Genomic DNA, 54421 nt, shown 5'->3' on the forward strand with positions numbered 1-54421 from the left:
CGGCGAGGCGGCGGTGACGCTGGCGGAGCTGGTGGCGAGCCCTCGGTTCGCCGGGTTGTCGGTCACCGAGATCAACCCGGATCATCTGCCCGACGACGAGCTGCTCCCCCGGTTCGCCAGTGTGCTGGCCGGGGCGCTGACCGGGCGCTAGGCGGTCTCCGCGAGATGCAGCGGCAGCACCTTCGCCGCGCTGACCGCCAGGTCGCGGTCGAGCACCTCGTCGCGCGGCACGAAGACCATCGCCTGCCCCTCGCCGAGCACCACGTCCTCCTGCCGGGCGTCGGTGGCGCCGCGGAAGACGTACACGGTGACGGTGTGCGGAAAGCCGTCCTCGTGTGGTCGGGGGCCGCTCCACAGCAGGTGCAGCTCACCGGCCGTCAGGCCGGTCTCCTCGTGTAGCTCACGGCGGGCGGCCTGCTCCGGTGTCTCGCCGGGCTCGATGCTGCCGCCGGGCAGGCCCCACTTGTACGGCGCGACCGGCGCGTTGCCGTCGCGGTGCTGCATGAGGATCGCGCCGGTCGGGTCGACGAGCAGGACGAGAGCGACGTCGTATGCGGCCATGCCTGAGCCTGCCACGCGACACCGGCGACACGCAGTCGCAACTTTCCGCCGCGCGTTTCCACCCAGACATCGAAAGCCTGGTACACCTGGAGATCGACATCTACTGGGCGGTCACCGGCGGCATCACCTCCGGCGAGGGCGTCGACGACCCGGAGGGCTTCACGCCGGACGTGATCCGCTCGGCGCAGCAGCGGGTGTTGCACCGCGACCCGGCCACCGGCGACATCGCCGACCTGGGCACCGGGGTGATCGACTTCGCGCGGATCTTCCGGGGGCACCAGGTCATGGAGTACATCGTGGAAACGACACCCCTGACGTGACGCCGCAGCGGACCGCCGAGGTCGGCTACCGCCACCTGCGGTTCTGACCGCCTGACGGGGGCACTGATCGCCGCCGGACGTGACACGCTCGGGGGTGGCCGCGCCGACCGCGGGGGTACGCGATGACCGACGAGCCGGACGACGTCCGCTACGACCGCCTCTACCGGGCCACCGACCGGCCGCCGTGGGAGATCGGTGGCCCGCAACCGGCGCTCGCCGCGGTCCTCGACACCGGGGTACGCGGGCCGCGCGTGCTCGACGTCGGGTGCGGCACCCGGTGAGCTGGCGCTCGCGCTGGCCTGCCGTGGCCACGACGTGACAGGCGTCGACATCTCGCCGGTGGCGATCAGCCAGGCCCGGACCAAGGCGGCCGAGGCGGGCCTGCCGGTGCGGTGTTCGTGCTGGCGGTGTCGCCGGAGGCGGGCGAAGGCAGGGGCCTGGACGCCGGCGCCCTGCGTGCGGCCTTCCCCGAGCCGGACTGGACGCAGGTCACCGTCGAGCCGATCGACGTGCTCGCCCGGGTCGGCGGCGCGGACCTGCGCCTGGCCGGCAACCTGCTCCGCGCCACCCGCTCCCCCGCCGGCCGGTAGCGCGCCTCACGCATGGCGCTCCACCCCGCGCGAAGCAGCGAGCGGCGGGCGGTGTCAGCGACGCCAGTGCTGGCGTGGGGCGTAGCCCTCGCGGCGCAGCCAGTGTTCGGTGTAGACGATCCGGTCGGCCTCGATCACGACGAGTGGGTCCTCGGGCGGCTCGGACAGCGACCGGCCGCGCTCGGCGTGTTCGTTCTCCCACCGGAACGCGGCCCAGTGGTGGGCCCGGTCGGGGTGCTCCGGGCCGAGCACCCTGGCGGCGCCGAACACCTGGGCGCCACGGCTGCTGGCCAGCCCGACCAGCGGTGCGAAAACGCCGACGGACACCCGCGGATCGGCGGCGATGTTACGCATCTTCGGCGAGCGCGGGGCGGCGGTGAACATCAGCGTGAAGCCGAGCGGATAGTAGCGCACCGGCGTGGCCAGCGGGCCGTCCGGCCCGGCCGTGGCGAGCACGCACATGTTCTGCGACGACAGCAGGTTGAGGATGCGTTCCTCCAGGCGGTCCCGGTCCAGCTTCCTCGTCGGCGTCGCTCCGGCCAGCCAGGGGTTCGTCAACGGCACGGGGCGTCCTCGATCATGAGGCACCCTACCAGCCGGGCTCAGGCGACCGGCGCCGCGCTGGCCCGCATCACGACGTCGCCGGGCAGGCGCACGGTCCGGCGGCGACGGCCGGCGTTCTCGGTCAGGGCGAGTTTTATCGCCTCCTCGCCGAGCCGGTGCAGCGGCAGCGGCAGCGGCGTCAGCGGTGGGGTGAGGTCGCAAACGACCGGGATGTCATCGAAACCGGCGACCGAGACGTCGCCGGGCACCGACAGCCCGCGCTCGCGCAGCGCCGCGTACGCGCCGACGGCCATCACGTCGGTGCACGTGAACACGCAGGTGGGTCGAGCCCGCGGTCGAGCAGCTCGGTCATCGCCCGGTAGCCGCCGTCGCGGGTGAAACCGGCTCGGCCACCGCCGCCGGATCGAGCGTCACACCGGCGGCGGCCAGCTCGTCGCGGAACCCGCCGAGCCGGTCGGCGACAGTGGTCAGTTCGGGCGGGCCGGAGAGCACCGCGAAGCGGCGGTGGCTCAGGCCGAGCAACGCGCGCCTGCGCGCGTTCGGCTCCGCCGTGCACGGCTTCCTGGACACCATCCGGGAGGGGCACCCGCACACGCCGCTGCTGGTCGTGTCGTCGATCCTGTGCCCGATCCAGGAGGACACGCCCGGCCCGGGCGCGGTCGAGTTCGTCGACGGCAAGGTCCGGTTCCGGGCCACCGGCGACCCGGCCGAGGTGGCCGCCGGCCGGCTCACGCTGCGCGTCATCCGCACCGAGCTGGCCCGGATCGTGGCGTCCCGGTCCGGGACGGACCCGAATCTGTACTACCTCGACGGGCGGGAGCTGTACGGCGAGGCCGACTACGCCGAACTGCCGCTGCCCGACGAGCTGCACCCCGACCCGGCCGCCGATCGCCGCATCGGCGAGCGGTTCGCGGCGCTGCGTTCGGACCGGAGGGACCGTTCGCCACACCGGCATGACTGACCCCCTCACGGCGCTCGCCGGCCTGCTGCTGCTCGCGGGCGGGCCGCGGCAGGTGGCGCTGTGGATGGCGCAGGAGCCGGGCAACCGGAACCGGACCGCATGCTCCCGCTCCGCGAGCGGGTACGTGCCGCCGCCCCCGATCCGGACCCGGATGCAGCGGTGGCAGTCTCCGTCGCCCCGCACCTCCGGGATCTCCGCCCGCCAGGTGAAGGTGCGCCCGTCGATCCACAGTCGCCGCAGTCGGATACGCACGGCCCGATCATCCGGGGCGGCGCCCGTCTCCACGACGGGATCCCCCGGCCGGCGTCAGGTCAGGGGCACCCAGGCGAGGGTGGTCATGCCGGACAGGGCGGTCGCCTTGAGACCGGCGTCGGAGACCGTCCAGAGCACGTCGTCGATCATCAACGAGCGGCGGATCGGCGCCCACTCGCCGCCGTCGGCCAGGGCCCCCGGGTGGTCGACGGTGCCGGCGACGGTGAAGCCCTTGTCGCCCATTCGCAGTGCGAGCACACTCCCGGACGGCGGGCGCTTCGTGCCGTCGGCCTGGACGGTGTCCATGCCCGGCTGCCGTACCGGGAGCACCACCAGGCGCTCCGGCGCCCAGTAGAGGAACGCGTGCGGGTCGTGCTCGGCCTCGGACCAGCCGCCGGGGACGTGGTGCTGGGCGACGCGCGCCGGACGGGTCGGGTCGGCCACGTCGAACAGCGACACCTGGGTGCCCGTCACCCGTCCCCGGTCGGTCGCGTCCTGACCGACCCCGATCAGGCGGCCGTCACCGGCCGGGTGCAGGTACGACGAGTACCCGTTGATCTTCAGCTCGCCGGTGACCCGGGGCGCGGCCGGGTCGCGCAGGTCCACGCCGTACAGCGGGTCGGTCTGCCGGAACGTCACCACGTAGCCGATGCCGCCGACGAACCGCACCGCGAAGATCCGCTCGCCCTTGCCCAGGCCGGTCACCGCGCCGACCCGCTTGAGTGTGGCCCCGTCGGCGCGCAGCACGTACACGCCGGACTGCGAGGACGTTCCGCGCCCCCAGGTGTCGCCGGTGGTGGTGGCGACCCGCAGGTGACCGTCCCACTCGGACAGCGCGTACTGGCCGATCAGCCAGCCGGGCACGGACCCGGCGGCGACGAAGCGCGGTGTGCCCGCCACGGTGTCGAACTGGTAGATCTCGGTGCTGATGTCGTGCGCCGCGGACGGTCCGCCCCGCCACATCCGCCAGCGGTGGTCGTTGACGACGTAGAGGCGTGCGCCGTTGCTGTAGACGGTGTCGCCGTCGGCGGCCACGGTGACCGGGTCACCGGAACCCAGCGCGGACGCGCCCAGGTCGAAGCTGAGCACAGTCACCATCGACGCGCCGGAGAAGCCGGCCGGCCGGCTCAATCGGTCGCAGCCCACCCGCCCGGTGCCGACGGTCCGCACGCCGTCGCGGATCTCGTAACCGGGCAGCCAGTCGTCGAGCGTGGCCTTGTCGATGACCGCGCGGTTGGCCGCGATCCGCTGCGCGTCGGTCCGGTGGCCGGCGAGGTGGGGGAAGTCGAGCCGGGGCGAGGACCGGATCACGACGCGGGCGGTCGCGCCGACCTGCCGCGCGTCGACCAGAAGACCGTCGATCCGGTACTCCCCCACCACGCGGGGCGGCCCGGCGAGATCCACCAGGACCAGCCGCGCCTGCGCGTTCGTGCGCCGGACCGCCGGACCGCCCGGCACCGGCCCCCAGACAGGCTGTCCGGGACCCAGCAGCACGAGCGCCCGGTCGCCGTGCAGCAGCAGGCTCGCCTCGCCACCGGAGAACCGCTCGGCGTCGGGGTTGAGCGTAAGCCGGCCGGTCACGCGCCGGGTCGCCGGATCGACCACCGACAGCACGCCCCGGCTGACCGTGACGATCCGCTGCCCGTCGGTCTTGACCAGGTCCGGTTCGTCCACGCCCGGTTCGTGCACATTGGTGCCGGAGAAGTCGGGTGTGGACACCGCCGCCGCCGCGTCCTCGGCGGCGCCACCGACCGCCGCCCGTTTCTCGCTGAACTGCCGGAGGTCGTCCGATCCGAAGCCCCACGGCCCGACCGCCGCCTTGGCGGCCGTGCGGAGCTGCCGCAGCGCCTCGTCGCAGTTGTCGAAGGCCACCAGCCGCAGTCCGCCGGTCGGTACGACCCGCCCGGTGGGCGACGGGTCGGCGCGCGGCGGTGCCGCGGTGCAGCCGGCGAGGACCAACGTGGCGGCCATCATCCACCGGTACGTCCGGGATGCGTGACGGGTCATGCCGGTCAGACGCGGCGGCGACGAGCGCGGTTCCCGGCCCGGCCGCTCAACCGCCGGGCGTGGCGCTCAACCGCCCGCCATCGCGCCGAGCACGATGAACGGCTCCTTCCCGGCGACCACCTCCTCGGGCAGCGGGTCGTCCGGGGACTCGTTGGAGAGGTCCAGCTCGCAGGCGTAGAAGCGGACGAACGGCCGGCGCTTCCCGCTGTGCCGGTCGCGGATCGTGCCCAGGAGCATCGGGTACGCGGCCTCCAGCGCGTCGAGCACCTCCCGCTGGGTGGGCGGCCCGGCCACCTCGACACGGACCTCGCCGGTGACGTGGGCCAGGTTCTTCAGGTGCGCCGGCAGCACCACCCGGATCACGGCAGCACCTGGACCTCGACCGAGAGCACGCCCGGCAGGTCCCGCACGATCGGCGCCCACGTGTCGCCGCCGTCGGCCGAGTGGTAGACCTGACCACCGGTGGTGCCGAAGTAGACGCCGCACGGGTCGAGCGTGTCGACGGCCATCGCGTCGCGCAGCACGTTGACGTAGCAGTGCGACTGCGGCAGCCCCTCGGTCAGCGGCTCCCAGTGCTCACCGCCGGTACGGCTGCGGTAGACCCGCAGCTTGCCCTCCGGCGGGTAGTGCAGCGAATCGCTGGTGATCGGCACCACGTAGATCGTCTCCGGTTCGTGCGCGTGCACCGCGATCGGGAAGCCGAAGTCCGTCGGCAGGTCGCCGCTGACCTCCCGCCAGTTGGCGCCGGCGTCGTCGGTGCGCATGACGTCCCAGTGCTTCTGCATGAACAGCGTGTCCGGCCGGGACGGATGCTGCGCGAGCCGGTGCACGCAGTGCCCGACCTCCGAGTCGGTGTCGGGGATCTCGCCCGAGCGGAGCCCCTTGTTGATCGGCAGCCAGCTCGCGCCGGCGTCGTCGCTGCGGAACGCGCCCGCCGCCGAGATCGCCACGTAGATCCGGTCCCGGTCGGCCGGGTCGAGCAGGATCGTGTGCAGGCACATCCCGCCCGCGCCGGGCTGCCAGGACGGGCCGGTCGGGTGCTGGCGCAGAGCGGTCAGCTCGGACCACTTCTGGGCGCCGTCGGTGGTCAGGTAGAGGGCGGCGTCCTCGCCGCCCGCGTACACGGTGTCGGGGTCGTGGCGGGACGGCTCCAGGTGCCAGATCCGCTTGAACTCCCACGGCCGTGGAGTGCCGTCGTACCAGAGGTGCTGACCGACCTCGCCGCTGTAGGCGAAGTCGTTGCCGACCGTCTCCCAGGTCCGGCCACCGTCGTCCGAGCGCTGGATCAGCTGCCCGAACCAGCCGCCGGACTGGGACGCGTACAGCCGGTCCGGTTCGACGGGTGAGCCGGTCAGGTGGTAGATCTCCCAGCCGCCGAAGTACGGCCCGTCGACGGTCCAGTCGTCGCGCTTGCCGTCCGAGGTCAGGATGAACGCGCCCTTGCGCGTGCCGACAAGTACTCGTACGCCGCTCATGTCTCGTCCTCTCGTCCGAGGGTCATCCCCGCACTGACCGTGCGGCTCACCGGAACTCATCGCTGTCGTACTCCCCGGCTACGACATTTCCGTCCCGACCGCGCGACGGCGGGGCCGCCACGCCGGTGCGGCCGCAATGTCGGGGGCTGCGGCTAGCCTGCTCGCATGACCGGCCCCGGAGACGTCCCACCCGAGCACCTCGACCGACTGCGGCCGGTCTGCCTCGGCCTGCCGGAGACCTACGAGGAGGCGGCCTGGGTCGGCGTCCGGTGGCGCGTCCGCGGCCGCACGTTCGCGCACGTGCTCACCGTCGACCCGGGCCACCAGGCGGCGTACGCGCGGGCCGCGGCGACCGACGAGCCGGTGTGCGTAATGACGTTCCGCTCCCCCGGCGACGAGATCGCCGGGCTGCTCGCGGCCGGGCCGCACTTCTTCAAGCCGGACTGGGCCGCCGACGTGGTCGGCCTGCGGCTGGACGCGGACACGGACTGGATCGAGGTCGCCGAACTGCTCACCGAGAGCTACTGCGTGCTGGCCCCGAAGAAGCTCGTCGCGCTCGTCGACGGGCCGCCGGGGCGGTGACGGCGCCGACCGGGACTTCCCAGGGCCGAGGCGTCGGCAGTACGGTGGGCGTGGTGTGCCGGGAAGCCTGGTCGGCGGTCGTTGCCCCGCCGGACCCTGGAGCCACGCGATGCGAGCCCACCCCGCTGTACACACCCGTGACCTGACCAAACACTACGGCCGCCTGGTGGCCCTCGACGGCCTGGATCTGACCGTCGCCGCCGGTGAGGTGGTCGGCCTCCTCGGCCCGAACGGCGCCGGCAAGTCCACCACCATCCGGCTGCTGCTCGGCCTCGCCCGTCCGACCCGGGGTCTCGCCCGGATCTTCGAGGTGGACGCGGCGGATGTGCGGGCGGCGCACCGGCTGCTGGCGTACGTGCCGGCCGACGTGGCGCTCTGGCCGCAGCTCACCGGCGCGGAGATCCTCGACCTGCTCGCCGCGACCGGTCCCGGCGTCGACGCCGGCTACCGGGACGAACTCGTCGAGCGGTTCGCCCTCGACCCGTCCCGCCCGGCCGGTGCCTACTCGACCGGGAACCGGCAGAAGGTCGCCCTGGTCGCCGCGTTCGCCACCCGGGCGCCGCTGCTCGTGCTGGACGAGCCGACGAGCGGCCTGGATCCACTGATGGAGCTGCAGTTCCGCCGGGCGGTGGGCGAGGCGCGCGACAACGGGCAGAGCGTGCTGCTCTGCTCGCACCAGCTCGCCGAGGTGGAGGCGGTCTGTGACCGGGTGGCGATCCTGCGGGCCGGCCGGCTCGTGGACATCGCCCCGGTGCCGCAGCTGCGGCGGCTGCACCGCAACGAGGTGACGGTACGGTTCACCGGCTCGGCCCCGGATCTGGCCGGCGTGCCGGGCGTCGAAGCGGTCGAGGAGCGTGACGGGCTGCTGCGTTTCACCCTCGCCGGCCCGCCCGCCGCCGCGCTGCGCGCCCTGTCCGGGGCGGAGATCAGCACCCTGACCGTGCGCGAGCCCAGCCTGGAGGAGATCTTCCTCGACTACTACGGGGAGCAGGCGTGACGCGGCCGGCCGGCACAGCGGTCAGTCTGCTCGCCGTCCGCGGGATCTGGCGGCCGGCCCTCGTCGTGACCGGCGTGACAGTCGGCATGTCCGCCCTGGTGGTGGCCACCTACGCGCGGACCGTCGGCGAGGGCATGGACGCCGCCGCCTTGGAGGCGCTGGCGCGCAACCCCGCGATCCGTACGTTGTTCGGCGAGCCGGTCGCCCTGGACACCGCCGGCGGGTTCACCGTGTGGCGCACCGGCACGGTGCTGGCCGTGCTGCTCAGCGTGTGGAGCCTGCTGGCGACCGTCCGGACGACCCGGGGCGAGGAGGAGGCCGGCCGGTGGGGGCTGCTGCTCGCGGGCAGGCTGACGCCCGCCGCGGTGCTGCGGCGTCACCTGGCGCCGCTGATGGCGACGTCGGCACTGGCGGGGACGCTGCTCGCGGCCACGCTGACGATCGCCGGCACACCGTGGCAGGGTGCGCTGCTGCACGGCGCCGGTCTCGCCTCGGCCGGCGCGTTCGCGGCCGCGGTGGGCGCCGTCGTCGTGCAGGTCCAGCCGACCCGGGCGGGGGCGACGGGCACCGGCCTGGCCGTGCTCGGGGCCGGCCTGCTGGCGCGGATGGTCGGCGACACCGGGCCGGCGTCGGCGTGGCTGCGGTGGCTGCCGCCGTACGGCCCGCTCGCGCTCACCCGTCCCTACCACGACAACCGGTGGCTGCCACTGCTCGTGTCGCTGACCGCCGTCGTTCTGCTGGCCGGGGCGGCGCTGGCCCTGTGCCGCCGGCGCGACGTGGGAGCGGGACTGCTGCGCCCGCCGGCCGGCCGGGCGCCGCGACGCGGCCTGCTCGGCTCGGTGCCGGCCTTCGCGGTACGACGCGCCCTGCGCCCGCTCGCCGGCTGGACCACCGGCGTCGCCGCCTACTTCCTGCTGATCGGCGTGCTCGCCACGTCGCTGACCGGCTTCCTGGAGGAGAACCCCGCCTTTGCCGACCTCGCCGCGCGGGCGGGCTTCGGCGGGCTCGACCACGTGCGGGGGTACGTGGCCACGCTGTTCGCACTGCTGGCGGTGCCGATCGGCGCGTTCGCCACCGCGCGGTTGCACGCCTTCGTCGGGGCGGAGGCCGCCGGTCGGCTCACGCTGCTGTGGGCCGGTCCGGTCAGCCGGGCCCGGCTGCTCGCCGCCGAGGTGGCCAGCGCGTCCGCCGGGGCGGTGGCGCTGGCGCTGGCCGCCGGTCTCGCGACGTGGCTGGGCACGGCCCTGGTCGGTGCCGGCCTGCCCGTCACCGCCGCCCTCGCGGGCACGCTCAACGTGCTGCCGCTCGCGTTGCTGGGCGCCGGGGCGGCCACCCTCGCCGTCGGGGCGGCACCCCGGCTGGTCGCCGTGCTGGGGATGCTGCCCACAGCCGGCGGTTTCCTGCTGACCGTGGTGGCCGAGAGCGTGCGCGCGCCCGCCTGGATCGGCACGCTGTCGCCGTACGCGCATCTCGCCGCCGTGCCCGACGCGGCGCCGAACTGGACGGCTCAGGGCGTGCTGCTCGCGGCGGCGGTCGCCCTGGCCGCCCTGGGCGGGTGGGCCTACGGCCGCCGGGACCTGGCGGGATGAGTCAGCCGAGCTTCTTGCGCAGCGTCTCGAACGCCAGGTCCGGACGCAGCGGCACGCCGAACCGCTCGTCGCCGTACGGGAACGGGCTCAGCTCGCCGGTACGGACGTAGCCGCGCCGCTCGTACCAGGCGATCAGGTCGTCGCGCTGGACGATCACGGTCATCCGCATCTCGCCGGCGTGCCACTGCTGCACCGCGTGGCGCTCGGCGGCGGCCAGCAGTTCCCGGCCCACGCCGCCGCCCTGCCGGCCGGGCGCGACCGCGAACATGCCGAAGTAGACGTGGTCGTCGCGGCGTTCCAGCTGGCAGCAGGCCACCAGGTCGTCGCCCTGCTCGGCGACCAGCACCACGCCGTCCTTGCCGGTGACCGCCGCGGCCACCATCTCCGGGTCGGTGCGCTGCCCGGCCAGCAGGTCCGCCTCGTGGGTCCAGCCCTGCCGGCTGCGCTCGCCCCGGTACGCCGACTCGATCAGGTCGACGAGGACGGCGACGTCCTCGGGGCGGGCGACCCGGACGGTACGGGGTGCGGGGCTGGTCATGGCGGTTCTCCACGGTCGCGGCGGCGTACCTGGTCAGCGTACGCACGCGGGTGTCCCGGACGGCGGCGGGGACCACCGGGGACGAACGGTTCGTGGTTCACTGCCCGGCATGGAGACGACTGTCGGCGCGGCGGGCCTGCCCGCCGTCCTCGACCGGCCGTCCGGGCCGGTGCGCGGCGGCCTGGTGGTGTTGCACGGCTCGCACGCCGGGCACCGCTCCTTCTTCCTCTACGAGCACCTGGCCCGGCTGTTGCCTCCGGCCGGGATCGCGGTGCTGCGGTACGACCGCCGCCCGCGGGTGGACGGGCACGACGTGCCACTTGCCGACCAGGCCGAGGACGCGTCGGCAGCGGTGACCGAGTTGCGCCGGCACATCGGGCCGGTCCCGGTCGGGTTGTGGGGTTTCAGCCAGGGCGCGTGGGCGGCGGCGCTGACCGCCACCCGGCACCCGGTCGGCTTCCTGGTGCTGGTCGGGTGCAGCGCGGTCAGCCCGGCCGCCCAGATGCGGCACGGCACCGCCGAGCAGCTCCGCCGCAACGGCTACGGCCCGGCCGACCTCGCCGAGCTGGCCGAGGTGCGGCGCCTCGCCGAGGGCTTCCAGCGCGGCGACGTGCCACGGCCGCTGGCACAGGCGGCGATCGACGCGGCGACGCGGCGGCAGTGGTTCCCGCTGGCGTTCCTGCCGGAGGAGTTGCCCGCGGTGCCCGGCACCTGGACCGACATGGACTACGACCCGGCGCCGGTGCTGGCGCGGCTGACCTGCCCGGTGCTGCTCTGCCACGGCGAGACCGACGCGTGGATCCCGATCGAGGACAGCCTGGCGGTGTGGCAGCGGGCGGCACGCGACGCCGAGCTGACGGTGGCCCGGCTGGCCGGCTGCGACCATGCGCCCACGCTGGGCGGGGGCGAGGGCCTGGACAGCATCGCACCGCAGTACGAGCGGGTGCTCCTGGACTGGCTCGACCGGCGGCTGCCGGTCGACGGCTGGCCCGGCCGTCAGTCAGGGGACCGCAGGCCGGCGAGCAGCAGACCGACCAGCCGGCGCGCGTCGTAGCGCGGGTCGCTGTCCGCGCCGATACAGAGGTTGCCGACGCCGCGCAGCAGCTGGTACGCGTCGACGTCCCGGCGGATCTCGCCGGCTTCCGCCGCGGCGGCGAGCAGATCGGCGCAGACGGGCACCAGCCGGTCGACGAAGTAGCTGTGCAACGCGTCGAACTGCCCGCTGTCGGCGCGCAGCGCGGCGGCGAGCCCGTGTTTGGTAGCCAGGAGGTCGACGAAACTGTCGATCCACCGGGTCAGCGCCGCGTACGGGGTGGGCCCCTCGGCGAGGCAGACCGGGCCGGCTTCGGCGCACGCCTCGACCTGATGCCGGTAGACCGCGACGACGAGGTCGGCCCGGGTCGGGAAGTGCCGGTAGACGGTGCCCACGCCGACGCCGGCCGCGGCGGCGATGTCGCGGACCGGGGCCTCGACGCCGGAGGCGACGAAGACCGCGGCGGCGGCGTCGAGCAGCGAGCGCTGGTTGCGCCGCGCGTCGGCCCGGCGGCGGCCCGGTTCGGTGGTGTCGGTCACGTTCGGCGTCTCCTCCTGGCCAGCGCTTGTTAAGCGGAACAGCGTTCCGTATGGTTAACGGAGCAATGTTCCGCATGGCCATGGTGCCAGGTGGGACGCGAGATCACCGAATCAGGTCGCGCCCGTCGCGGCCACCGGAGGGAAACCCATGCAGTACCGCACCCTGGGCCGCACCGGCGTACAGGTCAGCGCACTCGCGCTCGGCGCCATGAACCTCGGCCCGATCGGGGGCACCACCCAGGAGGAGGCCACCGCGCTCGTCGGCGCCGCCCTGGACGCCGGGATCAACCTGATCGACACCGCCGACGTCTACGGCAACGGGATCTCCGAGGAGATGGTGGGCCGGGCGATCGCCGGCCGCCGCGACGACGTGGTGCTCGCCACGAAGGCCGCCCTGCCCATGGGCGAGGACCGCAACCGCCGCGGCAGCTCCCGGCGCTGGCTGGTCACCGCGCTGGAGGACAGCCTGCGCCGGCTCGGCACCGACCACGTGGACCTCTACCAGATCCACCGCTGGGATCCGGCCACCAGCGACGAGGAGACGCTGTCGGCGCTCACCGACCTGCGGCAGGCCGGCAAGATCCGGCACTTCGGCACCTCCACCTACCCGGCCCACCGCCTGGTCGAGGCGCAGTGGGCGGCCCGCGAGCATCACCTCGGCCGGTACGCCACCGAGCAGCCCAGCTACTCGATCCTGCAACGAGGCGTCGAGGCGCACGTCCTGCCGGTCACGCAGCACTACGGGCTCGGCGTCCTGGTCTGGAGCCCGCTCGCGTCGGGCTGGCTCTCCGGGGCGATCCGGGCCGGCCGCGAGATCACCACCCACCGGTCCACGTTCATGCCCCAGCGCTTCGACCCGGCGGTCCCGGCCAACCGGGCCCGGCTCGACGCGGTGGAACGGCTGGCCGGTGTCGCCGACGACGCCGGTCTCACCCTGATCCAGCTCGCGCTCGGCTTCGTCACCGCGCACCCCGCCGTGACCAGCGCCATCATCGGGCCGCGTACGCCGGAACACCTGCACAGCCAGCTCGCCGCCGCCAGCACCGTGCTCAGCGCCGACACCCTGGACGCGATCGACGCGATCGTCGCCCCCGGCGTCGACCTGGCCCCGCAGGAGAAGAACGACACCCCGCCCGCTCTGCTCGACCCCGCGCTGCGCCGCCGCTGACCGCTACGCTGCCGCGCATGGACGCCGACCTGCCCACCTTCGAGTTCGCCTTCCCCGGCCCGCTGCGCGACCAGCTCGTCGCCGCGGTGCTCGACGGGAGCAAGACCACCACCACCGCGCTGCTCCAGGACTACGAGATCGACGATGAGCCGCTACCCGACGTCGGCACCCGCTCGGCGGTGATCGACTCCGACGGCCGGCCGGTGGCGGTGATCGAGCTGGTCGAGGTCCGCGTCGTCCGCCTCGGCGACGTCGACCTCGACCACGCCCGGGACGAGGGCGAGGGGTTCGAGACGGTCGCCGCCTGGCGCGCCGGCCACGAACGCTTCTGGCACGGCGACGACTACCGCGGCTGGCTCGGCGACAGCGCGTTCACAGTGGACGACGACACCCCGGCCGTGCTGCAACGCTTCCGGCTGGTCGAGACGCTCTGACGGCGTCCGGGCCGGTCACTCCGTGGCGAGCCAGGCGCGCAGTTCGGCGCCGTGCTCGTCCAGCTCCGGCGGCGGCAGGTCGTAGCGGGGCGGCGTCCCGGACAGGCCGATCGGGTTCCGGATCCCGGGCACCCCGCCGGTCGTCATAACCGGATCCAGGCCCAGGCCCTGGGCCAGCGCCACCCCCTCGGCCACCGAGTTGATCGGGCTGCACGGAACCCCTGCCGCGCGCAGCTCGGCGAACCAGTCCGCGCTGCCGCGCCGGGACAGCGCCGCCACCAGCAGCGGACGCAGCTCGTCGCGGTGCGCGGTGCGGTCGGCGTTGCGGCGGAACCGTACGTCGTCGGCCAGCTCCGGCACGCGAAGCACCCGGCAGAGGGTACGGAACTGGCCGTCGTTCCCGGCGATCACCACCAGCTCGCCGTCGGCCGTGGGCAGCGGCTCGTACGGCACGATGCTCGGGTGCGCGTTGCCCATCCGGTGCGGCGCCGCTGCCCCCGCGACGTAGGCACCGGTGTGGTTCACCAGGCCGGACAGCGCCGAGGAGAGCAGGTCCACAGTGACGTGCTGCCCGCGCCCGGTGGACTCCCGGTGCCGTAGCGCGGCCAGGATCCCGACCGCCGCGTGCAGTCCGGCGATCACGTCGAACACGGCCACCCCGGCCTTGTAGGGCGGACCGTCCGCGTCCCCGGTGAGGCTCATCAGCCCGGCCGCTGCCTGCACCATGAGGTCGTACCCGGGCAGGTCGGCGCCCCCGGCGGAGCCGAAGCCGCTGATCGAGGCGTACACCAGGCGGGCGTTGCGGGCGGTGGCCGAGTCGTGGTCGAGGCCGAAACGGCGCAGCGCGCCCGGGCGGAAGTTCTGGATCAGCACGTCGGCCCGGTCGGCGAGCCGGTGCGCCAGCGTCAGGTCACCGGGATCGGTCAGATCGAGCACCAGCGAACGCTTGTTGCGGTTGACCGCCAGGTAGTAGGTGGAGACGTCGTCGCGCACCGGGGGCCGCCACCCGCGGGTGTCGTCGCCGCCGGGCGCCTCCACCTTGACCACGTCCGCGCCGAGGTCGGCCAGGAGCATCGTCGCGTACGGCCCGGCGAGGATCCGGGAGAAGTCGGCGACGAGCACCCCGCGCAACGGACCCGACATGACACCCTCCCTCGCCGCCGACCACGATGACACATACCCGACGGCATGCCCGGCAGGGGTGGCCGGCCCGGCTACGGTCGCGGTACGCCGGGCGGACACACCGGGAAGGGGCGCGCGTGTCACCGCTGAGTCGCCCCGCTGGACCTGGCCCGGCGCTCGCCCGACCCGGGGCAGCAGGTGACCGCGTACGTGGAGGGCGACGGCGTGGCCGAGACGGAGCTGATCGACTTCGTGGCGCGGCACCTGTCCGCGCACAAACGCCCCCCGGCAGGTGCGGCTGCGATGGGCAAGGTGCAGAAGTCCCGCCTGACCGAGGCGTGACCCGCACCCCGCCGGGAACCAGCGCACCGCTTCCGACGACTATCCCTACATGGTGTGTGAGCAGTGGCGGGAAATCCTGTCGGCACAGCTGGACGGTGAGGCGTCCGGCTCGGAGATCGAGGCGGCCGAGGCGCACCTGACCGGCTGCCCCGGATGCCGCGGCTGGTTCGACTCGGCCGCGTCGGTGACCCGGCGGGCCCGTACGCAGCTCGCCCCGCGGGTGCCCGATCTGGTCGACGCGGTCCTGGCCGCCGCTCCCCCGCCCCGGCCCGGCCGCCGTCACCGGATCACGCTCGGGCTGCGCGGGGCGCTCGGCCTGCTCGGCGCGGTGCAGCTCGTCCTCGGCCTGGCCCAGATCGGCCGGGAGGCGGTCGTCACGCACGCGCACACCTCCGGCCAGCACCTGTGGCACGAGTCGGCGGCGTGGAACGTCGCCGTCGGCGCCGGGTTCCTCTACGTGGCCGCTCGCCGGTCCGCTCCGTCCGGTCTGCTGCCGATGCTGAGCGCGTTCGTCGCGACGCTCGTGCTGCTGTCGGTGAACGACCTGATCACCGGGCAGGTGGCGATGACCCGGCTGGTCAGCCACGGCTTCCTGTTGGTCGGCTGGGCGGTGACGCTGGTGCTGTCCCGCCTCGGCCGACGCCCCGGCGACACCCCGCCCGGTCAGCGCCGGCCGGACCGGTCCCGGTGGGCGCTGCCGGCCGAGGAACCGGCCGCGCCGGCGCTGCGGCTGGTGCCGCCCGGCCCGTACCCGGCACAGGCCCGCGACCGGCGCGCCGCCTGACCGTCCGCTCAGCGCGCGGCGGGCCCCGGCCGGTCGCCGTCTCAGCGGGCCCGGCGGTCGCGGGCGTCGCCGGACCAGGCGGCCACCAGGTCCTCCCGGGCGCGGGCCACGCGGGAGCGGATGGTGCCCACCGGGCAGCCGCACACCTCGGCCGCCTCGGCGTAGGACAGGCCGAGCACCTGGGTGGCCACGAACGCCTCCCGCCGGTCCGGCGGCAGCGTGGCGATGAGGCCGCGCAGCACCACCCCGTCCTCCCCGCCGCCGTTCACCGCGCCGGCCGCCTCGGCGGCGGCCTGCCAGTCCGGCAACGCGGCGACCCGGGGACGGGCGATCGCCGTCCGCACGTGGTCCACCGCGACCCGGCGGGCGATGGTGAAGATCCAGGTACGCGCCGACGACCGGCCCGCGAAGCCGGGCAGGCTGCGCAGCGCGCGCAGGAACGTCTCCTGGGCGAGGTCGTCGGCCTCGGCGGGCCCGGCGAGATGGGCGAGGAAACGCCACACGGGTGCCTGGAGGGCCCGGACGAACGCGGCGGCGGCCATCTGGTCTCCCCGGGCGGCGCGTCGCGCCCACACGGTCACCTGCTCGTCGTCGGCGTCCGCGCTCATCCGCGGCCGACCCGCCGGTCCGGCATGCTCATGCCGGACGGTACGGATGCGCGCCCCGCTCGGTTCATTCCTGGCGTCCCTCCTGCGACGCCGGAGTGCCGGTCGCCCCACGGTTGGTCGGCCGCAGGATGGCAGAAGTTCCCGAACCGGGTCAATCGTCCACGGACGCGGTGACCGGCCCGACCCGCAGGACGCCGTCGGTGAGCGGGGCGCATCGGACACCGCCGCGGCGGCGCAGCGCCTTCCACGTACCGGGAGCGACCACCACGTCGAGCCAGGCGCAGGGCGGCGCGGCCCGGTGGACCCGCAGCCGGACCGGACCGTCGCCGGAGTCGAGCGTGAGCACTCGGCCGACCAGCTCGTCCACGGGGATGCCCTCGGTCAGGACGTTGCGGCGCAGCTGGGTGAGGTCCGCGCCGGGCGGCAGCGACTCCCGCGCGATCAGCGTGACGCTCGCCTGCCGGTGCGCGGGCCGGCCGAAGTAGCGGTCGCCGACGACGCCGAGCCCGGCGCGTAGCTCCACCCGGTCGACCAGCTCGCCGGGCGGCGCGGGGGCGGGTCCGTCCGCCGGGCGGCCCACGTACCGGTGCACGGGCGAGGCCAGCAACTGGACGATCCGCGGCATGCCAGAAGTCTAATCGCGGGCATACCAGCGCCAAACCGGACGATAGCCGCGCTCACGTATCCGCCCTCTCCGCTGGGCGTTGTACCAGGCGTGACGGCGAGGCGACCCGATGCGATCGGAGCACATCCGCAGCGGCGACTGGCCTGGGCGAGGCGCGAGAACGAGCGCCGGCGCCAGGCGTACGAGTCGGCGGCCCGGATCTGGCGCCGCCGCGCCGAGCACCTCGACCGGCTGTCGATGGAGGCAGCGGGCTTCCGCGGCTGTGCGCTGCCCGGCACCGCGCTGCCGGTGCCGCTGGACGACGGCGAGGTCGTCTACCGGATCCTGCCCGCCGTCGACCTGGTCGAGGCCACAGCCCGGCACCTGCCCGGACTGCCGGCGCCGGGCCGCACGCTGGCCGGCTGTCTCGACCCGGCCGACGGCCCGTTACCGGCGGGACTGCGGGTGGTCGACAGCGGCGCCGCAGTGGTGACCGACCGGCGGGTGGCCTTCGCCGGGCACGACGCCCGGCGGGACTGGTCCCTGCCGGACGTACGCGGCCCCGGGCATCACCCGGACCGGCCGGTCACCCTGCTGCACGACGCCGACGGCGGCACACCGGCGGGCCTGCGCGTACCGGCTGCGGGGGCGGCGAACACCAGGTTCTACCTCACCCTCGCCCACGCTGTCGCCACCGGTAAGCGGCAGGCGGTGGTCGAGGACGTCGAGGCGCTGCGGTCCGCCCACCGGGCCGCCCGGCCCCGGCCACCCCGGCCGCTCGGCCCGTGGGACGCCCCGGCCGAACGGGCGCTGTCCCAGCGGCTGGCCGCGGCGGGTGTCGCGGCGGTGGCCGTGCTGCTGGGCGTCACCTCCGCCGGCACCTGGACGGCCACCGCAGGGCAGACCGACCCGGGACACCGCCGAGCCGCCCGCCCGGTCGCTCCCGCCACGACGGCCGCGCCTTCCGTTTCTTCGGCGCCGCCCGCGGCGATCCCGGTCACACCGTCGTCGCCGGCGGTCCGGCCGGCCCGGTCCGCGCCGCCACCGAAGCGCCCGAACGTGACCCCGGAGTCCGGGGCGCGGGCCCTCACCACCGCACCGCCCGTGGCCGGTTCGCCGCCGGCCCGCGTCGGCGACCACCCGTCGACGCCCGTCGAGCCGCCCGGTTCTCCTGCCGATCAGGTGACTCCGGTGCCGACCGCGAGCCCGACGGGCGAACCGGGTCCGACCGGAGGGCCCGGTTCGACCGGCGAGCCGAACCCGACCGTCTCGTCCGAGCCGCCGCACCCCTCGGGGTAGCCGAACCCCTAACCCTGTCGATCTTGCACTTACCGCCCTCAAGATTGGCGATTCATGCCGCTTTCGCGGGTCAGCAAGTGCAAGATCGCGGACGTGTGGGTCAGGGGGTGTGGGGGGTGAGGAGGTAGTCGCCGTCGTCGGGGCTCCAGCGCAGTTCCACGGCGCCGCCGGTCGCGGCCGCCTTGCAGAACTGCAGGAAGCTGCGATAGCCGAGCTTCTTCTCGCTGAAGTCCGGCCGGGCCCGCCGGAGCTGGTCCTTGAGGCCGGACAGCGCCACCGCGCCGCCCTCGCCCGCGAGGTCGACCACCACCGAGCGGAGCAACCCGAACGCGACCTCCCGGTCGCCCTGTTCGGGAAGCGACACCTCCGGGTCGCCCTTGGCGGGCCCGGCGGCCAGCTCCACCACGTTGTGCGCCGCGAGGTGGCGCAGCAGTTCCCCGAAGGTGCGGAAACCGTAGTCGGACTCGCTGAACGTGGGATCCTTACGCAGCAGTGCGCGCTTGAGCGAGGAGGCTGTCACCTCACCGCTGGAGCTGCCCTGCATGCCGGCCACCGTCTGCACGAGCTGCACGGCGAGCGTGTCGACATCCCGCGCCGACTCGTCCTCGCCCGGTGCGGTCTCCACCGCGCGCTCGGGCACCTGCTCCGCCGGTACGGGACGGGCCGGGCGGGACCGGCGGGCGGCCGGGGGCGGTACGTCGACGCCTTCGAGCCGGTCGTAGTAGAGGAACTCGTCGCAGGCCGGCGGCAGCAACGCGGAGGTGGACTTCTCCACCCCGACGCCGATCACCCGCTTGTTGAGTTCGCGCAGCTTGTGCACCAGCGGGGTGAAGTCGCTGTCCCCCGTGCAGATCACGAACGTGGAGATGTAGCCGCGCTCGAACGCCAGCTCGACCGCGTCCACCGCCATCTTGATGTCAGCCGCGTTCTTGCGCGAGGCGCCCATCCGCTGCGGGATCTCGATCAGCTCGACGTGCGAGCGGGTGAGCATCCGCCGGTCCTCGTCGAAGTACGACCAGTCGGCGTACGCCCGGCGCACCACGACGCGTCCCCGCTCGGCGAGCGCGTCGGCGATCGGCCGGAAGTCGAACGGTCGGCCGCCGTGATGGTCCCGTACGCCCAGGGCCAGGTTCTCGTAGTCGAGGAACAGCGCGATCCGGTCTTCGTGATCCACACTGGCAGCCTAGCCCGGCCGGAGCGCCTGGCCGGTCAGCGCCGCTCGTCGCGGTAGAGCGTCTCGCGGCGGGCCATCCGCTGGATCGCGTAGCTGGCCACCAGCAGCAGCAACGCGAGCACCACCTCGACGCCCGCGACGGTGCCGGTGGCGACGGTGAGACCGAGCAGCAGCAGGATCAGCCCGACGACCGCGAGCAGACCCGCCAGCAGCAGCCGGTTACGCCGGCGCGCCGACCGCTGTGCGTCGTCTGCGCCCACGCTCACCGCCTCTCCCCGGCTCCGGTCTCCGATCCTAGGCGCTGACGGGCGTCGCGGTGGCGGATCAAGAAGCCGGAGCCGGACGCGAGCGCGTCCGGCCCCGGGTCACGGCGGCGGTCAGTGGATCGGCACGGGCACCTGACGCTTGTCCTCGCCCGGTTCGCCGTCGAGCAGGTGCGAGGGCTCCCGGCGGCGGGGCAGGAACGCGGCCGGGACGAAGGTCAGCAGCACCAGGCCGAACGCGACCCAGAAGGTGGTGGAGAAGGAGTCTGCCGCGAAGTCGAGCCCGCGCTCGATCAGCGACGGCGGCACCGGGAACTGCTGGATCAGCTCGGGCTGCTGCTGGGCGGCGATGGCGAGCTGGGCCTCGGTCAGCGGGGCGCCGGTGGCCGGGTCGGTGGCGCCGGGGATCGGCCGGGAGCCGTTCAGCTCGCTGGTGAGGATGACCGACATGATCGCGGCGCCCACCGAACCGCCGATCTGCTGGAGGATGTTGACGAGCGTGGACCCGCGCGCCACCTCCACCGCGGTGAGCGTCTTGAGCGCCGACGTCATGATCGGCATCATCGTGCCGCCCATGCCGAGGCCCATCACGAACAGCGAGCCGCAGAGCAGCCAGTACGACGTGTCGGTGCCGAGCTGGGTGAAGGTGAAGAAGCCGGCCGCGATGAGCACGAGCGCGAACGGCACCGTCCGGCCGACCGGCACGCGGTCGGCGAGCATGCCGGCGATCGGCATGGTCAGCATCGCGCCGATGCCCTGCGGCGCGATCAGCAGGCCCGCGGCCAGCGTCGTCTCGCCGCGCACCTGGAGGAAGTAGCTCGGGAACAGCAGGCCGGCGCCCATGAACGCGATGATGAACACGAACATGGTGACGGCGGCGATGGTCAGGCTGCGGTTGCGGAACAGCCGCAGGTCGAGCAGCGGGTGCCGGGGCCGGAACGAGTAGAGCACGAAGGCGACCACGAGCGCGCCGCCGACGAGCATCGGCAGCCACACCTTGGTGTCGGCGACGGTGCCGGTCTCCGGCAGCGTGGAGATGCCGTAGAGGAACAGCGCGAGACCCGGCGAGAGCATGAGCATGCCGAGGAAGTCGAACGACTCGGACGGCGCGGCGTTGTCCCGGGGCAGCGCCAGCTGGGCGTAGACGAGCGCGACCAGGCCGATCGGCAGGTTGATCAGGAAGATCCAGTGCCAGCTCGCGACGTCGATCAGCCAGCCGCCGAGGATCGGGCCGGTGATGGGGCCGAGCAGCATCGGGATGCCGAGCACGGCCATGAGGCGGCCGATGCGGTGCGGGCCGGCGGCCCGGGTGATGATCGTCATGCCGAGCGGCATGAGCATGCCGCCGCCGAGGCCCTGGATCACCCGCCAGGCGATCAGCTCGCCGATCGAGTCGGCCGTGGCGCACAGCCCGGAGCCGATGGTGAACAGCGCCAACGCCACCATGTAGAGGCGTTTCGTGCCGAACCGGTCGGCGGCCCAGCCGCTGAGCGGAATCACCGTGGCGAGCGCGAGCGTGTAGCCGGTCATGGTCCACGCGACGCGGGCGTACGTGGCGTCGAACTCGCTCTGGAACGTCGGCAGCGCCACGCTGACGACTGTCACGTCGAGGATCGACATGATCGCACCGAGCACGACGACGCCGGCCACCTTGAGTACGGCGGCGTCGAGCTTCGTCGACGTCGCAACGGGTTGCTGGGTCACTGACGGTCTCCTGGATCCGGTCCGGCGCTGGGAGGCGGTGGCCGTGCCGCGCACCGTCTGCGGAGCGCGGGCGGAACGCGCGGCGGCGTCCGGGCGACAGCGTAGCCATGACCTGGGACGAGGCGCGGCCGGTTTTGCCGACGGGCGAACCGCACCGGCACGGCTCAGTGCCCGCCACCGGCTCGGAAGCGATCCGTCGGCTCGCGGAAAGGGCTGGTGCGCGCCGGTTCGCGAGCCTTGCGGGGGACGACCGGCGGCGGCGACCGTGACGAAGGTCATGCCCCGTCCGGCCGGCTCCAGGAGATGAGCCGGGCCCGCCGCTCAGCCCAGGCCGGCCATCAGCTCGACCTCGGCCGTACGCGAGCGGTCGATGCGGCGGGCGAGGTCGCGTACCCGCTCGCTGGTTCCGGCGGCGACCTGGGCGCGGGCCAGGTCGGCCGCGGTGCGCTGGTGCCGGCTGAGCACGTCGAGCAGCACCCGGTCGGCGTCGGCGGGCGGGGCGGCGCGCAGCCGGGCCAGTCCGGCGGCGGCGTCGCTGTGCCCGGAGTGGTCGTGCCGGGCGGCCGCGGCGGCGGACGGGCCGGCGTCGCGCAACCATCGGCGCATGGTGGCCAATTCGTCGGTCTCGGTGGCCCGCACGGCAGAGATCAGCGTGCGGATCCGCTCGTCGGTGACCCGGTCGAGGCCGAGCCCGACGATCTCCAGCGTCTGCTCGGTGTGCGCCTCCATCATGGCCAGGAACAGCGCGTCGATCCCGCTGATCGTGGCCTCGGCGCCGGCCGGAGGCGGGGCGGTGCCCGGGAGGGCCGGATCGGCGGCGGGCGGCCCGCCGCACCCGGCCAGGGCGAGCACCGTCGCGAGCAGCGCCGTGGCCGGCCCGGTGGCGGCGGACGCGCGGCGGAGCCGGGGACCGGCCGGCTCCGCCGCGCGGGCTCGCGGGCTCAGATCTGCTGCCACAGCGCCGGTACGTTCGGCGGCTCCCAGCCGGCGATCGCGGTGTGCGCCTGGCGGCAGCGGTAGGTGCGCCCGTCGTAGGTGACCGTGTCACCGACCTGGTACGCCCGCCCGGCGGTCCACGTGCCGCCCGGCGCCGGGGTGCTGGTCCAAGTGGGCGTGGGCGAGGGCGCGGGTGTGGTGGGTGCCGCGGTCGGGGTGGGCGGCGGGGTCGGGTTGCCGCCTCCGCCGCCGATCTGGAGGTCGACGCAGGAGTAGAACGCGTTGGCGGTGTCGGAGATGTTCCAGATCGCGAGCAACTTCTGCCGGCCGGAGAAGCCGCCGAGGTTGACGGTGTGCGACACGGTCGCGCCGGGCTGCCGGCCGCCGCCGTCGACCACCGCGACCCGGCTGCCGCCGATCCAGTACTCCCAGTTGGCGGTGGCGTGGCGGGCGGTATTGACCCAGGTGAACGTGGCGGTGCTGCCGACCGCCGTGGCCGGCCAGTTGCGGCTGTCGTCGTTGAGCACCGCGAACTGGGCGATGCCGGCGTGGCAGCTGCGCAGGCCCTTGGGGCCCTCGACGCTCTGCGGCTCGTACTTGATCTGGCCGCAGTCGGGCACCCGGTTCTGCGCGCAGAGCGCCTGCCGGCTGGGCGGGGAGGAGACGTACCCGTGGGCCTGCGCGGGCGCGGCGAGTGCCAGCGTGCCGGTGACGGCACCGGCGGTGAGCAGCGGGAGGGTGATTCTTCGGCGCATGGTGGCAACTCCTTCGGGGGGAACGGAAGGTGCCCCCGAACATAAATTAAAGATTGTTAACAGTAAAGACTCCTGTCTATAAATTGAGCGGTACGCACCGAAGTCTCCGGCACCGCCGGCCCGAAGATCGACTTTGTGGACGCGCACTGGTGCCCGGGCGGCAGCGCCGCCGACTCGCTGGCCCGCACCAACCACCTGCCCGACGCGGCCTGGCTGCTGCGCCGGTAGATCACCCGGTACGCCGGCCCGTACGGGCTCAGCGTCAGGCGCGTTCCTCCCGGCCGGCCGGGTCGGCGCTCACCTCGTCGAAGGCGGGCGCGGCGTCGACGGCATCCGCTCCCACCGCCACCGAACGGCCGGGGTCCGGCAGGTCGAGGCTGGACCGCAGGGTGACCGGGCGCAGCAGCAGCGCGGCCACGACACCCACCACCGCGATGGCGGCCGAGATCAGGAAGATGTGCCCCGTCGCGTCTCCGTACGCGGCCCGCACGATCTGCCGGACCGGCTCGGGCAGCGCGTCGAGGTTGAGCGTGCTGCCGCCGCCGGCGGAGGCCGGGATGCCGGCCGCGGCCAGGTCCTCGGTGATCCGGTCGGTGACCCGGCGGGCCAGCACCGCGCCGAGCACCGACACGCCGATGGTGCCGCCGAGCGAACGGAAGAACGCGACCGTGGCGCTGGCCGCGCCGATGTCCCGCAGCGCCACCGTGTTCTGCACGGCGAGCACCAGGTTCTGCATGGTCGTGCCGACGCCGACGCCGACGCCGAACATCGCGAGGCCGACGAAGACCAGTGAGGTCCCGTGGTCGATGGTGCCGAGCATGGCGAAGCCGGCGACGAGCACGACCGCCCCGAACACGATGTACGGCTTGACCCGTCCGGTGGCGGTGATCATCCGGCCGGCGACGATCGAGGAGATCAGCACGCCGACCATCATCGGGATGGTGAGCAGGCCGGCTTCGGTCGGGCTGTAGCCGCGGCCGATCTGGAAGTACTGGCCGAGGAAGACCGCGCCGCCGAACATCGCCATGCCGACCGCGAGGCTGCCCAGGATCGCCAGGGCGGTGGTGCGCTCGCGGACGATGTGCGGCGGCACCACCGGCTCGGCGGCCCGTGCCTCCACCCGGACGGCGAGCGCGAGCAGCAGCACCGCGCCGCCGACCATCGCGCCGGTCTGCCAGGACAGCCAGGCGAACGAGCCGTCGACGAACGAGATCCAGATCAGCAGCACGCTGACGCCGGCGGCGATGAGCGAGGCGCCCAGATAGTCGATCTTGACGTTCGTCCGACGCACGGTGGGCAGGTTCAGGGTGATCTGGAGCAGGAACAGCGCGACGGCCGCGACCGGCACGCCGACGAAGAAACACCAGCGCCAGCCGAGCCAGGACGTGTCCACGATCAGGCCGCCCAGCAGCGGGCCGCCGACGGTGGCCAGGGCCATGACGCCGCCCAGGTAGCCGTTGTAGCGGCCCCGCTCACGCGGCGGGATCATGGCCGCGATGGCGACCTGCACCAGCGCCTGGAGACCGCCGACGCCGATGCCCTGGAAGGCCCGGGCGGCGATGAGCTGGCCGGCGCTCTGCGCGAAACCGGCCGTCACCGACCCGATCAGGAACACCACGATGGCGACCTGGATCAGCAGCTTCTTGTTGAACAGGTCGGCCAGCTTGCCCCAGATCGGAGTGGTCGCGGTGGCGGTCAGCAGGGTGGCGGTGACCACCCAGGTGTACTGCGTCTGCGAGCCGTTGAGCGCTCCGATGATCTTCGGCAGGGCGGTCGAGACCACGGTGCCGCTCAGCATGGCCACGAAGAGCACCAGCAGCAGACCGCTGAGTGCCTCCAGCGTCTGCCGCTTGCTCATGGGGGCGGCCTCGGCCGTCGTGGTGGGTGCGCTCATGCGCGCGTCCTCCGGGGTGTCGATTCGGGGTGGCGCTTCGTTGCCTCAAGCAATCAACGCCAGAAACTGCCCAGTAGGCAAGTTTGCCCACTGAGAAATCCGTCACCTACGCTGGCCGCCATGGACGAGTGCACCGGGCTGCGGGCACGAAAGAAGGCGGCCACCCGCCTCGCGCTGCACGAGGCGGCGCTGTCCCTCGCCGTCGAGCACGGCCCCGACCGGATCACCGTCGAGGCGATCGCCGACGCCGCGGACGTCTCCCGGCGGACGTTCTCCAACTACTTCGGTGGCAAGGAGGAGGCGCTCTTCCACGGCGACACGCTGCGGCTGCGCCGGCTCCGCACGCTCGTCGCGGAACAACCGCCCGAGCTGTCGCCGTGGGCCGCACTCACCCGGGCCGCGCTGGTGCAGGCCGGGGACGGCTACGACGACCCGGCCGAGCCCTGGCTCAACCGGCGCCGCCGGCTGCACGGTCACCCGAGCCTGGCCGCCCACCAGGTCGGTGCGTACGCGGCCCTGGAGCGGGAGATGGCTGCGGAGTTGGCCCACCGGCTGACCGGCCCCGGCGCGGCGCTGCGCGCCCGGATCGTCGCCGCGACGTTCCTCACGTCCCTGCGGGTCGCCGCGAACGAGTGGCTGGAGCACCCCGGGCGGCCGTTGCGCGACGTGCTGCGCGACGTGCTCGCCCACGCCGCCCCGGCGGCGGGCTGAGCGGTCCCCGGCTCGCCGCTCACCCGCCGGACCGGTGGCACGCCCGGCGAAAGCGACGCCCCGCCCGACCTGGGCTGACACACTCGTCCGGTGGGTGGCGACCGGTGGCGCAGGGGGCTCGGGCCCGCGACCGGCGTCGCCCCCGCCACCCGGGTCGACCGGTTCGAGATCTTCTTCGACCTCGTCTTCGTGGTGTCCTTCTTCATCATCACGCGCGCCACCGCCGCGAACGTGACCCCGGGCGAACTGCTGCACGCGCTGCTGGTGCTCGCCGTGCTCTGGTGGTGCTGGGTGGTGCACAGCGCGGTCGCCGCCCGGCTGCGTCTCGGCGAGGGCTTCGTGCCGATCCTCATGGTGGTCGGCATGGTCGCGCTGTTCACGTTCGCGCTCGCGCTGCCGCAGACGTTCGGCGACCTGGACAAGGGCAGCGCCGGACCGGTCCTGGTCACGATCAGCTACGTCGTGATCCGGCTCGTGCACACCGCCCTGTACCGGTACGCCACACGTGACGATCCGCCGGCCCGGCGCAAGCTGCGGCTGTTCCTGCCGGAGGCCCTGATCTCGGCCTCCCTCCTGCTGGTGGCGGCGCTGCTGCCGCCGCGCGTGTCCCCGGAGGTCGGCCCCTGGCTGCGCGACGGGCTGTGGATCGCGGTGGTGGCCATCCAGTACAGCAGCGGCCTGCTGGCCGGCACCGACGGCTGGAAGATCACCTCGGCCGAGCACTGGACCGAGCGGTACGACCTTATCCTGATCATCGCGCTCGGCGAGTCGGTCATCTCGGTCGGCGTCGGGGGCAACCTGCTCGGCCAGGCCGTGACCTGGCCGGCGATCCCGGCGGCGATCTCCGGCATCCTGTTCACCGCGGCGCTCTGGTGGGCGCACTTCGACATGATCGGCCCGTCCGCCCGGATCGCCCTGCACGCCGCACAGGGCCACGCGCGGGTGACGCTCGCCCGCGACGCGTACGCCTATCTCTACCTGCCCATGATCGCCGGGGTGATCCTGTTCGCGATCGGTGCCGAGGAACTGGTCCGCATCGTCACCGACCCGGCGGGCGGCCCGATGGAGCACGGCCACGGGCCGGCGGTGCCACTGCTATTCGCCGGCGTGATGGTCTATTTCGCCGCCAACATGGCGTTCCAGTGGCGCGCGCTGCGGACGCTGTCGTGGACCCGGGTCGGCGTCCTGGCCCTGCTCGCCGCGGCGCTGCCGGTCGGCCAGCACCTGCCGGCACTCGGCGCACTGGGCCTGCTCACCACGATCTGCGTGGCCCTGGTGGCGGCCGAGCTGGTGATCTTCGCCGACTCCCGGGCCGCGTTGCGCCGGCTGATTCACGAGGAGAAGGCCAGCGCCGAGGAGAACGAGGCCGCCTGGCGGGCACGGTGGCACGACGGCGGAGAGAGCGCACCGCACCGGCCTTGACACAGGCCCTAGAGTCTCCGCGTGATCGAGATCGTCACCGAGGTCGACCTGTTCCACCCGCCCGCCCGGATCTGGCGGGCGCTCACGGAACGCGCGTTGCTGGCCAAGTGGTTCGCCGACAGCGCGCCCGGGTCCGACCGGTGGATCCTCGCCACCGCCGCGCTGCCCGGCTACGACAGCGACACCGAGGTGGAGACAGTCGAACTGCGCGCGCCGGACCGGCTGGTGGTCCGCTGCCGGGAGACCGGCCGGGCCACCCGCCTCGCCTGCGACCTGACGTCCACCGCGCACGGCACCCGCCTGTCCGTCCGCGAGGTCCTCGAAGAGGGCGACTGGGACGCCGACGCCCGCGCCGAGCAGCACGAGCAGGCGATTACCGGGCGGCTGCCGGCGATCCTCGACTGGCTGGCGTTCCAGAACGTCGACCTGCGCCGCGCCGAGGGCGGACTGACCGCCGAACTGCCGGTGGTCCGCCTGCTCGGCGACGACCGGCGGCGGCCCGGGCGCCACCGGGTGCTGCTGGCGACCGGCGCGGTCACGCTGATCGCCGCCACGGCCGGGGCGACGGTGTGGGCCACCGCCGGCGAGTCGCCCGCACCGGCTGCGCCGACGCCCACGACCTCGCTGGTCATGCCCTCCAGCGCCACACCCGCCGCCCGGCCCACGACCGCGCGGCCCACGCCCAGCGCCAGCCGCCGCAGCCCGTCGCCCTCGCCGACGCCGTCGCCCACCCCCAGCCGTACGGCGAGCCCGAAGCCCTCGACGGTGGGGGTGCCGCTGAGCGCCACCTACGAGACGGTCACCGACCGGATCTTCGGCTACCGGGGCGAGGTGGTGCTGCGCAATCCCGGCCCGTCACCGCGTCCGGGCTGGACGGTCACCGTGACGTTGCACGACGGCGCCACCGTGGGCGGCGTGGACGGAGCCGAGGCCACTCAGGACGGCGCTGTGGTCACGTTCACCGGCGAGGCGTTGCCGGGCGGCCAGTCCGCCACCATCCGCTTCGACGTCCGCGACCCGGACCCCTCGCACGACGCCCCCGCCGCCTGCGCCACCGGAAACACCCCCTGCGCTCCCGCCTGACCCCCTGGCTCCACCCCCTCCACCCCGTCGATCACGGAGCACCGCGCCGTTGTCGTTGTTGACGAGCTGCCACGACCCGATCGAGGATGCGCGTCAGGACACGTCGTCAGCCACGCGTACGTCTCCGGCGTGACGGCACCGTCGCGCCCCGATGAGGCCGGCCCGCCCGGGGTGCCCGCCGGTGTGGCGCCGCCCCGGGTGCGCTGGATGAGCACGACACAGGCCAGCACCGCGCCGGCCACCACGAGCGTGCCGGGCGTGACCGCCTCACCGAGCAGCACTGCGGACCAGATCAGCGTGAGCACCGGCTGGACGAGCTGGATCTGGCCCACGGTGGCGATGCCGCCCCGGGCCAGCCCGGCGTACCAGGCGAAGAAGCCGAGGAACATCGACACCACGGTGAGGTAGCCGAACCCGGCCCAGGCGCCGACGCCGCCCTGCGGCCGGTGGACGAGCGCGGCCACCGCAGTGACCGGCACGGTGACCGGGAGCGACAGCAGCAAGGCCCAGCAGATCGTGCGGGCACCGCCGAGTTCGCGGGCCAGCCGGCCGCCCTCTGCGTACCCGAGACCGCAGAGCACCACGGCGGCGAGCAGGAACACGTCGGCCGGGGACGGCGCGCCGCGCAACGAGCCGCCGGCGGCGAGGAACGCCAGCACCAGCGCCAGGCCGGTGGCACTGGCGATCCAGAACAGCGGCGGCGGCCGTTCGCCGGCTCGCAGCACCGCGAACACGGCGGTCGTGGCTGGGAGCACTGTGACGACCACCGCGCCGTGCGCGGACGTCTGCGTGGTGAGCGCGAGCGAGGTGAACAGCGGGAAGCCGACGACGACGCCGAGCGCGACGATCGTCAGCCGTCGCCACTGGTCCCGGGTGGGGCGCGGCGCGCCGGTCAGCAGCAGGTAGGCCCACGCGAGCAGCGCCGCGCCGACCGCCCGTCCGAACGCGACGAACCACGGGTCGAGCGCGTGCACCGCGACGCGGGTGGCCGGCAACGACATGCTGAAGGCCAGCACACCCAGCGCGCCCAGGGCGATCCCGGCGCCCGGTCCGGCCGTTACCGTCACCGGCGCAGTAGCGCTACTCTTTACTGTCATGAATGATGGTAGCGCTATCGACCGCGTGGTCCGGCACCTGGGTGCGCTGGCGGCGGATGCCGCCCCCGGCACGCGGCTGCCGTCGGTCCGGGAGCTGACCGCGCACCATCACGTCTCCCCCGTCACCGTCGCCGAGGCGACCCGGCGGCTCGTCGCGGACGGGCTGGTGGAGACCCGGCCTGGTCGCGGCGCGTTCGTGACGGCCAGGCGCCCCGGTCCACCGCGGGCGGACATGTCGTGGCAGACGGTCGCGCTCGGCTCGCGGCGGGGCGGCGAGGACGAGATGCAGACGCTGCTGGAGTTGCCGCCGTCGGGCGCGATCCCGCTGACCGGCGGCTATCTCGACCCGGATCTCCAGCCGGCCGCCGCGCTCGGTGCGGCGCTCGCCCGCGCGGCCCGGCAGCCGGCCGCCTGGCAGCGCGGCCCGGTCGAGGGGCGCCTCGACCTGCGCGCCTGGTTCGCCCGCGAGGCGGGCGGCGGCCTGCGCGCCGAGGACATGGTGATCTGCCCGGGCGGGCAGGCCGCGCTCTCCTCCACGCTGCGGGCGCTCACCGTCCCCGGCGACACGGTCCTGGTCGAGTCCCCCACCTACCTGGGGGCGCTCGCCGCCGCGCGGGCGGCCGGGTTGCGGGTGGTGCCCGTACCCGCCGACGCCGACGGCGTACGCCCCGACCAGCTCGCCGCCGCGTTCGCCCGCACCGGTGCCCGCCTGTTCTACTGCCAGCCGCTGTACGCCAACCCGCACGGCGCGACGCTTTCCCCCGCGCGGCGCGCCCGGGTCACCGAGGCGGTGCGCGACGCCGGGGCGTTCCTGGTCGAGGACGACTACGCCCGCGATCTCACCATCGACGGCCAAGCCCCGCCGCCGCTGGCCGCCGACGACCCGGACGGGCACGTCGTCTACCTGCGCTCGCTGACCAAGCCCACGGCGCCCGGTCTGCGGATCGCCGCGATCGGCGCGCGCGGACCGGCCGGGGCCCGGCTGCGCGCCGCCCGCCTGCTCGACGATCTCTTCGTGGCCGGGCCGCTGCAGCAGGCCGCCGTGGAGTTCCTCACCGCGCCGGCCTGGGACCGGCACCGCCGCGGCCTGCGCGTCCAGTTGCGGGCCCGCCGCGAGGCGCTGCTCGCCGCGCTGGACCGGCACCTGTCGTCGCCGGCCCCGCGCACCGTCCCCCGCGGTGGGCTGCATCTCTGGGTACGGCTGCCCGACGGCACCGACGACGTAGCGGTGACGACGGCTGCCGCCGCGGCGGGCGTCACCGTCTTCCCCGGCCGCCCCTGGTACGCCGCCGAACCGCCGGCCCCGCACCTGCGCCTCACTTACGCCGCCGCCCCGCCCGAGCAGATGGACGAGGCGATCCGCCGCCTGTCCACAGCCCTCCCTGACTGACCGCAGTGGCGGCTCACCCCCGTCGCCCCCACCCCACCGCGGATCGGAGTTCGGCCTGACCGACCTCGGCGGCAACGACGGCGGCTGGCTGGCGCCGTGGCTGCTGCCGAACACCGTCACCTGCGACGACCGATCGCCGGTGGTGCCGCCGCCCCGCCCTCGCGCTGGTGACACGACGCGACCCCCGCCGGACGGGCCGGCGGGGGTCGCGTTCGGGGTCGGTCAGGCCTCGGTGAGCTGGCCGCGCAGCTTGGTCAGCGCGCGGGCGAGCAGCCGGGACACGTGCATCTGGGAGACACCGACCCGGGCGGCGATCTCGCTCTGGGTCAGGTTGCCGTAGAAGCGCAGCGTGAGGATCTTCTGCTCGCGCTCGTCGAGCGTGGCGAGCGCCGGGCCGAGCGAGGCGCGCAGCTCGGCCAGCTCGTACTCGTTGTCCTCGGTGCCGAGCGTGTCGCCCAGCTCGGTGGCGCTGTCGCCGTCGCCGATCGGGGTGGACAGCGAGACCGCGTTGTACGCGCGGGCACCCTCCAGGCCCTCCAGCACCTCTTCCTCGGTGACGTCGAGGTGGGCGGCGATGTCGGCGACGGTCGGAGCCCGGTTGAGCGTCTGGGTCAGCGTGCTGTTGGCCTCGGAGATGCGCAGCCGCAGCTCCTGGAGGCGGCGCGGAACCCGGATGTTCCAGGTGCGGTCGCGGAAGTGCCGCTTGATCTCGCCGAGGATGGTCGGGATGGCGAAGCCGGCGAAGTCGACGCCGCGCGAGGCGTCGAACCGGTCGACGGCCTTGATCAGCCCGAGCGCCGCGGTCTGGGCCAGGTCGCCGGCCGGCTCGCCGCGACCGCTGTAGCGGGCGGCCAGGTGGTTCGCCAGCGGCAGCCACGCCTCGATGACCTGGTTGCGCAGGGCGGCCCGCTGCGGGTGGTCGGCGGGCAGTGCGGCGAGCGCCGCGATCAGCTCGCTGGCGCGGGACTCCTCACCGGTCTGCGGCGCGCGGTGCACCTCGGTGGCGGTCGATCCCATGGTCATCGTGGTCATGCTGCCCTTCCTGTCCTCGGAGAACGGGTGGCCTCCCACACCGGTCGTGCCAGCCACACTAGACCAAAGTCCACCGCCAAATCAACCGAAAGGACGATGGAGATTTCGGGTCATAAGCGGACACTGCCGCTGGGAAGACCGTCAGCGAGGTAACAGGGGGCGGTAGTCGGCCGCCGTGAGCGGCAGCGCGGAGAGGCTCCCGTCCGCGCGTGGCACCTCCAGCGGCTGCCCGTCCCGGCGGAACGCCACGCTGTACACGTCGGGCCGCTGCGTGAGGCTGCACACGATCTGCCCGAAGGCAAGCACTTCGTCGTTGCGGCCGGTCTCCTCCCCGGCCTGGCGCACGTCGACGGTGGCCAGCGTGCCGTCGAGCGTCGCCCCGGCCACCGCCACCGTGCCGGGCAGAGCCGTGGCCAGCCCCCGACTGCGCTCGCCGCCGTCCGGCCCGGCCAGCAGGTGCTGGAGGTGCGCGTCCACCCCCGGCAGCCCGTTCACCCGGCGCTCGACCACGACCAGCCCGTTGTCGCGGACGAAGCAGAACGGCTCGTCCACCCGCCCGTCCCCGTCGGCGGTCGAGGAGACGGTCGGCGTCGGGAAAGCGCCCGGAGGCGTCTGCACCAGGCGGGGCTCCTCGTCCACCGGCACCCCGCAGCCGGCCAGCAGCACCACTGCGAGCAGGCCCGGCAGGAGCCGCCGGCGGCTCATCGCAGCGCTCCGGGCAGCTCGACCCGGAACCGGGCGCCGGGCTCGCGGTCCAGCACCGCAGCCGTACCGCCGTGCGCGGCGGCGTGCTGCGCCACCAGCGCGAGCCCGAGGCCGGTGCCGTCGGTACCGGCCCGGTCGTGCGCCGCCCGCCCCCTGACGAACCGGTCGAAAATGATCTCGCGGTCACCGGGCGGCACGCCCGGGCCGTCGTCGTCGACCTCCAGCACACCCACCCCGGCACGCCCGCCGAGGCGCACCGCGACCGGCCCGCCGCCGTACCGGTCGGCGTTCTCCAACAGGTTCAGCAGCGTCTGGGCGAACCGGCGCCGGTCGACCCACCACAGGCGCGGGGCGTCGCCGTCCACCGTCACCAGGCTCTCCGGCAGTGACCGCTCCCGGCAGACGGTACGAGCCAGCTCCGCCACGTCGACCGTCTCGCGGTGCGCCGGCTGCTCGGTGCGGGCCAGCTGGATGAGGTCGTCGACCAGGCGCTGGAACCGGGTGACCTCGTCGGCGACCAGGCCCGCCGCGGTGGCGGTGCGTTCGTCCTGGTGCTCCCGGCGCCGGTTGAGCACGCTCGCGGCGGCGGCCAGGGTCTGCAACGGCGAGCGCAGCTCGTGGCTCACGTCGGCGGCGAAGCGACGGTCCCGCTCGATATGGCGCACCAGTTTGTCGACCATCTCGTTGAACGAACTGGACAGGCGGGTGAGGTCGGGATCGGTGGTCGGGTCGAGCCGGGTGGCGAAGTCGCCGGCCGCGATCCGTTCCGCCGCGTCGGCGACCGCTGTGAGCGGCCGCAGGCTGTGCCGGGTGGCGTACCAGCCCAGCGCCGCGCCCGCCCCGGCCACCATGATCGCCACGGCGATCAGCGCCAGCCCCACCACCTGGAACGTCTCCTCGACCTCCCGCAGCGAGGTCAGCTCGTAGTAGCCGAGCGCGCCGGGCAGCGGCACGCCGACCAGCAGCGCGGGCTGCCCGTCGAGCCGGATCCGCTGCACCGCGGGCTTGCCGTCGGCCACCATCCGCTGCAACTCCACCGGCACCGAGCTGGCGCCCACGTCGGCGGTGCGGGCGTACCAGCCGTCGGGCAGGTGCAGCAGCGGGCGGCGGGCGCTGCCGGTGTCGAGCGAGCGCAGCACGGCCACCACGTCCGGGGCGCCGGTGTCCAGGCCGGAGCGGACCACTGCGGCGTCGTAGTAGGCGGCCCGAACCGCGGTGCGCTCCCGCTCGTCGAGCAGCGAGCGCCGGGTCAGGTCGTACGAGAAGAGGGCCATCAGCGCGGACAGCAGCAACGCCCCGACGGCGAACGCCGCGGTGACCCGGGCGCGCAGGCCGGGCCGGGTCATCGCTGGAGCTTGTAGCCGAGGCCGCGCAGCGTGACCAGGTGGCGTGGATTGGCCGGATCGGATTCGATCTTCTGCCGGAGCCGGCCCACGTGCACGTCGACGAGCCGCTCGTCGCCGGTCTCGTAGCCCCAGACCCGGCTGAGCAGCTGCTGGCGCGACAGCACCCGGCCGGCGTGCTCGGCCAGCTCGCAGAGCAGCCGGAATTCGGTGCGGGTGACCTGCACCGGCTGTCCCGAGCGGCGCACCTCGCCGGCCTCCGCACTGATCTCCAGGTCGCCGAAGAACTGGGCGGGCACCGGGCCGGCCACCGTGCGTACGCGCCGGCGCAGCGCCCTCAGCCGGGCGGACAGCTCCTTGATCGCGACCGGCTTGACCACGTAGTCGTCGGCGCCCGCCTCCAGCGCGGCGACGATGTCGTGGGTGTCGTCGCGGGCGCTGATCACCACGACCGGCACGTCGTCGTCGCGGCGCAGCTGACGGATGCAGTCGAACCCGTTCATGCCGGGCAGCATCAGGTCGACGAGCACGTAGTCCGCCGGCTTCTCCCGCTGCCGGCGCAGGCCGTCCTCGGCGGTCGGCGCGCCGTACGCCTCGTAGCCCTCCTCCTCGAGGGCGAGCTGCAGCGCGAGCCGGATGCGGTCGTCGTCCTCGATCACCAGTACGGCCGTCATATGGGCATCATGACGGGCCCGGCACGGGTCGCCCAGTCGCGTGGGCCGTTCGTGGCTTTTGTCATCGAACCGTCATACAACCGTCCGGTGACCTCCAAGATCCCTGCGCAGAGTGGGGTCTGACCCGATCCCACCACGGAAGCGACCCGATGCCTGCCAGCCTGCCGTCCCCGCCGGAGTCCGCCGTGCCGCACGTGCGCGTGGACATCAGCGACGAGCTGGACCTCACCGGGCTGCCCGAGGTCGCCCACGTGCTGGACCGCATCCTCGCCCTCCGGCCCCGCGAGCTGACCATCGACCTCGCCGGGTGCCGGCATGTGGACGCCGCCGCCGTCTCGCTGCTGCTGGACGTGCACCGCCGGCTGGCGCGACAGGGCGGCCTGCTCACGCTGAGCAACCCACATCCGCGGATCCGGCGCATCCTGGAGAACTCCGGGCTCGGCGCCGTACCCGTCGTCGACACGCCCCGACCGGCCGCGCGCGGCCGGGCCCGGGTCGCGTCCGCAGCACGCTGAGGAGGAGTGGTGACCAGCAGCACGCTCGTCGGAGCGCTCGTGGTGGGTCTGGCCGTCGGCGGGCTGGGACGGCTCGTCCTGCCGGGGCGCAAGGCCGTCCCGGTGTGGCTGACACTCGCGCTCGGCGTGGCGTCCGCGCTGCTCGGCGCAATCGTGGTCGGGCTGGTGGACCACCGCACCGACGGATCGCCCGTGCTGCCGCTGGTGGTGCAGACCGGCTTCGCCGCCGTGGCGGTCGTGCTGGCGGTGGTCGCCGCCGGCCGGCCGGAGGCGGAGGGGCAGACGCCGCCCGGTACGGGCGGCCGGGGGAAGGAGGAGGTGTGACCGTCGTACCCACCGACCACCTCATGATGCTCATCTGCGACGGCTGCGGCGACAGCGTCACCGGCACGGGCGCCACGCTGCCCGACGCGGAGGTGGTGTGGACGCTCGTGTTCGAGCACGACTGGGTCGGCTCGCCGTTCGCGTCCGGACCGCATCACTGCCCGCGGTGCAGCACCCGAGCGGCCATCGCCGACGACGGCCTGGGCCTGGACGACCTGGAACAGGTCGCCGGCACCCCGGCCGCCCACGACGCCGACCCGGCCACCGCGGTCCGCCGCGCTCTCGACGAGCGTTCCCTGGGCGACGACATGGAACTGGTCGACCTGTCCCGCCTGGAGGTGATCGACTCCGCCGGGCTCAGCCTGCTGGTGCGCGCCCACCAGGACGCCCGCCGCGACGGCCGGCAACTGTGCCTGATGTCCCCGTCGCGGTTCGTGCTCACCGTGCTGCACACCATGCGGCTCGACGGCGTCTTCACCGTCGTCGACGGCCGCGTCCCGGTGCCGGGCCCCGCGTCCCGGCAACCGGTCCTGACCGAACAGAAGGAGCCCTCCCCGTGGTGATGCCCTGGCCGTACCCCGAGTTCCCGTATACCGGCGACGGACCGGAGCCCGACGACGCGGACACCCGGCTCGCATCGCTCGTCGCGCAGCGGCTCAGCGCCGACTGGACCACCCGCCGGCAGCAGATCACCGTGACGGTGCAGAACCGCGTGGTCATCCTCGCCGGCCTGGTGGCCGACCCGGCGACGCGCCTGGTCGCGGCCGAGCTGGCCTGGGACGTGCCGGGCGTGTTCGACGTCTGCAACGCACTGCGGCTCTACGGCGGACGGCGCGGCGGCCGCTGAGCGGCCGCTGTCGCACGCACCGGCATCCGCCTCCACGCCCAGCCGTGGGAGCGCCTCCCAGACCGCAGCGCCGGGCTTTCCGGGCAGGTTCACGACGGGCACCGTCCGGTCACCATCCAGACGACGGGACCTTCCCGCATGTTCTCGACTCCCCACCGGCACCTGCTCGTCGGCGGCGCGGTCGGAAGGCGGCTTCACCGCGACAGTGGCGGTACGCAACCTCGGCGACCCGGTGAGCAACTGCGCCCCGCCCTGGCCGCCGGACGACGGGTGATCCGGCCCGTACCGTGAAGGGATGACGCCTCCCGCCACCGTGCTGCTGGTCTTCGGCCGTGGGGTGGTGGCCGGCGCGGACGGCTACCGGCTCACCACGGAGAGCGTCGCACGCACCGAGGCGGCGGTGGCCTACGTCCGCGCGCACGCCGAGGCGTTCCGCCGCGCGCCCGGCGCCCGGGTGGTGTTCACCGGCGGCTGGCCGCACGGCCCGGCCGGCGCGCCCGCCCCGCCCGCCGGATACCGCGAGGCGGAACTGATGCGGGCCCTCGCACGCGCGGCCGGGCTCGACACGTACGCCCGGTCGGCCGCCGAGACCCGCTCCCGCACCACGGTGCAGAACCTCGCGCACACCGTCCAGGACGGGCTCCTCGACACGGCGGAGTTCACCGCGCAGCGCCCGCTCGGGCTGGTCTCCCACCCGTGGCACCTGCCCCGCGTCCGGCTGCTCGCCGCGCGCGTGCTCGGCCTGTCCGGCCCGGCGCTGGCCGACGTGCCGGTGACCTCGCCCGACCCGGTGCCCGTGCGGCGGGAGCGGGCCGCGCGGGCGTTCAGCCGGATCGGCTTCCTCGGTGTGCGCACCCCGGAGGCGTCGCTGCGCCGCGAGCGCGCGCTGACCCGCGCGGCCGACCGGATCGGACGCCTCACGCCCCGCCGGTGATTCACCGCCGCGCACCGGGGGTACGAGCGTCCTCGATCGACCCGGCGGGCCGTACCGGCGGGCGAGTCCACCCGGGAGGTTCCGTGATCGTGCTCGTGCCGGTGTACCGACCGGGTGACCGGCTGCCGCCGCTGGTCGGCGACCTGCGCGCGGCGCTGCCCGGCGCGGACGTGCTCGTCGTCGACGACGGCAGCGGCCCGTCCGCCGCCGGGGTGCTGCGCGCGGCCCGCGACCGGGGCGCGACGGTGCTGCGCCGCCGGGTCAACCGGGGCAAGGGCGTGGTGCTGCGCACCGGCTTCCGGTACGCCTCGACGCGCCACCCCGGACGCGACGTGGTCTGTGTGGACGCCGACGGCCAGCACGGCGTGCCCGACGTGTGCCGCGTGGTGGACCGGATGCGCGCCACCGGGGCGCCGGCGCTCGGCGTCCGCGAGTTCGACGGCGAGGTCCCGGCGCGCAGCAGGTTCGGCAACGCGGCGACCCGGGTGGCGTTCCGGCTGGTGACCGGCCGGGACGTCCGGGACACCCAGACCGGGCTGCGCGCCTACCCGGCCGCGCTGCTCGGCTGGCTCACCACGATCCCTGGCGACCGCTTCGAGTACGAGATGACGGTGCTGCTGCGGATGGTGCGCGCCGGGCTGCCGGTCGAGCAGGTGGACATCGTCACCCGGTACCACGGCGACAACTCGGGATCGCACTTCTCGGCGCTCGCCGACTCGGTGCGGATCTACCGGCCGCTGGCCGCCTCCGCCGTCGCGCGCGCGACCGGGCGCTCCGAGGTGGACGAGGTACCGGCCATCGGGCTCAGCCCTGCCGGGCCTTTCGCCGCTGGTCGGACTCGTTGAGGACGAACGGCTCGCCCCGGCGCCGGACCACGATCGGGCCGGCCTTGCGCTTGAGCCCGCGCAGGGACGGTCCGGCGGTCGCCTCCCCCATCTCGTCACCGGGCTGTGGAAGGCTTGTCCGCGTGGCACATCGACAGCCGATCCTTCTGATCGACTCCCCCAGCCTCTACTTCCGCGCCTACTTCGGCATTCCCGAGTCGGCCGCGAAGACCGGCGACGGCCAGCCGGTGAACGCCGTACGCGGGTTCCTCGACATGCTCGCCCAGCTCGTACGCACCCGCCGGCCCGGCCGCATGATCTGCGCGCTCGACCACGACTGGCGCCCGGCCTGGCGGGTCGAGCTGCTGCCGTCGTACAAGGCGCACCGGGTCGCGCCCGAGGGCGGCGAGGTCGTGCCGGACACGCTGTCCCCGCAGGTGCCGATGATCCTTGAGGTGCTGGACGCGCTCGGCATCCCGGCGGTGGGGGCCACCGGCTACGAGGCCGACGACGTGCTCGGCACGCTCGCGGCGACCCAGCCGGGCCCGGTCGAGGTGGTCTCCGGCGACCGCGACCTGTTCCAGCTCGTCGACGACGCGCACCCGGTGCGCCTGCTCTACGTCGGCCGGGGCGTGGCCAAGCTGGACGACTGCGACGATACGGCGGTCCGCGCCCGCTACGGCGTACCGGCCGACCGGTACGCCGACTTCGCGGCGCTGCGCGGCGACCCCAGCGACGGGCTGCCCGGCGTGGCAGGGGTCGGTGAGAAGACCGCCGCCCGGCTGATCGACCGCTACGGCGGGCTGGACGGCATCCTGGCCGCGCTCGACGACCCCCGCTCCGGTTTCGCGCCGGGGCTGCGGGCGAAGCTGGACGCCGCCCGCGACTACCTGGCCGTGGCGCCGAAGGTGGTCCGGGTCGCCACCGACGTGCCGCTGCCCGAGCTGGACCCGGCGCTGCCCACGTCCCCCGCCGACCCGGACCGGCTGCTGGAGCTGGCGCAGCGCTGGAACCTGGCCGGCTCGTGCCGCCGCCTGGTCGACGCGCTGGCGGGCGACCGATCGTGATCAGTTGATCACGAAGGGCGGTCGGTGCTCCGGCGGGACGGGAACGGCGCGCCGGGCTGCGCCAGCGTCGAGCGGGCCCGCAGGCCGACCGGGTCCGGCGCGGGTTCGGCGGCCACCGTCTGCGGCGCCACGTCGAGCCGCGAGCTGACGTACGCGGCCCCGGCGCGGTCGTCGTCCGACGGCGCGGCGAGCAGCGCGTAGACCAGGCCGACCACGCCGAAGACCACTGCCAGCACGATCGGCACCAGCAGGCCACTGACCTCGGTGCCGGAGACCGGGCCGCTGCCCTCGTGCAGGTGCACCGACAGCGCGCTCATGCCGGTGAAGTGCATGCCGTTGACCGCGATGCCCATGACCAGCGCCGACGCGGCGATGGCGAGCCCTCGCCGGACGGTCATCGCCAGCCAGAGCGCCACGGTGGCGGCCACGATCGCGATGACCACCGACAGCGTGACCCGTAGCGGGTCGTAGCCGAGCGAGCCGTCCAGGCGCATGGCGGCCATGCCGGTGTAGTGCATGGCGGCCACCCCGGCGCCGGTGAAGGACCCGCCGACCAGCAGCCGCGGCGCGGCCAGCCGGCCGGTGCCCACGATGGCCAGCCCGATGCCCACCGCGGCCACCGCGATCGCCGTGCTGGCGGCCGTCAGCGGCACGTCGTAACGGATCCGGGTGCCGCCGACGGCGAAGCCCAGCATCGCCATGAAGTGCATGGCCCAGATGGCCGTACCGCCCAGCGCCCACGCGGCGAGCAGGCCCCACCAGGCGCGCTGACCGCCGCTGGTGGCGGTCCGGATCCGCCCGGCGCAGACCAGCCCGAGCGCCGAGCCGAGCACCGACAGCGCGTAGCTGAGAGCCGGTGTGATCCACCCGTACTCAAAGTGATTGATCTCGCCCACGACGCCTTCCCTCACCATCGACCGGAGGGCGCCCCACGGCGCGCCCCCGGCAATGATGGGACAGGCCCTGACCAGGGCACACATCGGCCCCCCGATAATTCATCCGGTGGCAGCGCCGTGACGCAGCGGTGCGTCGATTTCCGGCAAGTGGTGACCGAAAGTGACCGTCAGGCGGAGGCGTGGTAGGCCAGTACGCCCCGGTTGACCGCCGCGATGGTCTGCCGGGCGGTGCCGCGCAGCTCGGCCGTGGCGCCACCCGAGTCGGCGATCTGCCCGAGCAGGTCGACCACCTGGCGCGCCCAGCGGACGAAGTCGCCCGCCGGCATCTCCCCGTCGATCTGGTGGCCGCTGGCCAGCACCTTCGCCAACGCCTCGCCGCGCGCCCACCGGTAGATCGGCCAGGCGAAGCCGAGATCGGGCTCCCGGGTCACGGCCAGGCCGCGCGCCGCCTCGTCCGCCTCGATGTCGCCCCACAACTCGAGCGTCGCGTCGACCGCGTCGGCCACCCCGCCGCGCGGCAGCGACGCCCGCTCGTCGACGTCGCGGCGCGCCTCGAAGACCACCACCGACACGGCGGCGGCCAGCTCGGCCGGGGACAGGCCGTCCCACACCCGGCGGCGCAGGCACTCGGCCACCAGCAGGTCGGCCTCGGTCCAGATCCGTGCCAGCATCCGCCCGGCGTCGGTGACCTCGCCGTCGGCGGCCAGGTAGCCGCGCGCCGTCAGCAACGCGACGATCCGGTCGAAGGTACGGGCCAGCGAGCCGGTCCGCCCGGACACCCGCTGGCGCAGCTCCTCGGTGTCGCGTTCCAGCCGGCGCCGCCGCTCCGCCCAGCGGGCGTGCTCCTCCCGGTCCGGGCAGGCATGACACGGGTGGGCGCGCAGCTCGACGCGGAGCTGGCTGAGCCGGTGGTCCTCCCCCACCGCCTGACGGGACCGGCCACCCCGCCGGCCACCGTGCCGGTCCAGGCCGGTGCCGCTGACCGCGGCGGCCAGATCCCGCCGGGCCGCGGGTGAGCGGTGGTTGAAGTGCTTCGGCACCCGGATGCGGGTGAGCACCTCGGCCGGGGTGGTGAAGTCACCAGGGGTGACCCGCCCGGCCCAGCGGTCCTGGGTCAGGACCAGCGGCCGGGGCTCGCCGAAACCGCCGGTGGCCGGGTCCAGCACCACCGCCAGGCCGGCCCGCCGCCCGGACGGCACCCGGATCACGTCACCGACCCGCAGCCGCTCCAGCGAGGCGACGGCCGCCGCCTTGCGCTGGGTCTGCCCCTGCCGGGCGATGGCGCGTTCCCGGTCGGCGATCGCCACCCGCAGCGCGAAGTACTCGTCGAAGTCGCCGTGGTGGCAGGCGGCCTCCGCGCCGTACGCGTCGATGGTCTCGGTGTTGCGCTGCACCTGCCGGGCCAGGCCGACCACCGACCGGTCGGCCTGGAACTGCGCGAACGAGGACTCGAGCAGCTCCCGGGCCGGCGCCGCGCCGACGCTGCCGACCAGGTTGACGGCCATGTTGTACGACGGCCGGAAGCTGGAGCGCAGCGGATAGGTGCGGGTGGAGGCGAGCCCGGCGACGTGCCGGGGATCGGTCTCCGGCGACCAGACGACGACCGCGTGGCCCTCCACGTCGATGCCCCGGCGGCCGGCCCGGCCGGTGAGCTGGGTGTACTCGCCGGGGGTGAGGTCGACGTGGGCCTCACCGTTGAACTTGACCAGACGTTCCAGCACCACGCAGCGGGCCGGCATGTTGATGCCCAGCGCGAGCGTCTCGGTGGCGAAGACGGCCTTGACCAGCCCGCGGACGAACAGCTCCTCGACGACCTCCTTGAACGCCGGGAGCATGCCGGCGTGGTGCGCGGCGAGGCCGCGCTCCAGGCCGTCGAGCCACTCCCAGTAGCCGAGCACCGACAGGTCCTCGCCGGGGATGGCGGTGACCTTGGACTCCACCACCCGGCGGATCTCGGCACGCTCGTCCGGGGAGGTGAGTCGCAGCCCGGCGGCCAGGCACTGCTGCACGGCGGCGTCGCAGCCGGCCCGGCTGAAGATGAACAGGATGGCCGGGAGCAGCCCCTCCCGGTCGAGCCGGTCGACGACGTCCGGGCGCATCGGGCCGCGCCAGCGCGGGCCGCGCCGTCCGCCGCCGGGGCCGGCGCTGCGGCCCTCGCCCAGCTCCAGCCGGCGCATCGTGTCCCGGGTGTAGCGCAGCAACTCGGGATGGACGTCGTGCTTGCGGGCGGCGTCGGCGTCGTGGAACAGGTCGAACATCCGTTTGCCGACGAGCATGTGCTGCCACAGCGGCACCGGCCGGTGCTCGGAGACCACCACGGCGGTCTCGCCGCGTACGGTGACCAGCCAGTCGGCGAACTCCTCGGCGTTGGAGACGGTGGCCGACAGCGACACGAGCGTGACCGACTCGGGCAGGTGGATGATCACCTCTTCCCAGACCCCGCCGCGGAACCGGTCGGCCAGGTAGTGGACCTCGTCCATGACCACGTACGCCAGGCCTTCGAGGGTGGCCGAGCCGGCGTAGAGCATGTTGCGCAGCACCTCGGTGGTCATCACCACCACGGGCGCGTCGCCGTTTATCGCGTTGTCACCGGTCAGCAGGCCGACCTGCGCGGCGCCGTAGCGGTCCACCAGGTCGTGGTACTTCTGGTTGGACAGCGCCTTGATCGGCGTGGTGTAGAAGCACTTGCGCCGGGTCGCGGGCGCGTCGCCGCCGGGCCGGCCGCGCAGCGCCAGGTGCACCGCGAACTCGCCCACCACGGTCTTCCCGGCGCCGGTGGGCGCGCAGACCAGCACGCCGCTGCCCCGCTCCAGCGCCTCGCACGCCTCGCGCTGGAAGTCGTCAAGATCGAACCCGAGATCCAGCGAGAATTCGTCCAGGGCCGGGAAGGCGAAGGCCTGCGCGGCCCGGCGGCGCGCCGCGGCGTACCGCTCGGCGGGGCTCGACATGGTTCCAAGATTAATCGGTGCCGCCGACGAGTACCGGTCAAGGCCATCCGGCAGGACGATCGGAGCGGTCGGTAGGGTGCACGACGTGCCGGACCGTACCGAACTGCCCCACGTCTCGAGCGGCGCCGACGACGCCGTCCGCCCGGGCCCGTCCCGCCGGCCCGTGGAGGCGGTGCTCTTCGACTTCCACGGCACCCTCGCCCAGGTGGAGGAGCCACTGGCCTGGGTGATCGCCGCCGCGTCCGCCTGCGGCGTCGAGCTGGACCGGATCCGGGCCACGTCGCTGGCCGACCGGCTGCTCACCGCCGGGCGCGCCGGTGGCCCGCTGCCGGCACGGGTGCCGCCCCGGCTGGCCGAGCTGTGGGCCGACCGTGACCTCTACCCGCACGCGCACCGGGGCGCGTACACCGGGCTGGCCGAGACCGTGGACACCGGCATCGACGGGTTCGCCGACGCGCTCTACGAGCGGGTGCTGGTGCCCGAGGGCTGGGTGCCCTACCCGGACACCGCGCCGGTGCTGGGCGCGCTGCGGTCCGCCGGGGTCAAGGTGGCGGTGGTCAGCAACATCGGCTTCGACCTGCGGCCGCTGTTCGCCGCCTGGGACCTCGACGCGCTCGTCGACGCGTACGTGCTGTCGTACGAGGTGGGGCGCTGCAAGCCGGACCCGGGCATCTTCCTGCGGGCCTGCGGGATGCTCGGCGTCGACCCGGAGCGCACGCTCATGGTGGGCGACACACCGGCCGACGCGGGCGCGGTGGCCGCCGGGTGCGGGGTGCTGGTGCTGCCCTGCGCCGACGCGGGCCGCGCGAACGGGCTCGGCGCGGTGCTGGACCTGGCCGGGGCCGCCTGACCGCTGGGCCGGGGTGAGCGGCGCGGACCCGTCCCGGTCCACCGGCTACCGTCAGGGGCATGACCGGTGCCCACCCCTTGCCGCAGCGTGCGCCGGGACGGCTCGGCGGGGTCGCGCTGGTGCTCGGTGGGGCGCTGTCGGTGCAGTTCGGCTCCGCGCTGGCCGCGCTGCTGTTCCCGCGGACCGGGGTGGCCGGGGCGGTGACGCTGCGGCTGACCGTCGGCGCGCTGCTGATGCTCGTGGTCTGCCGGCCCCGGGTACGCGGGTACGGGCGCCGCGACTGGGCCGCCGTGCTGGCGTTCGGGCTGGCCCTGGCCGGCATGAACTCGATCTTCTACCAGGCGATCGAGCGGATCCCGCTCGGCCCGGCCGTCACGCTGGAGGTGCTCGGCCCGCTGGCGCTGTCAGTGGTCGCCGCGCGTCGGCCGGCCGCCTGGTGCTGGGCCGCGCTGGCGCTGGCCGGGGTGGTCCTGCTCGGACAGGGCGGGTTCGACCGGCTCGACCCGGCCGGTGCCGCGCTGGCGCTGACGGCGGGTGCCATGTGGGCCGCGTACATCGTCTGCTCGGCGCGGATCGGCGCGCGGTTCCCCGGCGCCGACGGGCTGGCGCTCGCGCTGACCGTCGCCGCGCTGCTCACCCTGCCGTTCGGGCTGGCCGACGGGGGTGGTCGCCTGGCCGATCCGGTGGTGCTGGGGCTCGGTACCGGGCTGGCGCTGCTCGCCTCGGTGCTGCCATACAGCCTGGAACTGGCCGCGCTGCGGCGGCTGCCGACCGCGACGTTCGCGGTGATGATGAGTCTCGGTCCGGCGATCGCCGCGGTGGCCGGCTGGCTGGTACTCGGCCAGGCGCTGCGCCCGGTCGAGATGCTCGCCATCGGACTGGTGGTCGCCGCGAGCGCGGGCGCGGTCCGCGCCGCCGCGCCGCCGTCTTCTCCCGCGCCGCCCGCGCCGCCCGGAATCGGCCCGCCGGGTGCCGAGGACCCGGCGGTCAGCGCAGCAGCCGCAGCGCCGCCGGCACGGCGGTGACGGTCACCGGCAGGTCGAAGGAGCGCTCCCCGTCGGCGTACGCGGTGATGCCCTCGGCGGACAGCTCCACCGTCCGCGTGCGGTAGACGCGCACCAGCGGGTGCGTGACGTGGGTGCCCTGGTAGATCTGCGGCTTGACCCGCATCAGGGTGCGCCTGTCGAACCGGCCGCCGACCACCACGTCGAGCAGGCCGTCGTGCGGGTCGGCGTCCGGGCAGATCCGCATGCCGCCGCCGTAGCTGGCCGTGTTGCCCACCGCGACCAGCACCGCGTCGATCTCCTGCGTTACCCCGTCGAGGACCAGCCGGTAGCGGCGGGGCCGCAGCCGGGCCAGTTCCACCACGATCGCCAGGTCGTACCGGCGCGGGCCGCGCGGCCAGCGCATCCGGTTGGCGCGTTCGTTGACGATCGCGTCGAAACCGGCCGCGAGCACCGCGCCGAACCAGCGGTCCGTCTCCCCGGGCCGGGACAGCTGGGCCAGGTCGACCGGGCGGGCGCGGCCGGCGGCGAGCGCCGCGGTGATCACGTCGACGGCGGCGATCGGGTCGGCCGGGAAGCCGGTCTCCACCGCGAAGTCGTTGCCGGTGCCCGCCGGGACCGGCCCGAACGCCACGGCCGTGCCGGCTACCGCCTGCATCGCCCGGTGCACCGTGCCGTCGCCGCCGACCGCGACGAGCGCCCCGGCGCCGCCGGCGACCGCGGCGTGGCACGCCGCCTCCGCCTCCTCGGGGGTACGCGCGCGCAGCAGCTCGACCGGACGGCCCGCTCCGGCGAGGCGCTGAAGGATCCCGGGCAGCAGACCGCGGTGCCGCCCCCGGCCCGCGGTCGGGTTGGCGAGCACGGCGACGGGGCCGGGCGGGACATGATCGTGCGCGGTCACGGCGAGCACCGTACGGCACGGCTCGCGCCGCCCACCAGAGCCAGGTCGCGCCGCGGGCGGGCGGCACACGCCGACGGCGCCCGGCAGGGGTGCCGGACGCCGTGGCGGGGTGGTTCAGGGGAGGTCGATCGGGCGCAGCACCCGGTTCACGAAGCGACCAGGTCCGTGACTGTGGTCACGACCATTGCTTCGCCCCGACCGTCCCCGGTGGATGCACCCGGATCGACCGACTTCGGGTCGGCGTTCCCCGCGCCTCAGCGCACCACCAGCGGCTTGCTCACCGACGCCACGCCGTCGCCCTTGACCTTCAGCGACCACTCGCCCGCCGCGCCCAGCGTCACCACCGTCTCGGCGGTGCCGTTGGCCTCGGCCTTCATCTCGGCGACCCGCTTGCCCTCGGGGTTGAGCACGTACAGCGTCCGGGCCCCGGCGGTCTTGTTCGTCACCTTGAACGCGAGCTTCTCGCCGGGCTCGGCGATCAGCGCGTCCGCGCCGGTCAGCGCGTCGCTGGTCAGCTCGATCGTCACCGACCGGTCGTAGGCCACCTCGGCCGCGGCGCTGGCGAGGTTGCCGTCGTCGGAGACGGTGATCGTGGTCCGGACACCGTCGCCCTGCCGGCCGGGCTTGCAGGCCACCTCGTAGGTGCCGGTCTGCAGCGACGCGCGCAGGTCTCCGGTGCGGCCCGCCGGCACGTCCGCCACCTCGGCGATCACCTTGGTGAAGGCGTCGCCCTCCCGGCCGTAGACGTAGACCCCGGTGGCCTGCTGACCCCGGTTGGTCACGGTGAACGTGACGGTACCCGGGGTGAACAGCGTGGTGGTGACCTCGCAGCTGGTGTCGGTGGCGGTCACCGGCACCTGCTGTCCTTTCGGCGCGGGCTCGTCGTCACCGCAGGCGGTGAGCGCGGTGGCCGCGCAGAGGACGGTCAGGACGGCGGCGGTACGGCTCTTCATCGGGCTCTCCGGAGCGCAGGTCAGACGGGCTGACCGGAACGGGACGCCGACGCACCCCGGCATACCGCCCGGGGGGCTCGGCGGAGTCAGCAGAGTCTAAGCGGGTACGGCGTCCCGGCAAGGCCCGAGGGCGACCCGATGTCCGTTCCGGGCCGGCCCCGGGACGCGGCGGTCCACGCGAGGGGCATGATGGCGGGCATGCGGCTGGTCTCCCTGCTCCCCTCCGCCACCGAGATCGCGTACGCACTCGGCCTCGGCGACGACCTGGTCGGCGTCACCTTCGAGTGCGAGGTACCCGCACGCTACCGGTCGGGCACCACAGTGGTCGTCGGCGGCCGGGACACCCGGGGCATGAGTCCCGGCGACATCGACGCGTACGTCCGGTCGCAGGTCGCGGCCGGTGCCGACCTCTACACGCTGCACGCTGGCGCGCTGGCCGGACTCGATCCGGACCTGATCCTCACCCAGGACCTGTGCCGCGTCTGCGCACTGCCCTCGGGCCGGGTCGCCGACGCCGTGGACCATCTGGGATGCCGGGCCGACGTGCTGTCGCTCGACCCGTACACCCTGGACGACGTGCTGGAGTCGATCCGCGCGGTGGGCGCGGCGGCCCGGGTGCCGGATCGTGCGGAGGCGCTGGTCGACGGCCTGCGTGCCCGGCTCGCGGCGGTCGGCGCGGCGGTGGCGGGCCGACCCCGGCCCCGGGTCGCGGTGGTCGAGTGGGTGGACCCGCCGTTCGGCGCCGGGCACTGGATCCCGGACCTCGTCGACGTCGCCGGCGGCGAGCCGGTGGCCACCCATCGCGGCGCCCGGTCCACGCCGACCACCTGGGAGGCCCTGCGGGCCGCCCGCCCCGAGGTGGTGCTGGTCGCGCCGTGCGGGTTCCGTCTCGACGGCGCGGCCGAACAGGCCGCCGCGGTGGCCGGGCACTTCCCGCAGGCGCAGGTGTGGGCGCTGGACGCGGACGGGCTGATCGTGCGCGCCGGCCCGCGCCTGGTCGACGGCGCCGAGACGGCAGCCGCGATCCTGCACCCCGGCGCGGTCCCCCCACCCCACCCCGAAGCCGCCCGCCGCATCACCTGACCCCCCGCCCCGCCCGCCTGCCCGCCTGCCCGCCTGCCCGCCGCGATCTTGCAGCTTCGGCCCCGACAAAGAGCGGATATCGGGCACTGGAGGGGCACAAAGTCCAAGATCGACGTGGGATGGGGGCGGCGGCGGAGACGCGGACGCCGCCCCCGGGAGGCGGGGACGGCGTCCGGGGGTGCGCGGGTTCGGTCAGGTCATGTCGTCGTAACGGCGCTCGATCGGCTTCGGGGCGACGATCGGCTCGGGCGCGTCGATCGGCCCGGACGCCTCGATCCGGCTGCCCGCAGGCACCGGCTCGTTCGGCAGGTCAAGCGGTGACACCTCGTCGTCGGCGATGCCGGCGTACACCTCACGGCCGCGACCGCGCCGCTTGTCGTTGAGGAACGCCACCCCCACCGCGGCGAAGTAGAGCGCGCAGAGGCAGATCGCCAGCGCGCTCATGCCGAACGGGTCCGGTGTCGGCGTGACCACGGCGGCGAACGCGAAGAACACGAACACCGCCACCCGCCACCAGCTGAGCAGCCGCTTGGCGCTGGCCAGACCGACGAAGTTGAGCATCAGCACGATCAGCGGGAACTCGAACGCCACCCCGAACAGCAGGATGAGATTCGTGACGAACGAGATGTACCGGGTCACCTCGAGGTTCGTCGCGATGTCGTCGCCGGAGATGTCGAGGAGGAACTCCAGTCCCTTGGTGGTGACGAAGAACGCCAGCACCGCGCCGGCCGCGAACAGCGGGGCCGCGAGCGCGGTGAAGACGTACGCGTACCGCCGCTCGTGCCGGTGCAGGCCGGGCGCGATGAACGCCCAGAGCTGGTAGAGCCAGATCGGCGCCGCGATGATCAGGCCCACCCAGAGGCCGATCTTGAGGTTCAGCAGGAAGACGTCGGCGACACCGAGCTGCACGAACTTGCACTTGCCGGTCGCCGCGTCGTACGACTGCGGCAGGTCGCAGTAGGGCTTCGACAGCAGCACCCGGACCGGCTCGGCCAGCCAGATGCCGAAGCCGAAACCGACAAGGATCGCCAGCGACGCCCGGAACAGCCGGTTGCGCAGTTCACGGATGTGCTCGATGAGCGTCATCGAGCCGTCGGCCGCGCGCGCGAAACTGCTCGGGCCGCGCTTCTTCAACCCGAAGGCCACGGTGATTGGGGCCCTCTCGGATCAGTTCTCGCGGACGCGCTGCACCGGGTCGGCCGGCGGGGCCACGGGCTGCTGCGGCTGCGGCGCGTACGGCTGCTGCTGGGCGTACTGCTGCTGGGGGTACGGCTGCTGCACGTACGGCTGCCCCTGCACCGGCTGCTGCGGCTGGAGCGGCTGGTAACCGGCCTGCGCGTCCGCCTTCTCGGCGAGGTCGCGGTCGTCGTCGTGCAGGCTCTTGGTCTCGGCCTTGATGATCCGCAGCGAGCGGCCCAGTGAGCGGGCCGCGTCGGGGAGCCGCTTCGCGCCGAACAGCAGGATCAGCACGACCACGAGTACGGCGATGTGCCACGGTCTGAGGGCACCCATGGGAAGCTCCAGTCGCTCTGTGTCGGTGAGGGGTGGGTCGTCGCCCATCGTACGTGTGTCGCAGCGGCTTGCCACCCCTGCGGGCCTGCCGGTGCGGGCCCGATCGGTGAAGTTTCGACCAACCCGAAGTGTCCCGTCAACCGTCCAGGTCCGCGCATTTCTGCGCGTAACCGCCCGGGAACGCGCAGCCGACGCTCACCGGGACGACCGGCGTCGATCAGTCCCCGCGCCTGGCCTTGATCAACGTGATCCGCTCCTGCGCGAGCGCCGCCCGCTCCTGGAGCGCCTCGGCCCGCGCCTGCAACTGCTCGGCGGCCGACCGCAGCGACTCGGCCTCGGCCGCCCGGCGCTGCAACGCCAGCGCGGACCGGCGCAGCCCGGGCAGGCGGCTCACCACCGGCCGGACCGCCAGGGCCAGTACGACCAGCGCGAACACCACGACCCCGAGCACGATCCACGTCACCACGGCGGTCAGCCTAACGGGTGCCGCCGACGGCTGCCGGATCGGCGCTGCCGGCCGGGGTGGCGTACGCGTCGAGCGCGGCCACGGCCTGGGCGCGGACCTGCTCGGCCAGCTCGGCCGGGGCCACCACCGTCACCTCCGGGCCCAGCCCGAGCACGAACCGCCGGGCCCACCCGAGGTCGGTGACGCGCAGCGACACCAGCCACTGCTCGCCGTCGGCCTCGACCCGCTCGCACGGATAGTATTCGGTGATCCACCGCTCGCCCCGGCCGATCCGCAGCGTGATCAGCGGCAGGTCGGCCGACGGGCGGAACACGCCGTCGCGGAGATCGTGCGGGCGGGCCTGCGGCGGCACCACAGCCTGCTCCGGCAGCTCGGTCACCGCGTCGATCCGGTCGGCCCGGAACAGCCGCACCGCCTCGGCGCGGCGGCACCACGCCTCCACGTACGCCCGGCCGCCGACCATCAGCATCCGCAGCGGGTCGATGGTGCGTTCGGTGGTCTCGTCCCGGGCCGGGGTGTAGTAGGTGATCCGCAGCGCCCGGCCGCGCTCGACGGCGGCGCGCAGTTCGCGTACCCGTGCGGAGTCGCCGGGCAGGCGGACCTCGACCGGCGCTCCCGCCAGGTCACCCGCGGCGTTCTCGATCTTGGCGAGGGCCCGCTCGACCGCTTCCCGGTTCGCCACGCCCGGCGTCTCCGCGAGCATCCGCAACGCCACCACCAGGGCCAGGGCCTCGTCCGGGGTGAGCCGCAGCGGGCGGTCGATCCCGGCGTCGTAGGTGATCGTCACCCGGTCGCCGTCGAACGCCATGTCGATCAGGTCGCCGGGACCGTAGCCGGGCAGCCCGCACACCCAGAGCAGTTCCAGGTCCTCCCGGAGCTGCTTCTCGGTCACCCCGAGGTCGTGCGCCGCCTCGGCGATCTCGATGCCGGGACGGGCCAGCAGGTAGGGCACCAGGTTGAGCAACCGGGCCAGCCGGTCGGCGGAGGCACGGCCCGCGCGGGCCGCCGGGCGGGTCACCGGGCACCCCCGGTCACCGCGAGCTCGTCGTGGCGGGCCGCGACCTCCTTGAGCCGCTGGATGACCGCCTCCCGCACCTCCGGTGGCTCCAGGACGCGGACGTCCGGGCCGTACCCGACGATCTGGCCGGCCAGGGAGTCGGCGTCGGCGTACGGCAGCACCAGCCGGTCGCCGCCCGGACCGGCCTGGCACTCGACGGCCCAGCGGCGCAGCCCGGCCGCGCGGCCCGGCGTGGCCAGCACCGTGGCCCGGCCGGTGTGCTCCACCGGCCCGGACCAGCGGGCCACATGGCTGATCAGGTCGACCCCGGCGGGCGGCTCGTAGGCGCCCGGCTCGCCGGTCGACCGGACCGTGCCGACCACCCGGGACAGCCGGAAGCAGCGGGTCGCCGCCCGGTCCAGGTCGTGGCCGACCACGTACCACCGGCCGCGCCAGCAGACCACGCCCCACGGTTGCACCCGGCGGCGGGTGGGCGCGTCCCGGTCCGGGACGCGGTAGTCGAAGCTGACCTCGCGCCGGTCCCGGGCGGCGGCGGTGAGCGGCGCGAACGCCGGATCGACCGTCACCATCGGCTCCAGGCCCAGCGTGGCCTGCGGATCGACGTCGATGCCGGCGGCGCGCAGCTTCGCCAGCCCCGACGACGCGGCGGCGGCCAGCCCGGCGTGCTGCCACAACCGGGCGGCGATACCCACGGCGGCGGCCTCGTCCGGTTCGAGCGGGATGTCGGGCAACGCGTACGCGCGCGGCGCGATCCGGTAGCCCGGCTCGGCGTCGAAGACGCTCGCCGTGCCGGTCTCCAGCGGCACACCCAGCTCACGCAGCTCGGCCTTGTCGCGCTCGAACTTGCGCTGGAACGCCTCGTGGTCCTTGGCGTCGTCCGGGTCGTGCTCGTAACCGGGCACGGTCGCGGCGATCTGCGCGGCGGTCAGGAAGCGTCGCGTCGACAGCAGGCAGATCACCAGGTTGACCAGGCGTTCGGTACGGGTCCGGGACACGCCCAAACGCTAGCAGCCCGCGCGTCGGGCGCGGGCACCCGCGCGGCGCGGCGCGGGGGTCTTCGACCCGGCGGCGGGCATCGACCGGTCACAGGGTGATCGCGCGGCGGAACCGGAGGTCAGGACCGCGAGCGTCGGCACGGTCGTGGTGGCCGGCGCGGCGAGCCTCCCCATCGCCGTCGCCAAACTGGTCGCGGGCCTCGTGGCGGGCTTCGCCGTCACGCACGGCGTCACCACCATCCCGGTGCACGAGCACAGCGGCGAGTACCTGCGCCTGACCGCCGCCACCACCGTCAAGGCGGTCTTCCTGGAGGACAGCGCCGCGCTGACCACCGGAACCCCTGACCCGCCCGGGGGCCGTCCCGGCGGCGGCCGATACCGTGCACCGCATGGTGCGATGGCGGTCCGGCACGGTCACGGCGGTACGGCGACGGTGGGCCGGCGCTGCCGAACTCGACGTCGACCTGCCCGACGGCGCCCGCATGCGCGCCCTGGCCTACCCGGCGCTGGTCGGCGAGCCCGAACCCGGCGACCGGGTGCTGCTCAACGCCGGGGCACTGCTGATGGGCCTCGGCACCGGCGGCTACGCGCTGGTCGTGGCGCTGCCCGACCGCCTGCCCCCGGACCCGCCGCAGGCCGGCGACAGCCGTGACGCCGGGCACCTGGTCAAAGCCCGCTACACGCCGCTGCAACCGATCCTGCTCGGCGTGGACGAGGAGGCGTCACCGCACCACGACCGGCTGGCCGCCGCCGACACCGTCGACGGCATGCCGGTGGTCACCGCCGACCTGCACTCGGCGCTGCCGGCGATCCTGGCCGGCGTACGCGCCGACGCCCCCGCCGCGCGGGTCGCGTACGTGCTGACCGACGGCGGGGCGCTGCCGGCCTGGTTCTCCCGCACCCTGGCCGGGCTGGCCGGGCACCTCGTCGGCACGGTGAGCGTCGGCCAGGCGTTCGGCGGTGACCTGGAGGCGAGCACGCTGCACACCGGCCTGCTCGCCGCCCGGCACGTGCTCGACGCGGACCTGACGATCGTGGCCCAGGGGCCGGGCAACCTCGGCACCGGCACCCGCTGGGGCTTCTCCGGCGTCGCCGTCGGCGAGGCCGTGAACGCGGTCGCCGCGCTGGGCGGGCGTCCGGTCGGCTCGCTGCGCATCTCCGACGCCGACGCCCGCCCCCGGCACCGCGGCGTCTCCCACCACAGCCTGACCGCGTACGGCCGGGTCGCGCTGGCCCCCGCGGAGCTGGTGGTGCCGGACGGTCTCGCCCCCGGCCTGGCCGCGGAGGTCGCCGCGGCGCTGGCGCCGCTGGCCGACCGGCACCGGATCGTCACAGTGCCCACCGACGGCCTGGACGCGGCGCTGCGCGCCACCCCGGTCGGCCTGTCCACGATGGGCCGGGGCCTGGACGCCGACCACGCCTACTTCCTCGCCGCGGCCGCCGCCGGCCGGTACGCCGCCGGCCTGCTCGGCTGACCGCGCCGCCGTCAGACCGGCGGGTAACCGTCCGCGACGAGGTGGCCGGCGGCTCGCGCGTACGCCTCGGGATCGCGCGGCGTCCAGGTGCCCAGCCCGTCGACGTAGCGGTTGAACGTGCAGAACACGGCGATCAGCTCCCGCTCGCCCGGCGTCAGCGTGGAATGAGGAGCGCGCAGCAGCACCTCCGCCAGCTCACCCAGCCGCTTCGCCGGAAGAACCAGGGCCCCGCCCGGTCTTTCCATACTGGCCGTACGACTGAACCGACCGGAGACCTTCAGCCGAGGAACAGGATCAACGCCAGCCAGGCGCCCACGATCAGCGCCAACGCCGCCGCCAGCACCCAGGTCGGCACCGTGTAGTCGCCGCGCCTGTTGCGTTCGATCTCGGCCCGGATCTTCTCCCGCCGGCGATCGATCCAGTTGAGCTTCTCGGTGCCGTCACGGTCCGAGGACGTCTCGCGGCCGGGCCCACCGGCGGATTCGGAAGTGTTCATCGCGACGCCAGCGTACCCGTGGACCGGCGGCCGGTGCCGGGCACCGGCCGCCGGCACGATCACATGCTGGCGATCAGCCGTTCCACCCGCTCGTCGTAGGCCCGGAACGGGTCCTTGCACAGCACCGTGCGCTGTGCCTGGTCGTTCAGCTTCAGGTGCACCCAGTCCACGGTGAAGTCGCGCCGCTTCTCCTGGGCGTGGCGGATGAACTCGCCGCGCAACCGCGCCCGGGTCGTCTGCGGCGGTATCTCCTTCGCCTCGAAGATCTCCGGGTCGGTGGCCACCCGGTCGACCTCGCGGCGGCGCTCCAGCAGCCCGTACAGGCCGCGCCCACGTCGCAGGTCGTGGTAGGCAAGGTCCATCTGCGCCACCCGCGGGTGCGACAGCGGCAGGTCGTGCTTGCGCTGGTAGCGCTCGATCAGCTTCAGCTTGGTGACCCAGTCGATCTCACGGGCCACCGGGTCCAGGTCGCCGGTCTCGACCGCGCGCAGCACCCGGCCCCACAGGTCGACCACCCGCTTCGCGGTCTGGTCACCGCCCCGGCGCTCCACGAACTCCGTCGCCTTGGCCAGGTATTCCTGCTGGATCTCCAGCGCCGAGACCTCCTTGCCGGAGGCCAGCCGCACCTTGCGCCGGCCGGTGATGTCGTGCGACACCTCGCGGATGGCCCGGATCGGGTTCTCCAGCGTCAGGTCGCGCATCACCACGCCGGCCTCGATCATCCGCAGCACGATGTCGGCGGTGCCGACCTTCAGCAGCGT

Annotated in this window: 63 protein-coding genes and 2 pseudogenes (2 of these 65 only partly in view); 29 read left to right on the plus strand and 36 right to left on the minus strand. The window is 74.3% G+C overall.

Annotated elements, in window-relative coordinates; all coding sequences use genetic code 11:
- Nucleotides 1-151 carry the end of an arginase family protein gene (locus tag C569_RS0103435; RefSeq protein WP_018784430.1) on the plus strand. Its footprint begins 740 nt before the window's first position, so 151 of the gene's 891 nt are visible here — the last part of the coding sequence; the start codon falls outside the window, past its left edge; the stop codon is at nucleotides 149-151.
- On the opposite strand, the gene C569_RS0103440 is transcribed toward C569_RS0103435, so the two are convergent.
- A complete protein-coding gene (locus C569_RS0103440; RefSeq protein WP_018784431.1) occupies nucleotides 148-561 on the minus strand; it encodes an NUDIX domain-containing protein in 414 nt (137 codons plus the stop codon). The two genes, C569_RS0103435 and C569_RS0103440, sit on opposite strands and share 4 nt — an antisense overlap.
- Here C569_RS0103440 and C569_RS0103445 point away from each other — a divergent pair.
- From C569_RS0103445 to C569_RS34045, 3 genes are all read left to right on the plus strand, one after another.
- Nucleotides 552-881, plus strand: coding sequence for a hypothetical protein (locus tag C569_RS0103445; protein ID WP_018784432.1), 330 nt, complete (start codon nucleotides 552-554; stop codon nucleotides 879-881). The two genes, C569_RS0103440 and C569_RS0103445, sit on opposite strands and share 10 nt — an antisense overlap.
- A gap of 122 nt (nucleotides 882-1003) precedes the next feature.
- Nucleotides 1004-1162 (plus strand): hypothetical protein, encoded by a 159-nt coding sequence (locus C569_RS34035; protein WP_018784433.1) that lies wholly within the window; start codon nucleotides 1004-1006, stop codon nucleotides 1160-1162.
- A 117-nt stretch (nucleotides 1163-1279) separates the two neighbouring features.
- Nucleotides 1280-1471 (plus strand): hypothetical protein, encoded by a 192-nt coding sequence (locus C569_RS34045; protein WP_231394712.1) that lies wholly within the window; start codon nucleotides 1280-1282, stop codon nucleotides 1469-1471.
- Between the two features lie 54 nt (nucleotides 1472-1525).
- Here C569_RS34045 and C569_RS0103460 read toward each other — a convergent pair whose 3' ends face one another.
- From C569_RS0103460 to C569_RS34055, 3 genes are read right to left on the minus strand one after another with little or no spacing between them, the layout of a single operon-like run.
- Complete coding sequence (locus C569_RS0103460) at nucleotides 1526-2035, minus strand: pyridoxamine 5'-phosphate oxidase family protein (protein ID WP_018784435.1); 510 nt, start codon at nucleotides 2033-2035, stop codon at nucleotides 1526-1528.
- A gap of 38 nt (nucleotides 2036-2073) precedes the next feature.
- Nucleotides 2074-2349: a substrate-binding domain-containing protein gene (locus tag C569_RS34050; protein WP_026267659.1), complete on the minus strand. Its 276-nt coding sequence runs from the start codon at nucleotides 2347-2349 to the stop codon at nucleotides 2074-2076.
- A gap of 34 nt (nucleotides 2350-2383) precedes the next feature.
- On the minus strand, nucleotides 2384-2557 hold the full coding sequence (locus C569_RS34055) for a hypothetical protein (protein WP_231394694.1): 174 nt from the start codon (nucleotides 2555-2557) through the stop codon (nucleotides 2384-2386).
- A 28-nt stretch (nucleotides 2558-2585) separates the two neighbouring features.
- Here C569_RS34055 and C569_RS0103475 point away from each other — a divergent pair, with 28 nt between their 5' ends.
- Nucleotides 2586-2996, plus strand: coding sequence for a hypothetical protein (locus C569_RS0103475; RefSeq protein WP_026267660.1), 411 nt, complete (start codon nucleotides 2586-2588; stop codon nucleotides 2994-2996).
- Nucleotides 2997-3302: 306 nt separating this feature from the next.
- On the opposite strand, the gene C569_RS0103480 is transcribed toward C569_RS0103475, so the two are convergent.
- The 3 genes from C569_RS0103480 to C569_RS0103490 form a co-directional block, all read right to left on the minus strand.
- Nucleotides 3303-5255: a beta-propeller domain-containing protein gene (locus C569_RS0103480; protein WP_231394695.1), complete on the minus strand. Its 1953-nt coding sequence runs from the start codon at nucleotides 5253-5255 to the stop codon at nucleotides 3303-3305.
- 66 nt (nucleotides 5256-5321) lie between these two features.
- Nucleotides 5322-5618 (minus strand): MoaD/ThiS family protein, encoded by a 297-nt coding sequence (locus C569_RS0103485; RefSeq protein ID WP_018784437.1) that lies wholly within the window; start codon nucleotides 5616-5618, stop codon nucleotides 5322-5324.
- Entirely contained in the window at nucleotides 5615-6730 is a 1116-nt protein-coding gene (locus C569_RS0103490; RefSeq protein WP_018784438.1) for a hypothetical protein, read from the minus strand. The genes C569_RS0103485 and C569_RS0103490 overlap by 4 nt, the downstream gene beginning before the upstream one ends.
- A gap of 165 nt (nucleotides 6731-6895) precedes the next feature.
- On the opposite strand from C569_RS0103490, the gene C569_RS0103495 reads away from it, so the two are divergent.
- The 3 genes from C569_RS0103495 (at nucleotide 6896) to C569_RS0103505 (ending at nucleotide 9898) form a co-directional block, all read left to right on the plus strand.
- Complete coding sequence (locus tag C569_RS0103495) at nucleotides 6896-7312, plus strand: MmcQ/YjbR family DNA-binding protein (RefSeq protein ID WP_018784439.1); 417 nt, start codon at nucleotides 6896-6898, stop codon at nucleotides 7310-7312.
- Nucleotides 7313-7421: 109 nt separating this feature from the next.
- A complete protein-coding gene (locus C569_RS0103500; RefSeq protein WP_081635891.1) occupies nucleotides 7422-8309 on the plus strand; it encodes an ABC transporter ATP-binding protein in 888 nt (295 codons plus the stop codon).
- The gene (locus C569_RS0103505) at nucleotides 8306-9898 is read left to right on the plus strand and encodes a hypothetical protein (RefSeq protein WP_018784441.1); all 1593 of its coding nucleotides are present in this window, start codon (nucleotides 8306-8308) and stop codon (nucleotides 9896-9898) included. Before C569_RS0103500 ends, C569_RS0103505 begins: the two co-directional genes overlap by 4 nt.
- 1 nt (nucleotide 9899) lies before the next feature.
- Here C569_RS0103505 and C569_RS0103510 read toward each other — a convergent pair whose 3' ends face one another.
- A complete protein-coding gene (locus tag C569_RS0103510) occupies nucleotides 9900-10436 on the minus strand; it encodes a GNAT family N-acetyltransferase (protein WP_018784442.1) in 537 nt (178 codons plus the stop codon).
- Nucleotides 10437-10545: 109 nt separating this feature from the next.
- Here C569_RS0103510 and C569_RS0103515 point away from each other — a divergent pair, with 109 nt between their 5' ends.
- Nucleotides 10546-11490: a S9 family peptidase gene (locus C569_RS0103515; protein WP_018784443.1), complete on the plus strand. Its 945-nt coding sequence runs from the start codon at nucleotides 10546-10548 to the stop codon at nucleotides 11488-11490.
- On the opposite strand, the gene C569_RS0103520 is transcribed toward C569_RS0103515, so the two are convergent.
- On the minus strand, nucleotides 11433-12008 hold the full coding sequence (locus tag C569_RS0103520; RefSeq protein ID WP_018784444.1) for a TetR/AcrR family transcriptional regulator: 576 nt from the start codon (nucleotides 12006-12008) through the stop codon (nucleotides 11433-11435). The genes C569_RS0103515 and C569_RS0103520 overlap by 58 nt on opposite strands.
- Nucleotides 12009-12156: 148 nt before the next feature.
- On the opposite strand from C569_RS0103520, the gene C569_RS0103525 reads away from it, so the two are divergent.
- The gene (locus C569_RS0103525) at nucleotides 12157-13176 is read left to right on the plus strand and encodes an aldo/keto reductase (protein WP_018784445.1); all 1020 of its coding nucleotides are present in this window, start codon (nucleotides 12157-12159) and stop codon (nucleotides 13174-13176) included.
- A 17-nt stretch (nucleotides 13177-13193) separates the two neighbouring features.
- Complete coding sequence (locus C569_RS0103530; protein ID WP_018784446.1) at nucleotides 13194-13610, plus strand: ASCH domain-containing protein; 417 nt, start codon at nucleotides 13194-13196, stop codon at nucleotides 13608-13610.
- A 15-nt stretch (nucleotides 13611-13625) separates the two neighbouring features.
- On the opposite strand, the gene C569_RS0103535 is transcribed toward C569_RS0103530, so the two are convergent.
- The gene (locus tag C569_RS0103535) at nucleotides 13626-14753 is read right to left on the minus strand and encodes a CaiB/BaiF CoA-transferase family protein (protein ID WP_018784447.1); all 1128 of its coding nucleotides are present in this window, start codon (nucleotides 14751-14753) and stop codon (nucleotides 13626-13628) included.
- Between the two features lie 159 nt (nucleotides 14754-14912).
- Between C569_RS0103535 and C569_RS33010 the strand changes: the two are divergent.
- Nucleotides 14913-15074 (plus strand): annotated as a pseudogene (locus C569_RS33010) (acyl-CoA synthetase); the annotation flags it as partial.
- Nucleotides 15075-15123: 49 nt separating this feature from the next.
- Nucleotides 15124-15858: a zf-HC2 domain-containing protein gene (locus tag C569_RS0103545; RefSeq protein ID WP_018784449.1), complete on the plus strand. Its 735-nt coding sequence runs from the start codon at nucleotides 15124-15126 to the stop codon at nucleotides 15856-15858.
- 41 nt (nucleotides 15859-15899) lie between these two features.
- Here C569_RS0103545 and C569_RS0103550 read toward each other — a convergent pair whose 3' ends face one another.
- Together C569_RS0103550 and C569_RS0103555 are read right to left on the minus strand one after the other, a co-directional pair.
- Complete coding sequence (locus C569_RS0103550) at nucleotides 15900-16466, minus strand: sigma-70 family RNA polymerase sigma factor (RefSeq protein ID WP_018784450.1); 567 nt, start codon at nucleotides 16464-16466, stop codon at nucleotides 15900-15902.
- Nucleotides 16467-16617: 151 nt separating this feature from the next.
- Nucleotides 16618-17091: a molybdenum cofactor biosysynthesis protein gene (locus tag C569_RS0103555; protein ID WP_018784451.1), complete on the minus strand. Its 474-nt coding sequence runs from the start codon at nucleotides 17089-17091 to the stop codon at nucleotides 16618-16620.
- Between the two features lie 90 nt (nucleotides 17092-17181).
- Here C569_RS0103555 and C569_RS29755 point away from each other — a divergent pair, with 90 nt between their 5' ends.
- The gene (locus C569_RS29755) at nucleotides 17182-18369 is read left to right on the plus strand and encodes a hypothetical protein (protein ID WP_081635892.1); all 1188 of its coding nucleotides are present in this window, start codon (nucleotides 17182-17184) and stop codon (nucleotides 18367-18369) included.
- Between the two features lie 100 nt (nucleotides 18370-18469).
- Here the strand turns inward: C569_RS29755 and C569_RS0103565 are convergent, their stop codons facing one another.
- From C569_RS0103565 to C569_RS0103595, 6 genes are all read right to left on the minus strand, one after another.
- The gene (locus C569_RS0103565) at nucleotides 18470-19543 is read right to left on the minus strand and encodes a PIN domain-containing protein (RefSeq protein WP_018784452.1); all 1074 of its coding nucleotides are present in this window, start codon (nucleotides 19541-19543) and stop codon (nucleotides 18470-18472) included.
- Nucleotides 19544-19578: 35 nt separating this feature from the next.
- Nucleotides 19579-19809: a hypothetical protein gene (locus C569_RS0103570; protein WP_231394696.1), complete on the minus strand. Its 231-nt coding sequence runs from the start codon at nucleotides 19807-19809 to the stop codon at nucleotides 19579-19581.
- A gap of 111 nt (nucleotides 19810-19920) precedes the next feature.
- Nucleotides 19921-21510 carry a DHA2 family efflux MFS transporter permease subunit gene (locus tag C569_RS0103575; RefSeq protein ID WP_018784454.1) on the minus strand — a complete coding sequence of 530 codons (1590 nt, stop codon included), beginning with the start codon at nucleotides 21508-21510 and terminating at the stop codon, nucleotides 19921-19923.
- A gap of 321 nt (nucleotides 21511-21831) precedes the next feature.
- Entirely contained in the window at nucleotides 21832-22467 is a 636-nt protein-coding gene (locus tag C569_RS0103580) for a DUF305 domain-containing protein (RefSeq protein WP_018784455.1), read from the minus strand.
- Nucleotides 22452-23201, minus strand: a complete 750-nt coding sequence (locus tag C569_RS0103585; protein ID WP_018784456.1) for a lytic polysaccharide monooxygenase — start codon at nucleotides 23199-23201, stop codon at nucleotides 22452-22454. Before C569_RS0103585 ends, C569_RS0103580 begins: the two co-directional genes overlap by 16 nt.
- Before the next feature lie 262 nt (nucleotides 23202-23463).
- A complete protein-coding gene (locus C569_RS0103595; protein ID WP_018784458.1) occupies nucleotides 23464-25095 on the minus strand; it encodes an MDR family MFS transporter in 1632 nt (543 codons plus the stop codon).
- A gap of 120 nt (nucleotides 25096-25215) precedes the next feature.
- Here C569_RS0103595 and C569_RS0103600 point away from each other — a divergent pair, with 120 nt between their 5' ends.
- The 3 genes from C569_RS0103600 to C569_RS32040 all read left to right on the plus strand — a co-directional run bounded on the left by C569_RS0103600 (nucleotide 25216) and on the right by C569_RS32040 (nucleotide 28311).
- Nucleotides 25216-25806, plus strand: coding sequence for a TetR/AcrR family transcriptional regulator (locus C569_RS0103600; protein WP_018784459.1), 591 nt, complete (start codon nucleotides 25216-25218; stop codon nucleotides 25804-25806).
- A gap of 90 nt (nucleotides 25807-25896) precedes the next feature.
- On the plus strand, nucleotides 25897-27228 hold the full coding sequence (locus tag C569_RS0103605; protein WP_018784460.1) for a low temperature requirement protein A: 1332 nt from the start codon (nucleotides 25897-25899) through the stop codon (nucleotides 27226-27228).
- A 21-nt stretch (nucleotides 27229-27249) separates the two neighbouring features.
- Nucleotides 27250-28311: an SRPBCC domain-containing protein gene (locus C569_RS32040; protein ID WP_026267662.1), complete on the plus strand. Its 1062-nt coding sequence runs from the start codon at nucleotides 27250-27252 to the stop codon at nucleotides 28309-28311.
- Nucleotides 28312-28577: 266 nt separating this feature from the next.
- Here C569_RS32040 and C569_RS0103615 read toward each other — a convergent pair.
- Nucleotides 28578-29408, minus strand: a pseudogene (locus C569_RS0103615) (DMT family transporter); the annotation flags it as partial.
- On the opposite strand from C569_RS0103615, the gene C569_RS0103620 reads away from it, so the two are divergent.
- Nucleotides 29407-30798, plus strand: coding sequence for a PLP-dependent aminotransferase family protein (locus C569_RS0103620; RefSeq protein ID WP_026267663.1), 1392 nt, complete (start codon nucleotides 29407-29409; stop codon nucleotides 30796-30798). The pseudogene C569_RS0103615 and the gene C569_RS0103620 sit on opposite strands and share 2 nt — an antisense overlap.
- Nucleotides 30799-31020: 222 nt before the next feature.
- Here the strand turns inward: C569_RS0103620 and C569_RS0103625 are convergent, their stop codons facing one another.
- The 4 genes from C569_RS0103625 to C569_RS0103640 all read right to left on the minus strand — a co-directional run bounded on the left by C569_RS0103625 (nucleotide 31021) and on the right by C569_RS0103640 (nucleotide 34552).
- Complete coding sequence (locus tag C569_RS0103625; RefSeq protein ID WP_018784464.1) at nucleotides 31021-31830, minus strand: SigB/SigF/SigG family RNA polymerase sigma factor; 810 nt, start codon at nucleotides 31828-31830, stop codon at nucleotides 31021-31023.
- A gap of 141 nt (nucleotides 31831-31971) precedes the next feature.
- Entirely contained in the window at nucleotides 31972-32535 is a 564-nt protein-coding gene (locus C569_RS0103630; RefSeq protein WP_018784465.1) for a GerMN domain-containing protein, read from the minus strand.
- Nucleotides 32532-33881: a cell wall metabolism sensor histidine kinase WalK gene (locus C569_RS0103635; protein WP_018784466.1), complete on the minus strand. Its 1350-nt coding sequence runs from the start codon at nucleotides 33879-33881 to the stop codon at nucleotides 32532-32534. The genes C569_RS0103630 and C569_RS0103635 overlap by 4 nt, the downstream gene beginning before the upstream one ends.
- Nucleotides 33878-34552, minus strand: coding sequence for a response regulator transcription factor (locus tag C569_RS0103640; RefSeq protein WP_018784467.1), 675 nt, complete (start codon nucleotides 34550-34552; stop codon nucleotides 33878-33880). The genes C569_RS0103635 and C569_RS0103640 overlap by 4 nt, the downstream gene beginning before the upstream one ends.
- 149 nt (nucleotides 34553-34701) lie before the next feature.
- On the opposite strand from C569_RS0103640, the gene C569_RS0103645 reads away from it, so the two are divergent.
- The 6 genes from C569_RS0103645 to C569_RS0103670 all read left to right on the plus strand — a co-directional run bounded on the left by C569_RS0103645 (nucleotide 34702) and on the right by C569_RS0103670 (nucleotide 38017).
- The gene (locus C569_RS0103645) at nucleotides 34702-35067 is read left to right on the plus strand and encodes an STAS domain-containing protein (protein ID WP_018784468.1); all 366 of its coding nucleotides are present in this window, start codon (nucleotides 34702-34704) and stop codon (nucleotides 35065-35067) included.
- A gap of 9 nt (nucleotides 35068-35076) precedes the next feature.
- Nucleotides 35077-35391: a GlsB/YeaQ/YmgE family stress response membrane protein gene (locus C569_RS0103650; protein ID WP_026267664.1), complete on the plus strand. Its 315-nt coding sequence runs from the start codon at nucleotides 35077-35079 to the stop codon at nucleotides 35389-35391.
- A complete protein-coding gene (locus tag C569_RS0103655; protein ID WP_018784470.1) occupies nucleotides 35388-35954 on the plus strand; it encodes an STAS domain-containing protein in 567 nt (188 codons plus the stop codon). Before C569_RS0103650 ends, C569_RS0103655 begins: the two co-directional genes overlap by 4 nt.
- Nucleotides 35948-36238 (plus strand): BON domain-containing protein, encoded by a 291-nt coding sequence (locus C569_RS0103660; protein ID WP_018784471.1) that lies wholly within the window; start codon nucleotides 35948-35950, stop codon nucleotides 36236-36238. Before C569_RS0103655 ends, C569_RS0103660 begins: the two co-directional genes overlap by 7 nt.
- A gap of 295 nt (nucleotides 36239-36533) precedes the next feature.
- Nucleotides 36534-37172 carry a YdcF family protein gene (locus C569_RS0103665; RefSeq protein WP_018784472.1) on the plus strand — a complete coding sequence of 213 codons (639 nt, stop codon included), beginning with the start codon at nucleotides 36534-36536 and terminating at the stop codon, nucleotides 37170-37172.
- A gap of 83 nt (nucleotides 37173-37255) precedes the next feature.
- Complete coding sequence (locus C569_RS0103670) at nucleotides 37256-38017, plus strand: glycosyltransferase family 2 protein (RefSeq protein WP_018784473.1); 762 nt, start codon at nucleotides 37256-37258, stop codon at nucleotides 38015-38017.
- Here C569_RS0103670 and C569_RS0103675 read toward each other — a convergent pair.
- Nucleotides 37977-38108 carry a ribosomal protein bL36 gene (locus tag C569_RS0103675; protein WP_018784474.1) on the minus strand — a complete coding sequence of 44 codons (132 nt, stop codon included), beginning with the start codon at nucleotides 38106-38108 and terminating at the stop codon, nucleotides 37977-37979. The genes C569_RS0103670 and C569_RS0103675 overlap by 41 nt on opposite strands.
- 31 nt (nucleotides 38109-38139) lie before the next feature.
- Here C569_RS0103675 and C569_RS0103680 point away from each other — a divergent pair, with 31 nt between their 5' ends.
- Complete coding sequence (locus tag C569_RS0103680) at nucleotides 38140-39063, plus strand: 5'-3' exonuclease (protein ID WP_018784475.1); 924 nt, start codon at nucleotides 38140-38142, stop codon at nucleotides 39061-39063.
- Between the two features lie 8 nt (nucleotides 39064-39071).
- Here C569_RS0103680 and C569_RS0103685 read toward each other — a convergent pair whose 3' ends face one another.
- Nucleotides 39072-39959 carry an MHYT domain-containing protein gene (locus tag C569_RS0103685; protein WP_018784476.1) on the minus strand — a complete coding sequence of 296 codons (888 nt, stop codon included), beginning with the start codon at nucleotides 39957-39959 and terminating at the stop codon, nucleotides 39072-39074.
- A gap of 167 nt (nucleotides 39960-40126) precedes the next feature.
- The gene (locus C569_RS0103690; protein ID WP_018784477.1) at nucleotides 40127-42907 is read right to left on the minus strand and encodes an RNA helicase; all 2781 of its coding nucleotides are present in this window, start codon (nucleotides 42905-42907) and stop codon (nucleotides 40127-40129) included.
- Between the two features lie 85 nt (nucleotides 42908-42992).
- Between C569_RS0103690 and C569_RS0103695 the strand changes: the two genes are divergently transcribed.
- Together C569_RS0103695 and C569_RS29760 are read left to right on the plus strand one after the other, a co-directional pair.
- Nucleotides 42993-43757, plus strand: a complete 765-nt coding sequence (locus tag C569_RS0103695) for an HAD-IA family hydrolase (protein WP_026267665.1) — start codon at nucleotides 42993-42995, stop codon at nucleotides 43755-43757.
- Between the two features lie 59 nt (nucleotides 43758-43816).
- The gene (locus tag C569_RS29760; RefSeq protein ID WP_018784479.1) at nucleotides 43817-44782 is read left to right on the plus strand and encodes a DMT family transporter; all 966 of its coding nucleotides are present in this window, start codon (nucleotides 43817-43819) and stop codon (nucleotides 44780-44782) included.
- Here the strand turns inward: C569_RS29760 and C569_RS0103705 are convergent.
- Both C569_RS0103705 and C569_RS0103710 read right to left on the minus strand, forming a co-directional pair.
- Nucleotides 44745-45671, minus strand: coding sequence for a diacylglycerol kinase family protein (locus C569_RS0103705; RefSeq protein WP_018784480.1), 927 nt, complete (start codon nucleotides 45669-45671; stop codon nucleotides 44745-44747). The genes C569_RS29760 and C569_RS0103705 overlap by 38 nt on opposite strands.
- Before the next feature lie 245 nt (nucleotides 45672-45916).
- Complete coding sequence (locus C569_RS0103710; protein WP_018784481.1) at nucleotides 45917-46615, minus strand: hypothetical protein; 699 nt, start codon at nucleotides 46613-46615, stop codon at nucleotides 45917-45919.
- Nucleotides 46616-46813: 198 nt separating this feature from the next.
- Here C569_RS0103710 and C569_RS0103715 point away from each other — a divergent pair, with 198 nt between their 5' ends.
- Nucleotides 46814-47698, plus strand: a complete 885-nt coding sequence (locus C569_RS0103715) for an ABC transporter substrate-binding protein (protein WP_026267667.1) — start codon at nucleotides 46814-46816, stop codon at nucleotides 47696-47698.
- Between the two features lie 192 nt (nucleotides 47699-47890).
- Here C569_RS0103715 and tatC read toward each other — a convergent pair whose 3' ends face one another.
- The 5 genes from tatC to C569_RS0103740 all read right to left on the minus strand — a co-directional run bounded on the left by tatC (nucleotide 47891) and on the right by C569_RS0103740 (nucleotide 51689).
- Entirely contained in the window at nucleotides 47891-48844 is a 954-nt protein-coding gene (gene tatC / locus C569_RS0103720; RefSeq protein ID WP_018784483.1) for a twin-arginine translocase subunit TatC, read from the minus strand.
- Nucleotides 48845-48865: 21 nt separating this feature from the next.
- A complete protein-coding gene (gene tatA, locus C569_RS0103725) occupies nucleotides 48866-49210 on the minus strand; it encodes a Sec-independent protein translocase subunit TatA (protein ID WP_026267668.1) in 345 nt (114 codons plus the stop codon).
- Between the two features lie 217 nt (nucleotides 49211-49427).
- Nucleotides 49428-49676 (minus strand): hypothetical protein, encoded by a 249-nt coding sequence (locus C569_RS0103730; protein ID WP_018784485.1) that lies wholly within the window; start codon nucleotides 49674-49676, stop codon nucleotides 49428-49430.
- Nucleotides 49677-49686: 10 nt separating this feature from the next.
- Complete coding sequence (locus C569_RS0103735) at nucleotides 49687-50694, minus strand: YafY family protein (protein ID WP_018784486.1); 1008 nt, start codon at nucleotides 50692-50694, stop codon at nucleotides 49687-49689.
- Nucleotides 50691-51689 (minus strand): YafY family protein, encoded by a 999-nt coding sequence (locus C569_RS0103740; RefSeq protein ID WP_018784487.1) that lies wholly within the window; start codon nucleotides 51687-51689, stop codon nucleotides 50691-50693. The genes C569_RS0103735 and C569_RS0103740 overlap by 4 nt, the downstream gene beginning before the upstream one ends.
- 389 nt (nucleotides 51690-52078) lie before the next feature.
- On the opposite strand from C569_RS0103740, the gene C569_RS0103750 reads away from it, so the two are divergent.
- A complete protein-coding gene (locus C569_RS0103750; protein WP_018784489.1) occupies nucleotides 52079-53164 on the plus strand; it encodes a DUF3866 family protein in 1086 nt (361 codons plus the stop codon).
- Between the two features lie 11 nt (nucleotides 53165-53175).
- Here C569_RS0103750 and C569_RS0103755 read toward each other — a convergent pair whose 3' ends face one another.
- The 3 genes in view from C569_RS0103755 to pafA are tightly spaced (at most 59 nt apart) and all read right to left on the minus strand, a layout consistent with a single transcriptional unit that may run on beyond the window.
- Entirely contained in the window at nucleotides 53176-53409 is a 234-nt protein-coding gene (locus C569_RS0103755; protein WP_018784490.1) for a hypothetical protein, read from the minus strand.
- Between the two features lie 32 nt (nucleotides 53410-53441).
- Nucleotides 53442-53660: a hypothetical protein gene (locus C569_RS0103760; protein WP_026267669.1), complete on the minus strand. Its 219-nt coding sequence runs from the start codon at nucleotides 53658-53660 to the stop codon at nucleotides 53442-53444.
- Nucleotides 53661-53719: 59 nt separating this feature from the next.
- Nucleotides 53720-54421: the 3' portion of a Pup--protein ligase gene (gene pafA, locus C569_RS0103765; RefSeq protein WP_018784492.1), read on the minus strand. It continues 657 nt past the right edge of the window; only the last 702 of its 1359 coding nucleotides appear in the window; its start codon lies off the right edge, out of view; it ends in the stop codon at nucleotides 53720-53722.

Source organism: Micromonospora sp. CNB394, from assembly GCF_000374985.1.
Classification (GTDB): domain Bacteria; phylum Actinomycetota; class Actinomycetes; order Mycobacteriales; family Micromonosporaceae; genus Micromonospora; species Micromonospora marina.

Coding starts and splice junctions, on each gene's coding strand:
- C569_RS0103690 (WP_018784477.1), bottom strand. CDS start 42,907: ATGTCGAGCCCCGCCGAGCGGTACGCCGCGGCGCGCCGCCGGGCCGCG.
- C569_RS0103445 (WP_018784432.1), top strand. CDS start 552: ATGCGGCCATGCCTGAGCCTGCCACGCGACACCGGCGACACGCAGTCG.
- C569_RS0103440 (WP_018784431.1), bottom strand. CDS start 561: ATGGCCGCATACGACGTCGCTCTCGTCCTGCTCGTCGACCCGACCGGC.
- C569_RS0103495 (WP_018784439.1), top strand. CDS start 6,896: ATGACCGGCCCCGGAGACGTCCCACCCGAGCACCTCGACCGACTGCGG.
- C569_RS0103760 (WP_026267669.1), bottom strand. CDS start 53,660: ATGAACACTTCCGAATCCGCCGGTGGGCCCGGCCGCGAGACGTCCTCG.
- C569_RS0103490 (WP_018784438.1), bottom strand. CDS start 6,730: ATGAGCGGCGTACGAGTACTTGTCGGCACGCGCAAGGGCGCGTTCATC.
- tatA (WP_026267668.1), bottom strand. CDS start 49,210: ATGGGTGCCCTCAGACCGTGGCACATCGCCGTACTCGTGGTCGTGCTG.
- C569_RS0103640 (WP_018784467.1), bottom strand. CDS start 34,552: ATGACGGCCGTACTGGTGATCGAGGACGACGACCGCATCCGGCTCGCG.
- C569_RS29760 (WP_018784479.1), top strand. CDS start 43,817: ATGACCGGTGCCCACCCCTTGCCGCAGCGTGCGCCGGGACGGCTCGGC.
- C569_RS0103750 (WP_018784489.1), top strand. CDS start 52,079: ATGGTGCGATGGCGGTCCGGCACGGTCACGGCGGTACGGCGACGGTGG.
- C569_RS0103665 (WP_018784472.1), top strand. CDS start 36,534: ATGACGCCTCCCGCCACCGTGCTGCTGGTCTTCGGCCGTGGGGTGGTG.
- C569_RS0103600 (WP_018784459.1), top strand. CDS start 25,216: ATGGACGAGTGCACCGGGCTGCGGGCACGAAAGAAGGCGGCCACCCGC.
- C569_RS0103510 (WP_018784442.1), bottom strand. CDS start 10,436: ATGACCAGCCCCGCACCCCGTACCGTCCGGGTCGCCCGCCCCGAGGAC.
- C569_RS34035 (WP_018784433.1), top strand. CDS start 1,004: ATGACCGACGAGCCGGACGACGTCCGCTACGACCGCCTCTACCGGGCC.
- C569_RS0103555 (WP_018784451.1), bottom strand. CDS start 17,091: ATGCCGCGGATCGTCCAGTTGCTGGCCTCGCCCGTGCACCGGTACGTG.
- C569_RS0103500 (WP_081635891.1), top strand. CDS start 7,422: ATGCGAGCCCACCCCGCTGTACACACCCGTGACCTGACCAAACACTAC.
- C569_RS0103585 (WP_018784456.1), bottom strand. CDS start 23,201: ATGCGCCGAAGAATCACCCTCCCGCTGCTCACCGCCGGTGCCGTCACC.
- C569_RS0103595 (WP_018784458.1), bottom strand. CDS start 25,095: ATGAGCGCACCCACCACGACGGCCGAGGCCGCCCCCATGAGCAAGCGG.
- C569_RS0103620 (WP_026267663.1), top strand. CDS start 29,407: ATGAATGATGGTAGCGCTATCGACCGCGTGGTCCGGCACCTGGGTGCG.
- C569_RS0103645 (WP_018784468.1), top strand. CDS start 34,702: ATGCCTGCCAGCCTGCCGTCCCCGCCGGAGTCCGCCGTGCCGCACGTG.
- C569_RS0103515 (WP_018784443.1), top strand. CDS start 10,546: ATGGAGACGACTGTCGGCGCGGCGGGCCTGCCCGCCGTCCTCGACCGG.
- C569_RS0103625 (WP_018784464.1), bottom strand. CDS start 31,830: ATGACCACGATGACCATGGGATCGACCGCCACCGAGGTGCACCGCGCG.
- C569_RS0103480 (WP_231394695.1), bottom strand. CDS start 5,255: ATGACCCGTCACGCATCCCGGACGTACCGGTGGATGATGGCCGCCACG.
- C569_RS0103525 (WP_018784445.1), top strand. CDS start 12,157: ATGCAGTACCGCACCCTGGGCCGCACCGGCGTACAGGTCAGCGCACTC.
- C569_RS0103755 (WP_018784490.1), bottom strand. CDS start 53,409: ATGGAAAGACCGGGCGGGGCCCTGGTTCTTCCGGCGAAGCGGCTGGGT.
- C569_RS0103635 (WP_018784466.1), bottom strand. CDS start 33,881: ATGACCCGGCCCGGCCTGCGCGCCCGGGTCACCGCGGCGTTCGCCGTC.
- C569_RS0103530 (WP_018784446.1), top strand. CDS start 13,194: ATGGACGCCGACCTGCCCACCTTCGAGTTCGCCTTCCCCGGCCCGCTG.
- C569_RS0103715 (WP_026267667.1), top strand. CDS start 46,814: ATGCGGCTGGTCTCCCTGCTCCCCTCCGCCACCGAGATCGCGTACGCA.
- C569_RS0103535 (WP_018784447.1), bottom strand. CDS start 14,753: ATGTCGGGTCCGTTGCGCGGGGTGCTCGTCGCCGACTTCTCCCGGATC.
- C569_RS0103710 (WP_018784481.1), bottom strand. CDS start 46,615: ATGAAGAGCCGTACCGCCGCCGTCCTGACCGTCCTCTGCGCGGCCACC.
- C569_RS0103630 (WP_018784465.1), bottom strand. CDS start 32,535: ATGAGCCGCCGGCGGCTCCTGCCGGGCCTGCTCGCAGTGGTGCTGCTG.
- C569_RS0103545 (WP_018784449.1), top strand. CDS start 15,124: ATGGTGTGTGAGCAGTGGCGGGAAATCCTGTCGGCACAGCTGGACGGT.
- C569_RS0103550 (WP_018784450.1), bottom strand. CDS start 16,466: ATGAGCGCGGACGCCGACGACGAGCAGGTGACCGTGTGGGCGCGACGC.
- C569_RS0103675 (WP_018784474.1), bottom strand. CDS start 38,108: ATGGGGGAGGCGACCGCCGGACCGTCCCTGCGCGGGCTCAAGCGCAAG.